Raw genomic sequence first — 57,671 nt, forward strand, 5'->3', positions numbered from 1 at the left:
GCTCATGACAACACCACAGGTGAGCAGCTTCGCTGGATAGACCGCCTGGAAGCGACGCGGGGCATCAAGAACCGCCTCGAAGCACAACATTCTGTCGATGTCGGATTGATGCAGATAAACAGCAAGAACTTTTCCTTCCTCAATCTCACGCCGGAAAAGGCTTTCGAGCCCTGCGCCTCGCTATCGGCCGCCGCCCACTTGCTTGAAAGCCGGTATGCCGGCGGCACGACTGCTCCGGCGCAGCAACTGGCGCTTCGCCGTGCCATCTCGGCCTACAACACGGGCGACGTCACGCGTGGCTTCACCAACGGTTATGTACGCAAGGTCGAGTCAGCCGCAAAGGACATCTCGAGTCACCCCGAGCCAACCCTGGAGCCGACCGCTCAAGATGCGCCACACCTTGAGGCACCCGGTCGGAAAGCCGTGCCGCCTCTGCTCCAACAGAGCCAACAGGCCAATGGAAAGCAGCCCAAACGAAATTCTTGGGACATCTGGGGCTCGTATGAGTCAAACCGCTCCGGGGCCGATCCCTCCGGTCCGACAGGCAGCCAGGCTGCGGAAGAGCGGGAATCCTCGAACCCGAACAAACTCGTATTCGATTGAACCATGGAGATACAATGATGACGCCACTCAAAATACTTCGTGCGCTTAAAACGCGTGTTCCTTCGCCTTTTTCCATGCTGCGCACGGCGGCTGAATATGTACCGGCCGCTGCTGCAGGCGCCGCGTGGACGGTCTTCTCCATCGGGCCAGCCTCGGCTCAGGTGACCGGAGGGACGGATCCCGCCAAGATGGTCCAGAATATCTGCACCTTCATACTTGGCCCCTTCGGACAATCACTGGCCGTGCTCGGACTCGTGGCCATCGGCATCTCTTGGATGTTCGGTCGTGCTTCACTTGGCTTGGTTGCGGGTGTCGTTGGAGGGATCGTCATCATGTTCGGCGCCAGCTTCCTGGGCAAGGCGCTCATAGGCGGTGGCTGATGAGCGACCGGTTGGAAGTGAGCACCCTCTATGTGGCGGCGACACGCCCCGCACTGTTTCTGGGGGTGCCGCTGACGCTGGCCGGATTGCTGATGATGTTGGCTGGTCTCGTCATCATTGTCCTTCAAAACCCACTTTATGAAATCGTGCTCGTGCCACTCTGGTTCGGGGCACGGCTGGTGGTTGAGCGTGACTATAACGCCGCAAGCGTCGCGCTCCTCTATTTGCAGACTGCCGGCAGAAGCGTGGACGGGCCGGTCTGGGGTGGCGCGAGCGTCAGCGCCAATCCGATCAGAGTGCCGAAACGCGGAAGAGGAATGGTGTAATGTTTGGCGCCAGTGGCCGGACCGAGAGATCTGGCGAGATCTATCTTCCGTATGTCGGTCATCTCAGCGATCAGGTTGTCCTGCTGGAAGACGGATCGATCATGGCCATGGCACACGTGAACGGCCTGCCCTTTGATTTGGAAGACGCAGAGATGCGCAATTCGCGCTGCCGCGCGTTCAACACTCTCTTGCGCAACATCGCGGATGACAATGTCACGCTATACGCTCATCTTGTGCGCAATAACGATGTGCCGGAGCCGGCATCGCGCCAGTTTCAAAGTGCATTTGCTGGCAGTCTGAGCGAGGCCTATGAGCGCCATGTGCTGTCGGGCAAGCTCTTTCGCAACGATCACTTCCTCACTATCGTCGTGTCCCCCCGCACCGCAATCGGCAAGATAGGCTGGCGCATTGCCAAATCCCCCAGACGGAATGACAACGATCTGGCCACACAAATGCGAAGCCTGGAGGACCTCTGGCAGATCATTGCTGGCTCACTCGGCGGTTACGGTCTGCGCCGGTTGGGTATTCGCGAGAAAGGCAACGTGCTCTTCACGGAAATTGGTGAGGCGCTTCGGTTGATAATGACTTGCCGGTTTCTTCCGGTTCCGATGGTTACCGGCTCGCTTGGCGCCTCGATCTACACTGATCGGGTCATCTGCGGGAAGCGGGCGCTTGAGATTCGAAGACCCGGGGATAGCTCCGTGGGATCATTGTTTTCGTTCCGTGAATATCCGGCGACGACGCGGCCAGGCATGCTAAATCCCTTACTGTCCGCCAACTTCCCGCTTGTCCTGAGCCAGAGCTTTTCCTTCCTCACTCGGCCACAAGCTCATGCGAAGCTTAGCCTTAAATCCAGCCAGATGACGAGCGCCGGCGACAAGGCTCTCACCCAGATCAATGAACTTGCCGAGGCAGAGGACGCACTGGCAAGCAACGAGTTCGTCATGGGTTCGCATCATCTGAGCCTGTGCGTCTATGGCGACAGCCTCAATAGCCTTGCAGATCGCGCAGCAAATGCGCGCGCAAGGCTGGCCGACACAGGCGCCGTTATCGTCCAAGAGGGTATCGGCATGGAGGCCGCGTACTGGTCCCAACTCCCGGGGAACAACAGGTGGCGCACGCGCCCCGGGGCGATCACCTCGTACAATTTTGCCGGGCTTGTCTCATTTGAGAACTTCCCCAGCGGTTCCAGCTCCGGCCACTGGGGCAAAGCTGTTGCGCGCTTTCGCACAAACGGTGGAACGTCTTTCGACTACATCCCCCATGAGAATGACGTCGGCATGACGGCGATATTCGGACCCGTCGGCAAAGGCAAGACGACGCTGATGACCTTTATCCTCGCGATGCTTGAGCAAAGCGTGGTCGATCGCAATGGTGCCATCGTCTTTTTCGATAAAGACCGGGGTGGTGAACTGCTGGTGCGAGCCACGGGAGGGACATACCTTGCGTTGCGCAGAGGCGCTCCGAGCGGCTTGGCCCCTCTGCGCGGACTGGACAACACCTCCGCCTCGTTGGACTTTCTGCGCGAATGGCTGATGGCCCTCATCGAGAGTGACGGCCGTGGTCCGATCTCGCCGGAGGAAAGCCGTCGACTGGAACGTGGCATTCTTCGTCAACTTTCGTTCGAACCCGCCATGCGCTCACTTGCGGGCCTGCGCGAATTCCTGCTGCACAGCCCCTCGGAGGGCGCGGGAGCACGGCTGCAGCGGTGGTGTAGAGGGAATGCGCTTGGATGGGCCTTTGACGGCGATGAGGACGAAGTCAGGCTGGATGCCTCCATTACCGGCTTCGACATGACGCAGCTCCTGGAATTTGAGGAGGTTTGTGCGCCGGCCGCCGCATATCTTCTTCACCGCGTGGGCGCTGTTGTCGATGGCCGTCGGTTCGTCATGAGCTGCGACGAATTTCGCTTCTATCTGCTCAACCCGCAGTTCTCGGCTGTTATCGACAAGTTCCTGCTCACCGTCCGCAAGAACAACGGCATGTTGATACTCGCAACGCAGCAGCCTGAACACGTGCTTGAATCGCCCCTCGGAGCCAGTCTCGTTGCACAATGCATGACCAAGATCTTCTACCCATCACCGACGGCCGACCGGGCCGCGTATGTCGATGGCTTGAAGTGCACCACGCAGGAGTTCGAGGCAATCCGCCAGGGAATGGCAATTGGCAGCCGCAAGTTTTTGCTCAAGCGCGAGAGCGGGAGTGTTGTTTGCGAATTCGATCTTGGCCAGATGCGCGAGTATGTAGCCGTACTCTCGGGGCGGGCCAACACCGTGCGCTTTGTCGACCAGCTTCGTGACCAGCACGGAGATGCCCCAAGTGCGTGGCTCAACAAGTTCATGACTCGTTACCACGAAATTCAAGACTGACGGAGGAATATTCATGAGATTTCCCACGCTTGCAGCAACGACGCTTGCCGCTTCCTTTCTACTTAGCGGACAGGCCCGGTCGCAATTTGTCGTCATCGACCCGGCGGTAGTAACACAAGCGGGCTTAACAGCGGTTTCCACCGCGCAGATCCTGATAAAGTCAGCCCAGACGCTCGCTTCCACGATGGAAATGGTGGAGATACTAAGTTCGTCATTCGGTGTCACGGGGCTGCTAAGTTCACTGAACCAAGGAAATCACTACCCGTCGGGCAATCAGCTTGAGAGGCAGATGTTTGAGGGTCAGGCGCCAACTTCGATTAAAGCGCGTGCAATTGCGGACAACCCAAACCGGAAAGTCGACGGCACGGATTCGGAAGCGAAACTGTTACAGGGACAAATCGCTGGTGCCATCAATGCCGCAGCTCTTGCAGCCGACACTCTGGGCGTAATGGACAAGCGCCTTAAGGCCAATGACAACACGCTTGGTCAGCTTTCCCGCTCGGGAAATATTGTGCAGGCCACCGTCACCAACGGTCTGGTCCTCAAGCAGATTCATGATGCGATTATCCAAAATGTCCAGGCCACGAGTCTGCTGACGATGGCCACTGCACAAGCGAGCCTTCACGCCGCAGAGGAGGCCGCGATGCAGCGTCGCGAACGCCAGGACACCGCCAGAATGTTTGAGTAGCGACGCTTAGTTCATCCGGCTCATCTGCGCTGATCAGGGGCAAATAAGGTTCACGCAATGGTTTTCAGAATTCCTGCGCCATTCACGGCCATACACGCGATCTTTCATGGGGCCTTTACGGTGGGGCTGCACAAAGTGATTGGAAACGTCCAAGAGGCGGTCAGTGCGCCTCTGGTTGCGTGCGTCACGCTCTGGATCATAATCCAAGGCTTTCTGGTCATGCGCGGTCAAGTCGACGCGCGCGGAGGTATCTCGCGCGTAGTCACGGTATCGATTGTCGTCGCCCTCATCTTAGGGCAGGCCAACTATCAGCTGTACATTGAATCGGTCTTCGACGACACGATTCCAAAGCTTGCCCACCAGATCAGCGGAAGCACCTTGCCCTTCATCGGTATCCCCCAGAAGCTCGACGTAATGTTCGCTGCAAGTCAGAGTGCCTTTCAGCGGATTGCTTCCGAAATTGGGCCAATGAATCAGCAGGACATACTTGCCTTCCAGGGAGCGCAATGGATTTTGTACGGCTCGCTCTGGACAGCGTTCGAGATCTATGATGCCGTTGGAATTCTGACGAAGGTGCTCCTGGCGATCGGCCCCCTCGTTCTTGTAGGCTATCTTTTTGATCACACTCGAGACATGGCTACCAGATGGATCGGCCAACTGCTCTCATACGGGCTGCTGCTTGTCCTCCTCAACATCGTTGCAACGATAGTTATCGCGGCCGAATCAGTCGCGCTGGGAGTCATGCTTGCGGTGATCAAATACAAGGGTACGACAGCAGCCAAGATCATCGGGCTTTACGAGCTCGATATGCTTTTCCTAGCTGGTGACGCTTTGATCGTCGCGCTTCCGACGATCGCCAGCAGCATAGCCGGCGGTTCTTGGGCAGGTGCGAACCAATCTCTTAGCAGCCTCAATCGCCGCATTGCCAAAACGGCAGGTGGTTAATCAATCGACAAGCGCGGTACCTCAACATGAAATACTATCTACTTTTGTCAATACTGGCTTTGGCGGCCTGCAAGACAACCGATAAGCTTGCGACCTGCACGGGTTCGCCATTCCAACTGAACGTGGGACAATGGGAAACCTCCCCTGAAGATCTTCAAGTCGAATGTGCGAAAGAGCCCAAGTGAAATTTCCTGAACATGCCCTTCTGGTGGAGAGAGAAACGCTAGCCGCCCACTATAAGAAGGTGGAAGCGTTTCAAACTTCACGAGCGAAGTCTGCGCGGCGCCTGTCAAAGGCCCTCATAGCCTTTGCGGCAGCGGCGGTCCTAGGAAATGTTGCGCAGGCATTTACCATCGCTGCCATGGTCCCGTTGGCCAAGCTCGTACCTGTGTTCCTCTGGGTACGCCCGGATGGAACAGTTGACAGCGAAGTGTCAGTCTCTCGACTGCCGGCAACCCAAGAGCGAGCCGTCATAAATGCTTCGCTGTGGGAATATGTACGCCTGCGCGAGAGCTACACAGCCGATTCCGCCCAATACGGCTATGACCTCGTATCCAGTTTCAGCGCACCGGCTGTGCGGCAGCAATATCAAGATTTCTTCAATTATCCGAATCCCACCTCGCCGCAAGTCACAGTCGGCAAGCTCGGCAAGCTCGAAGTCGGGCATATTTCCTCAAACGACATCAGTCCGGACGTTCAACAGATCCGATACAAACGCACCCTTTCCATCGATGGGCAGATGCCGCTGGTGACCACCTGGACAGCAACCATCCGCTACGAGCGCCTGACAGATCTGCCTGCCCAATCAAGGCTCACCAATCCGGGAGGTCTACTCGTCACTTCCTATCAAACCTCGGAAGATAGCGTGTCGAACCTGGGTGACGTGCAGCCATGACAAAAAGAGCGTTTCTCGCCCTGGCCTGTTCACTACTCTTAACGCTGGAGGCTTCCGCGGAAGACACCCCGCTTGCCGGCAAGCATGATGCGCGGATGCGCTACTTGGCTTACCGTCCCGACGAAGTGGTGCGCCTGTCGACCGCGGTGGGGGCAACGCTGGTCGTCACATTCGCGGCCAACGAGACCGTCGCAGCCGTGGCCGTTTCCAATAGCAAAGACTTGGCTGCGCTCCCACGCGCCAACTACCTGTTCTTCAAGGCCAGCCGGATCCTGCCGCCGCAGCCGGTCGTCGTTCTGGCCGACAGTGAGTCCGGTACCCGCAGATATGTCTTCAGCATTTCAACGAGAGCGATGCCAAAACTAGATGAGCAGCAACCTGACTTATACTACAGTGTGCAGTTCACCTATCCCGGTGATGAGGCCGCTGCTTTGAGACAGGCAGCAGAAAAGCGCTCGATTCTTGGTCAGGCCCGGGCAAAGGTGCTGCAGGAACAGAGGGTTCAGGATTTGTTGAATCGGCCCGGTACAACTGCCAGTTCCGACGAAAGCAATTTTCACTACGTCGCAAAGGGCGATCGATCGCTGGCGCCGCTGCAGGTTTTCGACAATGGCTTTACCACCGTATTTGGCTTCGCAAGCAATTCCCGTATACCCTCCCTCTACATTATCAATCCCGACGGCAAGGAAGCCGCTGCCAACTTCACAGTCAAAGGCGACTATGTTGAAGTATCCGCAGTCGCCCGGGAATGGCGTCTGAGAGATGGCAATACGGTATTGTCGATTTTCAACAGGGCATATGATCCTGTTGGACAAGCGCCGGGGACCGGTACAGTGAGACCCGACGTGTGGCGCGTTTTGAAAGGCTCGGGCCGATGAATGAAACCGGCCCACAGTCGGGACACGATGTAAATGCATCCGGATCGTTGGTCTCGGAGCCGGCCCGCCGGCATGTTTCGGGATCACAGAAATTGGCCGTCGCCGGTCTTGTTCTCATCTCATCTCTGTCGCTCATCTGGCTCGGAAGTCGTCCCAGCACACAAGACGAACCATCTCAGCCAAACCCGCCAATTTCCCCGAACGCCGAGCCGTTCCGCCCCGTGCCTATTGAGCTTGCTCCCGAACCTCCAGCACCCGCAAAGGCGGCGCAGGCGGCAGATCCTGCGCCATCCACGCCGCAACCCGCGGCAGCTGAACCGCCGCCCGAGGAGTCACCAATTTTCGCCTACAGCAGCAGCAGTCAAAAGCCCGACGTGGCTCAGCGGAGCGAAGACGACCACAAGGATGCTCCCGCGACCGCGGATGAGATTTCGATCGGTGGCGACCTGTCGGGCCGATTGAAGCCAGACATACAGGAGCCGAGCCGGGCCACACTTTTGCCGCACCCTGATCTCGTGATTACTCAGGGAACGATCATTCCTTGCCTTTTGCAAACGGCAGTCGACACAAATTTACCCGGTTATGTGAAGTGCGTCTTACCTAAAGACGTCCGCGGCGCCACCAACAATGTCGTGCTCTTGGATCGTGGGACGACCGTGATTGGCGAGATCCAGCATGGTCTCGAACAGGGGGATGCGCGTGTCTTCGTGCTGTGGACGCGCATCGAAACACCTGACCATGCCCTCGTTTCGATAGCATCGCCGGGCGCTGACGAGCTCGGCCGCTCCGGAGTGCCTGGCACGGTGGATAATCACTTCCGGGAACGCTTTGGCGGAGCAATGCTGATGAGCGTCCTTCAAGGCGCGTTCCAGGCGGCCGGTCAATACGCGGCGAGCTCTGGCGGAGGAAGCGGCATCAACAGCTTCCAGAGCAATGGCGGACAAGCCGTCGAGACGACACTGAGAGCGACGGTCAACATCCCGCCAACCCTGAAGAAAAACCAGGGAGATGCTGTATCCATCTTTGTGGCTCGCGACCTCGATTTCTCGGATGTATACGGTCTCACGGCAACCGTCGTGGCGCCAGCCCCCCAACATCGCCAACGCCGGAGAGACAACAATGCGATCGGAGGCTGACCCTCAATTGCGTTTGCTTCTCGACCCCGTTCTGAAATGGCTTGAGGAGCCGAGGACCGAAGAGGTCGCTATCAACCGGCCTGGGGAAGCGTTTGTGCGACAAGCCGGCGTCTTCACGAAACATCCGCTACCACTAGGTTATAACGATCTGGAGGACATCGCGATTCTCGCTGGAGCGCTGCGCAAGCAAGATGTCGGACCGCAAAGCCCCCTCTGTGCGACTGAGCTGCCGAACGGAGAGCGGCTGCAGATCTGTTTGCCGCCCGCTGTTCCCTCAGGAACAGTAAGCCTGACGATACGGCGTCCTTCAAGTCGTGTGACCGAACTGAAGGAAGTTTCTTCTCGCTACGAATACTCACGCTGGAATCAATGGCGGTCACGAAAACAGCGCCAAGAGCGGCAGGACCAAACTATTCTTCAGCAATACGACGATGGTGACTTGGAGAAGTTTTTGCAAGCGTGTGTTTCGGGACGGCTCACGATGCTGCTTTGCGGACCTACTGGAAGCGGCAAAACGACAATGAGCAAGACTTTGATCAACGCTATACCCCCGCAAGAGAGACTGATAAGTATCGAGGACACGCTGGAGCTTGTAATCCCGCACGAGAACCATGTCCGGTTACTCTATCCGAAGGACCGAGCCGGCGTAGGTGCGGTGACAGCCGAGCAACTGCTGCAAGCGAGCTTGCGCATGCGCCCTGACCGAATATTGCTCGGCGAGATGCGCGATGATGCTGCATGGGCCTACCTTAGCGAAGTCGTCTCCGGCCATGCGGGATCAATATCAACGATCCATGGGGCTGATCCGGTCCAGGGCTTCAAAAAGCTCTTTTCCCTCGTCAAGAGCAGCCCGCAAGGAGCAGCTGTGGAAGATCGAACGCTTCTTGACATGCTGTCGGCTGCCGTTGACGTCATTGTGCCGTTCCACACCCAAGGTGACCTGTACGAGGTGGGAGAGGTATGGCTCGCCGCCGATGCCCGGCGACGGGGAGAGACAGTAGCCGACCTCCTTAACAAGCACTAAGGCTAGAACAACGTCTCGGGATCGATAAGTCCATTGTGATGCGACGCGTCGTTTTGTTCTGCTTCGATGTCTTTTGCCAGGCCTTCTCACACTTGCATAGAATGAGCGAGTCGGCGGCATCACGCCATCATCATTATACGAATCGCATGCTCTATTGTCCTGGACGAGACCGGTCTCGCTAGCCGAAGGACGAAGGCCTGATTGTCAGATGTGACCGGCGTGGGGTCGATGTCACCGATGACTATGAAAGGCACCGTCATGATGGCCGGGCATACGGACTCTGCCCGTCCTCGCTCGAGGAAAGGCGTCTTCGCCAAAATCAGCAGGTCAGCTGCCTTCCCGCTCTCGATCCAGCCGCAAAGACTTTCGAAGGTCGCGAAGCCGATCGGCTCATAACCCAGCGCGGCGATATTGTCCTTGTGAATCTCCAACTCTGCTGGATCGGGCTCCACGACTGCAATGATTCCGCCGTTGGCCGGTGATCCGCTGTATGGGCCGAAAGTGACGTCAGCGCTGACTGGCTCCTCCTCGGAGGCTGGCAAGTAGATATCAAAGCGCGTACCTCGGCCAACAACCGAGGTGACGTCTAGGTATCCTGCGAGCGCGCTCACGTGCCTGTCAACTGCAGCAAGACCCAGCCCGGTCCCGCCGACGAGAGAGCGCGTGGTAAAAAAGGGCTCAAAGACATGCGGAAGTATCGAACTTGCGATTCCTGGGCCATCGTCGCTGATGGAGAGGAGAACGTAATCTCCAGGTCTCAAGGTGCCCTGAGCCAGCGGCTTGGTTTGGCACACCTGGGCGCGAGAAACGCTAACCTCGACGCGGCCCTCGTTCAAGACAGCCTCCGACGCGTTCTTGCACAGGTTCATGAGAATCTGCTGCATCTCGGTTGGGCTGCCCTCGACCACCGTTTGCCACTCGTTGATCCTGAAGTTCAACTGAACACCCGCACGAACTGTAACCCGCAGCAATGGCGCAAGATCCATGACAATTTCGGAGACGTTGAAAGGCACTGCAACGCGCTTGCGGTTTCGGCTGAGTGACAAGATCTGGTCAACGATCAGCTTGGCGCGGTGTCCAGCTAAGATGATTTGGTCGATGTGGTTCCGTATTCTGGAGGGGCGACGCACCAGACCTTGGGCAATTTCTGAATATCCGATTATTGCGCCTAAAATATTGTTGAACTCATGTGTGGCGCCGCTTGCGATCGTGCCGACGGTCCTCAGCCTTTCCACCTGCTCCCATCGACTCACCAGAAGGTCGCGTTCGGCATTTACACGTTGCATTTCAAGATGGTTGCTCAAACGCACAATGGCACTGGCAAGAACCCACAGGTCGCCTGCTGAGGGGAGTGAGCGATCTCGTTCAAAAACAAGGATGCAAACCACAGCCTGCTGATCGGAGGCCCTGCAAGCAACAATTTGACAAACACCGGAAGTGTCTAGGGCGGTGCGAACCATTTCCGCCGCCGGAACGACGCGAAACACTGGCCGTCCGGCGCGGACAAGTGAAACGACTTCATCAAGAAGCGCGACGTTCCAGACACGCATGCACGTGTTCGTCACAAAGCACTCGGTATGCCTGCTGAGACTCGGATCCACCTGAGCAAGCGCGCAGTGATCCGCGTCGAAAGCGCGTTGAACAAGTCTAAGCGCTGCTTCCGTTGAAAAGCGCGGCGACGCGTTCTTTGCTTTACTTTCGTTGAAGCGAGCTTCGATCTCACGCATTGCCTCTTCAAGCTCCAGCCGCCTTTCCAACCGGTTCGTCCACACATGCAGCCTGAAGGCCCGAATGATCGCAAACAAGCAGAGGCATATGGACACCGAGCCAAAGAAAAGTCGTGTGCGCTGCGCTTGCGCGCTGGCCAAGCTGTAGTCTTTCAGATATTCGCGCTCCAGTTCGGCGGCCTTGGCGAACGTGTTAAAGGATGCGATCCGATCGGCTGCGCGGTCCACTCTCGACAACGCGGACAGGATAACGCGGCCGTTGCGGACAACATCGTGGGTGGCTTGGTCCTGGCTCGGAGGAAGTCGGCTGAGAGACTGATCGATCTGTGATGCGAGGCTGAATCCCGGTAGTCTGGCCGAAAACTGAAGGATCAAATTGGAGAGTTCAAGCCTGTTGGACGGCGCCCCCTCAAGGCGATTAACCGAGCGAGCAAACCGTACGAGAGAGCTTTGCAGAAGCTCATTTTGCGCAGCCGCTGCCGAGATGGCAGCCTCCGTGTTCTCGACGGACTTTTTGAGCTGTGCAAGCAACCTGGAGTGCGCTCCGGAGCTCTCATCGGGCGAAATCTCGGCAAGGCGTTGCAAGTTTGTAACGTTCCTTTGCAATGCTTGGAGGGTAGAATCAACGGGGCGGAAGTCCAATACCATGTCGGTTCGAGCGCGGGCGACATCGCGCTGGAGCAATGCGTAGTTGATCTGAATCGTTCGCAGTTCACTTAGGACCGCCTCGTCGACCTGTGGGTCCTGCCTCTGTATCCCGAACAAGAGCGCAAACGAGGCCGCCAGGGCGATTACAAAAACGTTGTCGGTACTGAGCCTTTTTTCACAACGAAACGGCGTTTGATGCGCGGTGCGCGCCTTGCGAAAGTCCGATCTGAATTCTAGCTCCTCATTGCTTCGGTGTGCGGCCGGATGCTGCTGGAACAGGAAAACCATGTGTACCTCTCCCCTCATAAAGACGGCTTAGACACCGTCGCACTTTGCCCCCGTGGCCCCGCTGACCCTCCGTTGAATTTCGCGGCGATTAGACTTCGACCGTTCTCCGAACTCTGGCCACTCGCGAGCTCGACGCGAACGTGGAAACTGAAGGCACGGCGTTACGGCACGTGAGAAACTGGGCTATCCGTGAATGCTGATTTGATAGTTGTTGAGAAGGGAAGGCACCAATGCCAGGCTGACACCGCGTGACGGATTCAATCGAGATTTGCCTGTTTTCGCGCGGCGAGTCGAACCACGCCGATGTTGAAGGTACCGTTGAGTCTCGTCATAATGACGGCAGGAACCGAATACTCGTGAGCCTTCGTTGCGTCAGTCCGCTCAAGCCATCACGCACGCGGCAGAGCTAACTTCCGGCAAGAGTTTCATAGCTGGGCCAACAAATTGCGCTCTATGCCTGACCAGAGTAAGCAGGACGTACGTACGATCGGCATGATCCCCGAGGAGCGTTCGCACTTCATCTCTTATCCGGTGAAGGATAGCCCATTGAGCAGCTCACCATCGGTTATGAGATCGAGGCGACACACAAGGCGGGCAACCGGTCGCAGTATTCGGAACTGTCTTCCGAGAGATCATGGAGGGACAGACAAGCCGCACGCTGCAGCAGCCTGGGGATGACACCGGTCGGCCAGCCATTATGCCGCTAACCCGCTTGCGATCTCTGTGCATTGTATCTCCTGCGTGCAGCCCCTGCATTAAGCCAGCGTCGACGACCAGAGCCCATGTTCCACCAAACAAGGGTTAGCTTTCAAGAAGCTGATTGAACAAATTGATTGTTTGGATCGCACGCATCCGAACAATGGATGCAGCTAAATGCAGCGGCGGTTTTCGTTAGATGCGAGCGAGCGTCTCTTGGCAAGAACCACCGCGGGGCGCGGGCGAGGTGAGGGGCTGCACGCCAAGCGCGTCGGGACGGTCATCGAGGATCTGCGTGCGGGTTTGCAGCAGAAGATGTGCGCCGATCCTGCTCCACTGCATCTGCCGCTTGTTGGCGACCCGCTTGGAACGGCGTTGACGGTGGCCTTGACGAGGGCCGAAGAGATGCGATCTCCGGACCGCTAACGCTCGCCGTAATTAATCAGGCTGGCACTGTCGGAGGCGATGTAGGCCTGGTGAACTCGCCGATGGCGGTCAGGAACTTGCGCATGTTCGGCTAGCCTGTTTCGAGACCTTCCGCGTCGAATTGCAGGTCGGCGATTTCGTGACGGGCCCGATAGACGTCAACATGCCAGAGATGCCATTTGATCCTGCGCAGAGTTTCGAGCAGGTCCTGTCCGGTCTGCTCGTCCTGGTTTTCGAGCCCTTGCACGAACTGCCGAAGGACCCTGATGCGCACGGTGATATGGAACCAGTCGGCGATTCTTCCCCACCGTCGGTGATGAGGGTGATATCCTGATTGGCTTGGACGGGCTGCTTCTTGAGATGGTCGAGAATGCGCCGTTGCGGCTCGCGATCATAGCCATAGACGAAACCGATGTAGCGCGGAGCACCCTCTTCAGGCAGCGAGCGGCCTACGATCAGCTCGAAATTCTACTTCCGGTCGTTTGGTCGCGGATGAAAGTTCGATGCGGCTGCAGAACGCGTTTGCGATGGCCGCCCATCTTCCCGGCGCTACCGGAGCACGATAACGTTGCGACCATTTCACCACCGAAGAGACCGCAAAGCCAAAGCGCGACCAACCCGATCCAATTCTGCGCCGCCTAACTTCCATCTCGAACGGTGCGCGGAACGCCCGCGCGCCGGGTGCCTAACTAGCAGTGGCACTGGGCATGCCCTGTGCTAGGCTATTCGAGCTTCTCCAATGCCTGCCTAATGTCATCTCCGGCGTCCTCCGGCAACGGCAAAATAGGGCGCGGTGGCTGGACGTGCGCCAGACCGAGGTAGTCGGCGATGACGAACATAACGCGGAAGCTGCCGTAGTGTTTGAACAAGGTCCAGAGCGGCCCGAAAGCGCGGTTCAACCGACTGGACTCCACCGCGTCGCCGGACTGCGCTGCACGCGTCAGCGCAAGCGCCGGGACCGGCAGCAGACCTGCCGCAACGCTGTACCAGGTGTCACATCCGGCAAGCAGGGCATCCGCCGCGCCCCAATCGCCGCTGTATCCGATTGTGAACGTGTCAGGCGTCATCGACCGCAAACGTGCCAGTTCCCCCGCGTAATCGTCATTTGCCGCCAGAGGCATTTTCACCGCGACGATGTTGGACACCTCCGACAGCCGGGCGATCAATGCGTCGCTGAATGTGAAGCGCGTGGTGCTTGGATTGTTATATATGCACAAAGGCAATTCCCCCGCCTCGGCCACCGCGACGAAGTGCTGGAAGACTTCGTCCTCGTTCAGGGGAACGTAGGACATGGGTGCCAGGAGCAGGCCGTCAGCGCCAGCGGATTTGGCATCGCGCGCCAAAGCCTGAGCTTCATCGGTACGCAATGCACCCACACCCACGACAAGAGGCGTTTTGCCGCCGATGCATTCCACGGCAGCCTGAACGGCACGCTTGCGTTCTTCCCTGGTGAGGTAAGCATAACCGCCCGTGCTCCCCAGAAGGCCGATGGAGTCCGCTCCGGCGCGTTGAATACGCTCGAGAAAACGAGCCAGACCCTCGGTGTCGACATGCCCTTCCGCATCGGTTGGCGTAAGGGGGAACGCCGACAGGCCGCGAAACAAAGTCATCATCCATTCCTTTCGAAACTACATACGGGAAAGCAGCATACGCAGCCCGGCGAACGCGAAGAACATCGCCAACAGACTTTCGATCCAGCGGCGGCAGCGGCGATATAGAGCCACCATAGGCGGTGTGGAGAAGACAATGGCGTAGCCGCAGAATATCGTGACACTTAGGATGGCGCAGCCACCCAATATCGCCGCGATGCTTTGCCACGATGAATTCGGGCCGATCCCCAGCGTGACGAGCGCGATCCATGCCAGCACGGATTTTGGGTTCGCCAAATGCATCAAGAGGCCCTTCCTATAGAGCTCACCCCGCGAAAGAGCGACTTGGTCGGTCGATGCGCGCACCGCCAGCTTCTCGTCCGACGTAAGCGCCGACCGTCCCGCCCTGAAGGCGAGGAATAGCAGGTAAAGCCCCCCGAAAACCTGCAGAACGAGCAGTGCCTGGGCGTACCTGGCCAACAGGGCGGAGATGCCGGTGGAGGCCATAAAACCCCAAAAGATCGAGCCGCTGACGACGCCGGAGGCAAGCATGAGCGCAGCACCTCTGCCGCGCGCCATCGCAACCCCCATAATGCGCATGTTGCTCGGGCCGGGGCTCCCCGCGGCAATGACATATGCAGCAAAGACGATGAGCAACTGATGGAGATCGACATTCATTCTCTCAGCCCTTGATAATCTCGATCGGATCGATCACGCCGGATGCCCCGGGCGGCCAGCGATCCGCTCGCTCGACCGGAAACCTCATCCGGCGATGGCAATTTCTTGGCTCGCGATTTTGCAGCCAGGCATCAAGGCATTCAGCCCTCCGACCATGGCATCCGTCGCCTCTGCCAATGCATCGTCCGGCATGGTCTCCAACGCCTCCAGTACGAACCACATCCGGCCTGTTAGGGTCTTCAGGCGGGTTCGAGTGCCCTGTCGCCAGTTCCAGCGTCGGCAGGTGACGCCAATGTCGTCGCGCCAGATGACCTCACCGGGCAAGGGAGGATCGTTGACCGCCTCTCCATTCATCATGGTGTCGAACGTCTCACTCCCGTCAGCGATCGTCAGGTGGGGTCTTCCGACATAGGCGTCAAAATTCTCTCCACCCACCGGGACTGCGTATTTCAGGCTGATGGCGTTGTAGAGATCGACGATCGGGTTGATCGTCGAAAGAGTGCCGTCTTTCAGAACCCGCTTTCTGAGGGCCTGGGCTGAGCACGGCGTACGGTTAGGCTTCGCGCCAAAGACGACGTAGGCGTCGGACCAACTCGCCAGATGAGCTTCTGCCCAAGCCGGGCCATCCGCCAACGCGCAATCGCAGGCTTCACCAAGCAATCGGGGATCGAAACGTCCTTCTCCAGCTGAAGTGGCATCGACGTAGACGCTCACGGCTCTAAATCCCGATGCAATATTCTTAATTCGACCGTCGATGATGGGACCCTCAAACATCCAGGCAACTCCATCAGTTCGAGCGCAAGCAATCCATGACCGGCGCGACCAGTCACGATCGCTTCCCTGACTGCAAGCCAATATTGCAGTTCACTGGTCCAAACTAAACTGCCACTTTTGGAGATTTTAATTGGTCCAGTATAAGGAGGGTTCTCGCAGCACGGGAGCGACGCGTCGAATTTATCAATCCCTGATCAAGCAGATCCAGGCCGGAGTGTACGGGTGTCGGTGACGCGACCCAGTTCTCCGCAAGCAAGCGGCCCACAAGTTCCCATGATCCGGTCATGCTGTTGTGAACCCTAGGGCATTATCGTGATGCCAGCGCCACCATGGTGGCGTCGTACTGTTTGAAACCCCCCGATTGTTACCGCGGTTTTGCTTGACGCGCGCGATGACCTTAGCTGAGGCCTAGGATGAAGCGCCGATTGGAGGGACGGATCGACCGCGCGTTAGATGCGTAAAGCGTCGTAAACCGCTTGATGTCTGCGGTGTCGACCTCGACCGGTTCCATTGCAACCATCCACTCCACGTTTTCGGTGCAGGGCGGAGTCGTTAATGATCCCTCATAGGTCCAGTAGCCGAGCGAGGCTGGCAAAAGCCCGTTGGGATCGAACTCGTCAACTGCCATCTCCTCGCCGGGCCGGGCCGGAAAGACCTTGGCGAGACCGGCAAAGCTGATATTTGTCGCGCCAGGCGTAAGAAGGGCGCTCAGCACACCCAGAGTATCGCTCTTTGTGTCTTTATGGACAAAATGCGCTTCCATCGGGAAGCTCATGCCCGCCACGTGATGCTCGCTCGGCGCGTGGAAATGCAACTGTGCCAGTTGGTAGACGCGATCCCCGCGGGTCAAGGTGCTGCCTTCCGGCATGTTGATTTGAATGGTGTGGCCGTTGTTCACCATCCTGCCGCCGCCCTTGAGCCAACTGATGTCGATGCGCGGTATATCCGCCTTTACCGTGCCGGCGATGTCGATGGGTGACTGCTGCCTGCCCGCCGAACAGGCGAAATTTCTCGTGTCCAGATCGGCCCAATGCTCCGGCCCGACCGAGCCGCCATATCCCCAATGGGCGCTGGCCGCACGCGCGGTCTGGGCGCAGATCGGGCACACGCCCAGCGCGATGAATGCTCTAATCAGGTTACGACGATGCATATTGCCTCGCTCCTTGATGCGAACCTTATGTCCTTGCTTCCAATTGGTGCAGTCAAGGCACAGCCGCAAGGGCGGGCGTAGGTTGAGCCGCGCCACCAGCGTACACGCCAGCCAGTCCTCGTCGAACTGGTAAACTGGAAGAAGCGTCGCCGCCGGCGATCGTTGGAGGCTACGCTCGCCGGTCCGTGGAAATGGCTGGCGACGTGGCTCAGATTCACCGTGCCGCCGCTGATCAGGCCAACAACCAGCACAGCCGGCGTCGCCGGTCCGGCTGTTACTCGGCGGTATGTGGCGCGTAACGTTGAAGCGGGAATGTCGGGCAGGCAGTGCATTGCAAAGGATCCCCTCTTTGGCGAGACGAATTCCTCCATTCCAACTGATTCCCGACCTCTCGGCCACCCACTGTGTAGCCTGCCCGCCACGCTCTCCAAGACCATAAAGGCATGGATAAAACGCGCGAATACGCCTTGGAAAGCAGGTCTCAAAGGGCAAGGGGGCCTTCCATCTGGAAAATGCCAAGCAAAGCTCGCGTTCGGACGATCCATGCGGTTGCCAGGCTGGCTGCCTCCGGTCAGGCGAGATCCGGATCCTTCCGCGAGGATAGCTGTAAACGTCCACAGGCTGCATCGCTGTGCGCTTTGCCCTTCGATGGCGGGAACACAACCCGCACGGAGGCGACGAATGATTCAGCTGATCACACCTGGCCTCTACAGCGAATTCGCAGGCGAGCTCAAAGAGATGCACGGGCTCAGATATCGGGTTTTCAAGGAGAGGCTCGATTGGGAAGTTCAGACCGGAGGCGAAATGGAAACAGACACCTTTGACGACTTGAAGCCTGTCTATCTGCTGCTCAAGGGATCCGATTGGCGAATTCGTGGCTGCGTGCGCCTCTTGCCAACCACTGGGCCGACCATGTTGCGCGACACATTCCCGGCGCTGCTGGGTGAAGCTGTGGCGCCCGCGAGTCCCGACATATGGGAAAGCAGCCGTTTCGCGCTCGATTTGCCCCCATCAACGCCCAAGGCGGCAGGCGGCCTTGCCCAAGCAACCTACGAGCTCTTCGCCGGCATGATCGAATTCGGCTTGGCTAACAATCTCACCCGGATCGTGACGGTGACCGATACGCGTATGGAACGGATCCTTCGCCTCGCAACGTGGCCATTGTCGCGTATCGGAAAGCCGCAGCCCGTCGGCAAAACGGAGGCGGTGGCCGGGTTTCTCGAGATCTCTCACGCCAGCCTGTTGCGCATCCGCTGGAGGGGACGTCTGAATGGGCCGGTACTGTGGCGACCGATTCTCGGCCTGCCGCACGGCCCATGCGGATAGCCAAGACGTGGTGCGTGGCCCCAGGGATCGGAAGAGGGTTTGCTTCTCGTCGCCGAAAGGAGTCATTGCGTCCGGCCTGGAGAAGCAAACCGAGGAATGATGCATGAAGCAGCGTCCGCACAATTGAACGGCGAGATCAAAGAGTGCGCTGGGACTACCCATTCGCACTCGGCCCAAGTATTCCCCGTCTCCTCCGGCCGGCTTGCATGCTATTAACGCAGGTGAGGGCGCCGGCCATGATATGCGCAGCCCGTTGAAGGCGGAAGCGTACGCCCCGGTTCACATCACCCGCATTGGACTGAGGTTTAGTTCATCCATGGCGTGGATGATGGCTATCCCAACAATCAATTTTACCGAACTGACTGGATTCCATTAGAAGAATCTAACTGAGCGCATGCCGGGCGGCGTCCCTCGTCTGCGTCGGCTAAGGCTGCCGGGAAGAATTCGGAGAAGAACATGTGCGGAATTGTTGGCATCGTTGGGCAACAGCCGGTGTCGGAACGCCTGGTCGACGCATTGAAGCGTCTGGAATACCGCGGCTATGACTCGGCCGGCATTGCGACGATCACCGAGGGCACCTTGCACCGCCGGCGCGCGGAGGGCAAGCTCGTCAATCTCGAGAGGAGGCTCAAGGAAGAGCCGCTGGGTGGTACCATCGGCATCGCCCACACCCGCTGGGCAACCCATGGGCCACCGACGGAACGCAATGCACACCCGCACTTCACGGATGGTGTGGCCGTCGTCCATAACGGCATCATCGAGAATTTCGCCGAACTGAAGGACGAATTGGCGGCGACGGGAGCCGAGTTCCAGACCGACACCGACACTGAGGTCCTTGCGCATCTCTTGGCAAGGCACCGCCGGGAGGGCATGAGGCGTGGTGAGGCGGTGCATGCCATGCTGAAAAGCGTCAGGGGTGCCTACGCGCTTGCCATCCTCTTTGAGGATGATCCGTCGACCATCATTGCGGCGCGCAATGGACCACCGCTGGCGATCGGTCACGGCGACGGCGAGATGTTCCTGGGCTCCGACGCGATCGCGCTTGCTCCATTCACGAATGAAATCACCTATCTCATTGACGGTGACTGGGCCGTTGTCGGCAGGACGGGCGCTGATATCTTTGATTACGACGGCCACCCCGTCGCGCGTCCGCGCCAGACCTCCGTGGCCGTGGCCACTCTGGCCAACAAGGGCAGCCATCGCCACTTCATGGAGAAGGAAATCCTCGAGCAGCCCGAGGTCATCGCCGATGCGCTCGGTCATTATATCAATTTCATCGAAAATGGTGCCGATGCGGTTTTTGGCATCGACTTCGCCAAGATCCCGAGCTTGGCGATCTCTGCCTGCGGCACCGCATATCTCGCCGGGCTGATCGGAAAATACTGGTTCGAGCGCTATGCGCGCCTGCCGGTCGAAATAGATGTTGCATCCGAATTCCGCTATCGCGAGATTCCGTTGTCGCCGCAGTCTGCGGCTCTGTTCATTTCACAGTCGGGCGAAACCGCCGATACGCTGGCATCGCTGAGGTACTGCAAGCAGCTTGGGCTGAAAATTGGCGCTGTCGTCAATGCGCGCGAATCGACCATGGCTCGGGAGGCCGATGTGGTCTTTCCGATCCTTGCCGGCCCAGAGATCGGCGTCGCCTCCACCAAGGCCTTCACCTGCCAGCTAGCCGCTCTTGCCGCACTCGCCATCCACGCAGCCAAGGCCCGCGGAACCGTGACCGAAGATGAGGTGCAGGCGCTCGTCGAGAGCCTCGCCGAAATGCCGGGCCTCATGAGGCAGGTACTGGACAGCATCCAGCCGGAGATTGAGCTTCTGTCGCGCGAACTGTCAAAGTGTCATCATGTCCTTTATCTCGGCCGTGGCACAAATTTCCCACTGGCGATGGAGGGTGCGCTGAAGCTCAAGGAGATTTCCTACATCCACGCCGAAGGCTATGCGGCGGGTGAATTGAAGCACGGTCCTATCGCATTGATAGACGAGAACATGCCAGTGATCGTCATCGCGCCACATGATCGCTTTTTCGACAAGACCCTCTCCAACATGCAGGAAGTGGCCGCCCGCGGAGGGCGCATTATCCTCATCACCGATGGAAAAGGGGCAGCCGCATCGAAACTCGATACGATGCACACGATCGTGCTGCCGGCCACCGACGAGATTATCGCGCCGATGATCTTCTCGCTGCCGATACAGCTTCTTGCGTACCACACGGCGCTCTTCATGGGCACAGATCTCGACCAGCCACGCAACCTGGCAAAATCAGTCACCGTCGAATGATGTGACGCCTTCATTAGTCGCAACGCTCGCCCATTCGGAAAAACTCCAAGCACTTCAACCGGGGCTCAAGCGCGCCGCTACCGCCTTGCCGTTATTTGCTGGAGCATGCCGTTTAGCGACGATTGGTTATCCCTTTGGCCTCCCCTCACGCTGCTTGGCTGTGCCTACGGGCAAACCCGGTCGAGAAAAGCATCGAATACGCAGCAATAGCGCTAACCACAAAGCGATCCTCCTGCCGCATGCGGATAAAACCCTTCGCTGTCCACTATTTCGTCCTCGCTCGATGATTGCGGCTCGCCGCGGTCTTCGTCGGTGAGACGGTTGCCCTTTGACTTTGCCAGGCGGCCAGCTGCGATGTGCGGGCTGTAGGAATCCCGTGTAACCTCGTTCTGGATCTAACGCTCACCGATAGGCCCGGCCAGTCGCAAGAGGACCGGGCGATGATCGACACTTCCTGGAACCGCTCGATGGTTCGGTCGAGCGCGAGGATCGTGAAATCGTGGTCGCACGGCACGAGATTGGGCGAGATAAAGACATGGTCGATCAGCGACTTGAAGGGCGCCTTGACGCAGGTGATTTGCTTGTCCGAAGCATCCTGCGCGGCGAGCGCGGTCAGGCCGGCGGCGGTCAGCGCGGTCTCCGGAAGCCAAGGTTGCATTGAGTCGCCGCCGATTCAGTCGTTATCGAAGCTGGGATACTGGGCGAGTTCGGCGATTGCTTCGGCGATCACGCGCCCGCCAGCAAACCTGCCGCAACGCTTTACCAGCTGTCACATCCCGGCAAGCGGGGCATCGGCCGCGCCCTAATCGCAGCTGTATCCGATTGCGAACGTGTCAGGGCTTATCTGCCGCAGGCGTGGCAGGTCCCCCGCATAATCGTCATTCGCCGCCTGAGGCCACCGAGATGAAGCTCTTCCTCCCGTTAGAATGAACGTTCGAAACGGAGGATGCCGCCGACACTGCTCTTTTTGTTGGCATTAGCCCAGCTAATGGAAGGGTCGACCTTGCCGACGGCGAAGTCGCCGTAGCGGTCATAGTCGAGTTCGGCTGTAATTGTGAAATCTGCAAGAAACGCATAGGCAACGTTTGCAGCGACTCCATAGTTCCTGAGCTGATCACCCGAGAGCTGAAGATTCAACGAAGTTGTCTCATTGAGCTTGTAAGTGGCGCCGGCCCAGAAAGCCCAGTTACCGCCCCAACTTTTGTAGAACCCGCGACCATGAGCGTCGATTGCGTTAGTGACGTCATCGTTGAGCTTGCCGCTGGAGCCGTAGCCGAACATTCCGAATAGCGAGAGTTGGTCGGTAACATCGACGTCGATGCGGACCTTGCCGGCGACCGATTCGTAGTTGCTATCATAAGCGACAACGCCGGTGATCGCGCCCCAGTGTTGTGTGTATTTCACTCCGCCGACTAGGTGCGGAACGTAGCTGTCGATGGTGCCGACCAGGCCCGAGCCTTCTTCGAGTGAAACCACAGCCGAAAAGCCGTTACCGGCGTCAAAGTAGTACTGAACCACATTAGTATCGAAGGCGCCGTACGGGATAAGCATCTGATTGAGCACGTCGCCCGCGTAGCCAATAAACATGTCGAAGGCGGACCAGTCCTTGCCAACTCGGAGGCCACCAAGCTGAACCCAGGCGAAAGTCAACGTGATGCCTTGGCTGAAGGCATAGTATCGAGGACTGTCAGAACCGGAATAGGCGGTGTGCTTGCCGTAGTTCATGCGGGTCTCGATGTAGGTCTGCAATGTACCGAGTTCGGTCTCTTGCCCGGTCCAAGTTTTGAATGTGAAACGCGTGTGGTTTTGCCATATGCCCTGGGCCGCGCCAGTCTTCACATCCGTGGTTCTAGCTTTGTCATACGATACGACATCGCCGAGGCCGATGTCGTAACGGATATAGCCGCCGATGCGCAGGCAGGTCTCGGTGCCGGGGATGTAGTAGTAACCAGCGCCGTAAACGTCGCAGATCTTGACGTATTCAACGGGCTCAGGCTCGGCCAGGACGATGGCGTCGGCGGCTCGGGCACAGGAAACGGCGATCAGGGCCGCAGCTGAGCCGAGCAGGAGGCTCCTGATGTTCATTCTTGATCTCCGTTCAAATATTGAAGAACGGGACGTCAACGAACGAGCCAGCCCTTCCTGTCCCCACAATCGAAAACGATGCACATCGCTGCGCCTATCGCAGTGTGACACACGGATCATAATAATTATTCAACAACAGGGGCTCTGAAGCTGAATCATACTTTAACACGATAAGTTGTTGTTCTCATATCACCTGCTTGAAATGCCCGGGGAGGAATCAAACACTTCCGAGTCGATCGCCATGATTATCTCCGATAGCTGCGGGCGTACCGTCACAACGGCTTCGAAAATCACCCCGCAAATGACGTGCCAACCTCACGACCAAGCTACGATTGACACTCAAGTTTGCCGTCGGACCTTGGTTTGCGTTTTCCTTTTTTGCTCTGAGGGTCAAGCTGAGCACGAAAAGCAAATGTTTCGGACATGGTTCGTCTGTTCGCTTCGCGACAGTATCGTTCAATGGCGATAGCTTTTGTTTGTTTTGAGCCTCGACATTGTTGACATCATGCGAGTGCACCGCTCGGTACGTCAGCCGAGATGCCCCACTGATGCCGACATGCCTAGGCGTAAGCGTCCTCGTTAGGGCGAAGGGCCACACGTCGGCGGTGGCGAGGTGCACCAGCTTTCCAGCTAATCCGGACAAAGTGGTTCCGAAAGGCGGGAAGGTCGAGACGAGCCGTTGTAAGCCCCTCTCTGAATCGGAAGCCGTGCACGGGCCATTTTTGTTTTTACGGAAGCACATGCGAATTCGCTCGATTGTCAGTTGCGAGCGATGCTTGAGTTGCGCTTCACTCCGGCGCTTTGCCGGGCCACAGGAGCGCGATTTGTCGGTGATCATGCGCCTGGCGTAGCGCTACTTTCTAAATTGGTTCATCAAGCTTGCAGCCTTGGCAGGGGCGGACCTGGACGATCTCCTCGAGCACAATTCCCGCTCTGACAGACGGTGCGCCACGGCCAAAGCCTCGTGCCGGCAATTAATACGACGAACTCATCGAGATGCCAGGTATCGCTACGTGACGCCGTCTTACGCACCAGCCGGCGAGCAAAAGTCTGGTCCCAACGCCGAATCGACTGGTCGGATGCGGCATGCTGCGTTCCATCGGACGCTGAAGGGAGGGGGATAGGATAGGATAGGATAGTAACACCAAACGGTGTGCGGGAAAGTCTCGACGGGAAACCCATGGCGCTTGTCCCTGACCAGCGCGTGCTCATACCATCGCTGTCCAGCCAAGGCTGAATGGGGCTATCGCTGCGAAATAATCGGGCCCAAAGCGGACCGGACTGATATAGCGCAAAGACACAGGAGAGCGCAGTGGTAAGGATGGAAGGCAACAACATGGGACGGTAACTGTTGCAGACCACAAAACATCGCGAAGCCCGCCTGCCTTGGTACACCATCTATCCGACTGTCGCGGAGTTCTCTGGGGCGGTCGGCGCCGACGCTTATGAGGAATGGCTCAGGAACCTACCGGCTAACGATCCGGCGTCACTCTACTTGCACGTTCCGTTCTGCCGATCAAAGTGCTGGTATTGCGGCTTCCCCACCACCATCACCCGCCATGATGCGCCGATCGTTAAGTATCTGGCGGCGCTGCGTGACGAGATACGTTTGGTCTCGGAGCACGCGCCACAGGCGCTGCCCGTGAGCGATGTGCATTTCGGCGGCGGAACGCCAACTCTCATGGGGCCAGTTGAGTTCCTCGCCCTGACGGAATTCCTGCGCCGCCACTTTGCGCTTGCGGAAACAGCTACGATCGCCGTCGAGATCGATCCACGCACGTTCACGGCCGATATGGCCGAAGCCTTGCAAGCAGCCGGCGTGAACCGCGCGAGCCTCGGCGTGCAGAGCTTCGATCCCATTGTTCAAAAAGCGATCAACCGGGTCCAGAGTGAGGCGCAGACGGCGGCTGCCGTCGAAATGCTGCGTCGGCATGGAGTGACAAGCATCAACTTCGACCTCATCTTTGGTCTCCCGCATCAAACGGTGCAGTCTTGCGTCGAGACCACGAGGGCGGCGGTCGCCATGCGCCCCAACCGGCTTGCGGTGTTCGGCTACTCGCACATTCCGTCCTTTATTAAGAATCAGCGCCTCATCGAGGAGGCATCGCTTCCGGGCAGCGCTGCCCGCGCCGAACAGGATGCGGCCATTGCCGTGACGCTGATTGCCGCCGGCTACCGAGAGATCGGGCTCGACCATTTCGCCTTGCCGGACGACGATCTCGCGCTGGCACAGAAAACCGGTCGCCTGCGGCGCAACTCGCTGGGCTACTCGGCCGACACCTGCAAAACCCTGATCGGTTTCGGCGCGTCGGCTATCGGGCGTGTCGGCGAGGGCTACGTCCAGAACGAGGTTACACGGGATTCCTACTGCCGTCACATCGCAGCTGGCCGTCTGGCGACGTCAAAGGGCTACCGTCTCACCGACGAAGACCGCGCGCGAGCCGCAATCATCGAGCGACTAATGTGCGATCTCGAGGCCGATGTGCCGGCAATCTGTGCCGCCCACGGATCTGATCCGATCCATTTTCTCGATTCAGCTGAACGCTTGGCGATGCTTGCCAAGGACGGGATTGTGGACATCGAAAAGGGTTTTGTCCGCGTACGGCGGCAGCATCGCTTTGCGATGCGCGTTGTCGCTGCCGCATTCGACGCTTTTCTCGACCGGGTTGCCCGCTGAGTCAGCCAACCAAGTGTGAGGAGGCCAAGGCGACGCCGAAGCGAAATTTGACGCCCATGCGGTTTCCTTTCTTCGAGGTCAGGATTTCACAGCCTTCGCCGGCGTAGCAGGCCTCAAGCGGCTTCCCGCCCTCGAAGAAAGCCACGGTGTCGCCATCGATCGTGATCCGCTCGAATTGGTGCGATAGCCGATCTCGTAGTAGGCGCGTACTCATCTGCGCTCTGGTCGCCGCTCTCCGCCTTATAAGCCATGACTGGATCGAGCGTTCCATCGTCAGGAAGGGATAGACCAACTGCCAATCCCGGACCCAAATTCGACAGGGCGCGCTGCTTGATCTGGTCGTCCTCAAATGTAGATCGGCTGGACCACGGGATCGTGGCTATATGCGTGATCTTTCTCAGCTGCTTGATCGTGGATCTTGCCGCTCCCGCCGACGGCCACGATGTGGAAGGGCTTGCCCTCCACGGCGATCTCGCCGTTCCTGGTGAACGATCCCGCCGACACGATATAGGTCTTGAGGGTCGGTCACGACGATGTTGTCCCCTGCCGCGGCGATGCGCGGCCGTGCCCGTCCATCGAATAGAGGTCGTGAGCTTGAGCGAGTTGGCGATCTTGCCAGCCACGAAGCTTGGCGTTCTGGTGACGCTCAACAAGGCGACCGCAGCAATGGAACGTGCTGCCAGAGAAGCCGAATCCGTTGAGGCGGGCGGCAAGCTGCGGCCGCGCGTGCAAATCTGTAGGGTCAGGGAACTATTGAAGGGCAGAAAGCCCACGCTTCCACCTGTCTATGACATTATCTCTGCCGCTGCCGCCCGGCAGGTGGCCGCCGCGGTTGCCAACGCGACAGGAAATACGGGATCCGCCGTCCTTCAAATATTCCATCGCCGGCAGCGGACAGAAAGCCACGAACGATCAGTCGCCGACACCTGTGAACAAGCCGTGTGCGACATTGCAATCATCCATTTATTGGCTCAACTGCCCACATGGCCGTGAATGAACTGGATTTGTTGGTTTTCCAGATGGCAGTGGAAAGCGTCCGCTCACTCTGCTTGAGCTTCAATGACAAAGCGGCGGAGATAGCCGCGAGGAGCCGCGGAAACCTGCTTTTCGATGTGCGGATCGATGATGACGCCGAGGTCCAACGGCTCGCAGCCATCCGATATCGAGGTGGGCAGATTGGTGTGCTGGCGTTGGACAGACAAGGCCTTATTAGCCGCTACTGCGTCGTCGACGGTACCTTCTCCCGCTTCATTGCACCGTTGGAGAATTGGACCAACATGCCGGTGTCAATGCAGGCCAAAATCGATGTCACTCACCATGCCGGCCTCTTCCTAGGCGCGTTGCGAAATGCCGGTCATATGCTTCGCAACTAGGGCGGAACGCGTCTGTGGATCTTTGCACCCGCCTGGGCGTTTGAGCCGGCGGCTCATCGAGGTTCTGCAGCGCGCGGATGTGCCACGGCCGGGGTGATAGCCGCCTCTGCCCAACAGATCGTCGGCGAGGGCTTGTCGGACAATGAATGTCGTCAATTCACCGTCCGAGAAATGGTGTCTGGCTCACAAGAAGCACAGCGAATGGGACTGAAACGCAGTCCAGCTGGGAAACCCAGCGCGAAGGCCGGAAGGTAACTTATCTGCGATAGAGGCAACGGGAAGGCGCCTTCCACTTATAAGGCAGCGCCCAATATGTCGGTACTCGCCTGAGGAATTCCCATGGCGGGCAGGGCTACCTTGCGATCCGATCTCGATAGGCTTGTTGTACCTCAGACCGGACTCGATGTTCGGAATTTCCTCAGCGGCTTGCCCGCACGCCACCGCCAGCTCGCCGACCACGTGCTCACGATAGGCACGACCGATATGAGTCCCCTCCGACTTAGCAGTCCTCGGGAATGCGCGAATATTGATACACCTCGAAGGTGAGCAACGGCGCGCCAAACAGCCTCTCATCGCACCAAGTCGTACATAGGGCGCATTCCTGTTCCGGCCGTCCCGGGCGATGCTCGATCCATCTCTCCAGAACAGCGGAGCAAGCCAGTGACGCCCACGAAGCTTCTGATTGGGCAGATCGCCATTGTGTTCGCCATCGTTCTCCTCGGCGTGTGGGCTGCCACGCAATGGTGCGCTCATATGCTAGCCTTTCAGGAACAACTCGGCGCGCCATGGTTTGTCGCGGCTGGCTGGCCGATCTACGAGCCGTGGAAACTGTTGGAATGGTGGTTCCAATTCGATGCCTATGCGCCCGAGGTATTCGACAAGGCGGGCATGCTTGCGGGCACCAGTGGATTCATGGGCTGTGCCGCTGCGATCGCTGGTTCCCTCTGGCGCGCGCGCCAGCGCGGCTTGGTCACCACCTATGGCTCCTCTCGATGGGCGGCGACGCGGGAGATCGAGAAAGCAGGGCTGTTTCAGCCGGCAGGCGTCTTCCTCGGCAAACTGAAGGACCGGTATCTGCGTCATGACGGGCCTGAGCACGTCATGGCCTTTGCGCCGACACGTTCCGGCAAGGGCGTCGGACTGGTTGTCCCAACCCTTCTCTCCTGGTCCGGCTCGGCCGTCATTCACGACATCAAAGGCGAGAACTGGCAGCTGAGCTCCGGCTGGCGGTCGAGGTTCTCGCATTGCCTTTTGTTCAATCCGACTGATCCGCGATCGGCCCGCTACAACCCGCTGCTGGAGGTACGCAAAGGTTCGGACGAGATTCGCGATGTCCAAAACATCGCCGACATTCTAGTCGATCCGGAAGGCGCGCTGGAGCGGCGGAATCATTGGGAGAAGACCAGTCATTCACTCCTGGTGGGCGCTATCTTGCACGTGCTCTACGCCGAAGAGGAAAAGACTCTTGCCCGCGTCGCCACCTTTCTCTCGGACCCGCAACGCTCGTTTGCCGCGACTTTGCGGCGAATGATGACGACCAACCATCTCGGCGCGGCCAATAAGCCTCAGGTCCATCCCGTCGTGGCCTCGGCGGCACGAGAGGTGTTGAACAAATCGGAGAACGAACGTTCAGGCGTCCTCTCGACCGCCATGTCTTTTCTCGGCCTCTACCGTGATCCGACCGTGGCGGCGGTAACATCGGACTGCGACTGGCGCATTGCCGATCTGATGGATGCGGAGTGGCCGATGTCGCTCTATCTGGTCGTGCCGCCATCGGACATCTCGCGCACCAAGCCCTTGGTGCGACTGATCCTGAACCAGATCGGCAGGCGGCTGACGGAGCGCCTCGAGGGTGACCCAAAGAAGAGCCGCAAGCATCAACTGCTGATGATGCTGGATGAGTTTCCGGCGCTCGGTCGCCTCGACTTCTTTGAGACCGCGCTCGCGTTTATGGCCGGTTACGGAATTCGTGCCTACTTGATCGCGCAATCGTTGAACCAGATCTCCAAAGCGTATGGCGACAACAACGCTATTCTGGACAACTGCCATTTGCGAATTGCCTTTTCCTCCAATGATGAGCGCACGGCCAAGCGAATCTCGGACGCGCTTGGCACGGCCACGGAACTCAGATCCATGCGCAACTATGCGGGCCACCGGCTGGCACCTTGGCTCTCGCATGTCATGGTGAGCCGCCAGGAAACCGCCCGCCCGCTGCTGACACCGGGCGAGGTGATGCAATTGCCGCCCGCGGACGAACTGGTGCTGGTTTCGGGATTGCCCCCCATCCGGGCCAAAAAGCTGCGATACTATGAGGATCACAATTTCACCGAGCGGGTGCTGCCTTCGCCGGTGTTGCGCGACGGACCCTACGCGGACTGCCCGATGTCGCGGCCGGACGATTGGACTGGGCAAGTACGCGGCGTCGACCGTCGTCTTGCGTCCGACGATGAAAGCGCTGGCGCCGCGCATGCGGACGAGGGAGGTGTTCAGCAGCAGCGCCATCCTGGCCTACCCGAAGAACATACCGCCGTCACCCAGGAACCGGACCAGGACGATCTGTCCAGACCCGCAGACGATGATAGCGAGGCGATGGCGGACAAGCGCGTCATGGACCGGATCTCCACCGTCGCAGGTGCCTATGGCATCAACGAGGGAAGGGGCGATGATAAGGATATCGTCCCCGGCTTCTGAACGCTTTCCGCAGCTCGAGCGTATCTCAGCGTAGATAACGGCCGTAAGCAATTTTGGGCATCTCGATAATGCTTGTTCCGCCGCCGGCCCGCCAGCGCCGGCCAGTTGGAACAAGCGCATGAAGCCCCACCGCATTCGTCACCAGTTTCTGCTCGAACCGGAATTGAGCGAGAAGCTGGACAACCTCAGCCGCGATCCCTCGACCACAAAATCCGCGGTCGTCGCGAAGGCCGTAGAAGCTTTCATCGAGCGGCGTGGCGAGAATGAACTCGATCGGCGCTATGGCATGAGGCTGGACCGTCTTTCCCGCGACCTCAGTCACGTCAGGCGCGATGTCGACATGACATTGGAAAGCTTGGCGCTCTTCATCCGCTTTTCGATCACGCTTCATGCCCACACGCCTGTTCCGGACAAGGCGACACAGGCGATTGCTCAGGAGCGTTTCGACAAATTCGTCGAGCAGGTCGGTCGCCAGATCGCATCGGGGAAACGCTCGCTTGGCAAAGACAATGGCGGAGGAGGGGAAGGATGAGCGCTCATCCAGAGGCCGACCACCGACGCCGCGCCATGCTGCGCACCGCCATGGGTCCGACGATCACTGAGGCGCTGGCCGATCCATTGGTCATCGAGGTGATGGTCAATCCCGATGGCGCGCTGCGGCTCGACCGGCTGGGAGAAGGCCGAATCGATACGGCCGTGCATATGCATCCTTCCGAGGCGGAACGCATCATCCGCCTAGTCGCTTCCCACGTGCGTGCCGAGGCGCATGCGGACAATCCGATTGTCAGCGCCGAATTGCCATCGGGCGAACGCTTCGAGGGACTGCTGCCGCCTGTCGTGCTGGCGCCTTGCTTTGCCATCCGCAAACCAGCCGCAAAGCTCTACACGCTGGCCAACTATGTTGCGGATCGCATCATGTTGCCGCTGCAGGCCGATGCGTTGATAAAGGCAGTCCGAGAACGGCGCAACATCCTTGTCGCCGGAGGCACGTCGTCGGGTAAGACGACGCTTGCCAATGCGCTGCTGGCCGAAGTCGCCGAATGCGACGAGCGAGTGATCCTCATCGAGGACACCCGCGAACTGCAATGCGCAGCAAAGGACTGCGTTGCCCTGAGAACCAGGCGGGGCTCGGTCACACTCGCCGATCTCGTGCGCTCGACGCTCCGGCTCCGCCCCGACCGCATCATCGTCGGTGAAGTCAGGGGCGCGGAAGCGCTGGACATGCTCAAGGCATGGAACACCGGGCACCCCGGCGGCATCGCCACGGTTCATGCCAATTCGGCGCGCTCTGCCCTCTATCGCATCGAGCAGCTTGCACAGGAAGCTGTCGTCACCGTGCCGCGCCGCCTCATCGCCGATGCCATCGATCTCATCGTCTTCATCGCGGGGCGCGGCTCGTCGCGCCGCATCGATGCAATCGCTGAGGTCACAGGTCTCGACGGCAGCGGCGACTACGCCGTCACCCCACTCACGCCTCCGCAACTCCAGCAACTCTGAAAGGCCCCTTATGCGCAAGAAGCTCCGCTTTCTATCGTTTGCCGCGCTCGCGTTTCTTCTCACAGTTCCGGCGCACGCTGCCGGCTCCGGCATGCCTTGGGAACAGCCGCTGCAGCAGATCCTGGAATCGGTGCAGGGACCGGTCGCCAAAATCGTCGCGGTGATCATCATCATCACCACCGGCCTGACCCTTGCCTTCGGCGATACTGCCGGCGGTTTCCGCCGGCTGATTCAGATCGTCTTCGGCCTATCGATCGCCTTCGCCGCATCGAGCTTCTTCCTCTCGTTCTTCTCCTTCGGCGGCGGGGCGCTCGTCTGATGACCGCCGGAGTGCAACATATCGAGGGCTTCGAGGTTCCCGTTCACCGGGCATTGACTGAACCGATCCTGCTGGGCGGCGCGCCGCGGGCGGTGGCGATCCTCAACGGCACGGTGGCTGCGGCCATCGGACTAGGCTTGCAGCAATGGATTGCCGGGCTAGTGCTCTGGCTTGGCGGCCACACGCTCGCGGTCTTTGCCGCAAGGCGCGATCCCGACTTTGCCAGCGTGCTTGTCCGTCACCTTCGCCTGAGGGGATGGCTCGCATGCTGAACCTTTCGGAATATCGCGGCAAGGCCGACCGGCTTGCCGACCATCTGCCCTGGGCAGCACTGGTGGCGCCCGGCATCGTGCTCAACAAGGACGGCAGCGTTCAGCGGACTCTTCGGTTTCGCGGGCCCGATCTGGAAAGCTCGACCGAAGCCGAACTCATCGGCATCTGCGCCCGGGCCAACAATGCGCTTAGACGCCTTGGCTCCGGCTGGACATTGTTTTTCGAGGCGGAGCGCATCGAAGCGCTGGGCTATCCGTCCTCGCGTTTCCCAGACGCGGCGTCATGGCTGGTTGATGAAGAACGGCGTGCTGCCTTCGAAGGCAAGGTCGCGCATTTCGAGAGCCGCTATCACCTGACCTTGCTGTCCATGCCGCCACCGGACGCCCAGGCGCGGGCGGAAAGCGCGCTCGTCGACTCGCATCATTCAGAAGGCGAAAGAGACTGGCGCCAGGAGATGGCGCGGTTCCGTGACGAGACCGACCGTGTGCTGGATCTTCTGTCGGGCTTCATGCCCGAAGTGCGTCCGCTCGATGACGCCGAGACGCTGACATACCTGCACGACACGATCTCGACCCGCCGCCATCCGGTCGCCGTGCCGGAAACGCCAATGTATCTGGACGGCATCCTGGTCGATGTGCCGCTTACCGGCGGCTTGGAGCCGATGCTGGGTGAGCAACATCTTCGCACACTTACCATCCTCGGCTTTCCGAACCTCACCCGGCCCGGAATCCTCGATGCCCTCAATCATCAGGATTTCGCCTATCGCTGGATGACGCGCTTCATTCCGCTCGGCAAGACCGAGGCCACCAAGACGCTGACCCGCTTGCGCCGGCAGTGGTTTGCCAAGCGCAAATCGATCGTCGCAATCCTGCGCGAGGTTGTAAGCAACGAACCCGTTCCGCTCGTCGACAGCGACGCCGACAATAAGGCGCTCGACGCCGATGAAGCACTTCAGGCGTTGGGCGGCGATCATGTCGGCTTCGGGTATCTCACTGCAACGGTGACGGTATGGGACGAGGATCGCCAAGCCGCCGCTGAGAAACTTCGCGCGGTCGAGCGCATCATCAATGGGCTCGGGTTCACCACCATCCGCGAAAGCGTCAATGCGGTCGAAGCCTGGCTCGGCTCGCTGCCGGGTCATGTCTATGCCAACGTTCGTCAGCCGCTCGTTCACACGCTGAACCTTGCCCATCTCATGCCGCTTTCCTCGGTGTGGGCCGGTCCTGCGGCGAACGAGCATCTGGCTGAAGTCACTGGACGAGAGGCCCCGCCGCTCCTCATCGCCGAAACCAGCGGGTCGACTCCGTTCCGGCTTTCTTCCCATGTCGAAGATGTCGGCCACATGCTGATCGTTGGACCGACCGGCGCCGGAAAATCGGTGCTGCTTGCCCTGATCGCCCTGCAGTTTCGTCGCTATGCCGGCGCGCAGGTCTATGTCTTCGACAAAGGCAATTCGGCGCGCGCGGCAACGCTCGCCATGGGTGGAGAGCATCATGTCTTGGGTTCGGACGGTGCGCTTGCCTTCCAGCCACTGCGCAATATCGGTGATCAGGGTAGGCGCAGCTGGGCAGCTGAATGGATCGCCGGCCTGATTGCTCATGAGAACGTCACCCTCACGCCGGAGGTGAAGGAGGCGATCTGGTCGGCGCTCAACAGCCTCGCCACCGCGCCGGCGCAGGAGCGCACGCTGACCGGTCTGTCGGTCCTGCTTCAGTCCAATGCACTGAAGTCCGCCTTAATGCCCTACACGCTCGACGGTCCCTTCGGCCGATTGCTCGATGCCGATGACGATCGGCTGGCCTTGTCGGATGTGCAGTGCTTCGAGACCGAGGAGCTGATGCATAGCCAAAGCGCTGTGCTGCCTGTGCTCACCTATCTCTTCCATCGCCTTGAGGAGCGGTTCGACGGGCGACCGACGCTGCTCATGCTCGATGAGGCCTGGGTCTATCTCGACAATCCGCTTTTTGCTGCCCGCATCCGCGAATGGCTGAAGGTGCTGCGAAAGAAGAACGTATCGGTGATCTTCGCCACGCAGTCGCTTGCCGACATCGCCGGCTCTGCAATAGCGCCGGCGATCATCGAGAGCTGCCCACAGCGCATTTTTCTCCCCAATGATCGTGCCGTGGAACCGCAGGCACGGACTGCCTATGAGCGCTTCGGTCTCAACGACCGGCAGATTGAACTGATCGCCCGGGCCACGCCGAAGCGGCACTACTATTTGCAGTCGCGCTGCGGCAACCGTCTCTTCGAGCTCGGGCTCGGCCCCATCGCGCTTGCACTTTGCGGCGCCTCGGGTCCAGCCGCGCAAAGCCTGATCGACAGGGTCCTGTCCAAGCACGGGCAGGACAGCTTTGTCTTTCGCTTCCTCGGCGCCCGCGGCCTGGATTGGGCGGCCGAGCTTCTCCAGCAATTCCCTCAACCAACCAAGGAGCAATCGTCATGATGCGGCGCCGCTTTCTCTCGGGCCTGATCACCCTTTCGTTGATCGCCAAGCCGATGGCCGACTACGTGCAGCCGGCCTACGCGCTCATCGTGTTCGATCCGTCGAACTACGCACAGAACGTGCTCACGGCGGCGCGCTCGCTGGAGCAGATCAACAACCAGATCCAGTCGCTCCAGAATCAGGCGACCGTGCTGCAGAACATGGCACGCAATCTTCAGAGTCTGGATTTTTCTTCCGTGGGTCAGCTTACCGGCTCGCTCCAACGGATCGACGCTCTGATGGACCAGGCAAGTGGCCTGAGCTTTGATCTCAACAAGCTTCAGGACCAGTGGCGTAATCAATATCCGGAAAGCTACGACGCCACGATCAAGGTCAGCGAGGTGGCGAGCGCCGCACGTGACCGCTGGCAAAGCGCAATGCAGGCATTCCGTCAGACCATGGGTGTTCAGTCGCAGATCGTCGAGAATGTTCGCGGTGATGGCGACCTGCTTGCCGATCTCGTCAACCGCAGCCAAGGCGCGGCCGGTGCGCTTCAGGCAAGTCAGGCCACTAACCAGCTCCTTGCGCTTTCGACCAAGCAGCAGATGCAGATCCAGACGCTGCTCGCAACGCAGTTCCGCGCTGAGGCCGAGGATGCGGCGCGCAAGGCGCAGTCCGAGGAGGCCGCGCGCGAGACGACAAAGCGCTTCCTCGGCACAGGCACGGCCTATCCCGGCAACTGATCACCAATCTCTTGACGACGAGGAAGGCGGCATGAACGACCTTGGGGTCATTGATCGCTTCATGGAGACCTTCATCCGCTACATCGATAGCGGGTTCGGTCTGCTCTCGGGCGATGTCGCCTTCCTTACCACGACCCTGATCGGCATCGACGTCACACTTGCCGGCCTCGCCTGGGCATTCGGCGGCGAACCCAACACATTCGGCCGGCTCATCCGCAAAGTGCTCTATGTCGGCGTCTTTGCCTTCATCTTGAATAACTTCAAGAACCTCGCCGACATCATTTATCGGTCTTTTGCCGGTCTCGGCATCAATGCGTCATCCGGCAACCTATCTGCCGACAATCTCCTGCATCCGGGCCGCATTGCCGCAACCGGTTTCGAGGGCGCCTGGCCGCTTCTCGATCAGGCAAGCCAGCTTCTCGGCTTCCCAGAAATCTTCGGCAACGCGCTCACCATCTTCGTGCTGCTCGTGGCCTGGTTCCTGGTCATCATCGCCTTCTTCATCCTCTCCATCCAACTCTTCATCACCATCCTCGAATTCAAACTCACCACTCTGGCCGGATTCATTCTTGTGCCCTTCGCGCTTTGGAACCGGTCAGCGTTTCTCGCCGAGCGCGTGCTCGGCAATGTCATCTCGTCGGGCATCAAGGTGATGGTGTTGGCCGTCATCATCGGCATCGGCTCCACGCTCTTTGGCGAGTTCGCTTCCGCGCTGCAAGGCAAGGAGCCGGATCTGGCCGCCGCCATGTCACAGGTCCTGGGCGCCTTGGCGCTCCTTGGTCTCGGAATTTTCGGACCTGGGATAGCCTCCGGTCTTGTCTCGGGCGCGCCGCAGCTTGGCGCGGGCGCCGCACTTGGAACCACGGCAGCCGCAGCCGGTGCATCGCTCGTTGCCGCAGGGGCAGCATTTGCCGGCGCGCGCATGGCAACCGGCAGCGGTCTCACCGCACTCCGTGCCGGCACGACCATGGGGTCAGCGGCTTCTACGGCCTGGCAGATCGGGCGCGCAACATCGCCCGAGTCCGGCCTGCCCGGTGTAGCTGCTGGAATGCATGGTGTGACAAGCGCCGCCGGCGGCGCCGCAATGCGGGCGGCACGATCTGCCGCAGGAGGCTTCGGGCGCAGCGTTGATGCGGGGCGCGAAGCTGCCTGGACCGCGACCGGTGGTGCGCCGACCGCATCCATGACCGGAAGCCCTACTGGTCCGGTCGCTGATGCCGCGCCCGGCTGGGCCAGGCGCCTGCGTTCCGAACAGACAGCCCGTGCCCACCGTCACGCCGCCATGCAGGCCGTCCGTGAAGGCGACAGGCCGGGAGGCAGCGCCAATCCCTCTCTCAACGACAAGGACGACTAAATGCTATTCAAGCGACCCATTCAACGTTACGGCAAGACGCCCGAGCCGGTCACGCCGTATCAGAAGGCCGCGCAGCTCTGGGACGAGCGCATAGGCTCATCTCGAGTGCAGGCCCGCAACTGGCGGTTCATGGCTCTTGGCTGTCTGACCTTGGCGGCCGGACTTTCCGGCGGACTCGTGTGGCAGTCGATGCAGAGCCGCGTCGTGCCTTACGTCGTCGAGGTCGACGGCTTCGGCGAGGCACGCGCCGTTGCGCCGGCAATCCGGGACTACGAGCCCTCCGATGCCCAGATCGCGTGGCATCTCGGCCGCTTCATTCAGAATGTCCGTTCCGTTTCCACCGATCCGGTGCTGGTGCGGCAGAACTGGCTTTCGGCCTATGACTTCGCCACCGACCGCGCGGCGCTCTTTCTCAACGAGTACGCCAAGGCGAACGATCCTTTCGGCCAGATCGGCACACGCAGCGTGTCGGTGCAAGTGACCAGCGTGGTCAGGGCTTCCGACAGCTCGTTCCAGGTCAAATGGGCCGAGCAGGTTTTTGAGCGCGGCAGCCTTGCCAGCACGACGCGCTGGACCGCGATCCTCACCATCGTGATCCGCCCGCCAAGCAATACTGACCAACTGCGCAACAACCCGCTCGGCGTCTTCATCAATGCGATCGACTGGTCGCGCGAGCTCGACAGTGCTGCGCCGACGTCCGTTTCCCCAAAAGGAGTCCACCAATGAAGAATAGAATGTCGTCGGTCCGTGCCGTGCTGATCCTGTCGGCGTCTACAGCAGTCCTCTCCGCCTGCGCGTCGAAGCCGGTACCGCCGCCTGAGATTTACTATGATGCTGCCGATTTCAAACCAGCCGCAATCGAGAAGCCGTCGGAGAAGCCGGTCAAGATAGTCGAAGTGCCAAAGCCGCTGCCGTTGCCAGGTCAGCTACAGCCCGATCCGGGCAGGGTGGCCGATGACAAGCGCTCTCCTGAAGAACGGGTCTCCGATGCCAATAAAGCAGCGACGCAGCAACCCACCAGGTATGGGTACGTGAATGCGGTTCAGGTCTATCCATTCGCCGATGGCGCACTCTATCAGCTCTATGCCGCGCCGGAGCGCGTCACCGATATCGCACTCCAGCCGGGCGAGAAGCTAACAGCCGTGTCGGCCGGCGACACGGTGCGTTGGGTGATCGGCGATACCGTCAGCGGCACCGGTGACAATCAGCGCACCCATGTGCTGGTAAAACCCTTCGCGCCGGGACTTAACACAAATCTGGTGATCACCACGGAACGACGCACCTACCATTTGCAGCTTCAAAGCACCGAGAAGACCTCAATGGCGGCGATCTCCTGGACCTATAGCGAGGACCAGATCATCGCGCTACGCCAGCGCAACGTCCAAGCCGAGGCTGCCACGCCGGTGGCGTCAAATGTGGCGCTCGAGAATATCCGCTTTCGGTATTCAATCACCGGCGACACACCACCCTGGAGGCCGACGCGCGCTTTCGACGATGGCAGCAAGGTCTATATCGAATTCCCCCGTCGCATTGATCAGGGTGAAGCGCCTCCTCTCTTCATCGTCGGTGCCGATGGGGACAGCCAGCTCGTCAATTATCGCATGCGCGGCAACTACTACATCGTCGATCGCCTCTTTGGCGCTGCAGAACTGCGTCTAGGCAGCAAGCAGCAGCAGGTGGTGCGCATCACCAGGACTGACGGCCGGCAACCGCCGCGGCGGATTCCGCTCTTTGCGCGGCCCAGCAGGTGAGGGGAGCGCTCATGACCGATACTTCCCGATCCGATGCGCCGCCGAAACTCGATCCCGAGCAGCTGCAATTGCGAGCCTCGCCCCGCCGCGCTGTCCGATTCAGGCGCGGTGTGATCGTCGCCATCGCTGCAGTCGGATCCGGTGCCATTCTGGGCGTCACGATGATGGCGCTTCAAGGACCGGCATGGCGTATCAAGCACCAGGCAGAGGACCGCTATAACACCGAGCGCAAGCCACCCGCCGAGGGACTAGAAGCGCTTCCCAAGGACTATTCCGGGATCATGCCGAAGGCCCCTGTGCTCGGACCGCCACTGCCCGGCGACCTCGGTCGCCCCATCCTTGAACGCCAACGTCAGCTCGGCATCGCGCCAGGGCAGGATATCTCCGCCGAGGAGCAGCGCCTTGCCCAGCAAGCAATTGAGGCGCGCGAGTCGCAAGTCTTGTTCCGGATCGACAATCGACCCAGACAGACAGATGTCGCCGGCGGCGGGCCGAGTGCGCAGCAGCCGTCTGAGGCGCTTCCGCAATCCGGAGCGACGCGCGCGTCAGCTTCCGTTGCCCCAGCCGAGGGTGACCAGAACAACCAACAGCGCAAGCTCGATTTTGTCAGTCAGCGAAACACAAGCGGGATCTACAATCCGCATGCGCTGCAGACGCCGGCCTCGCCCTACCAACTGATGGCCGGCAGCGTGATCGCGGCCAGTCTCGTCACCGGCATAAATTCCGACTTGCCTGGCCTTGTCGTCGCGCAGGTCACCGAGAATGTGCACGACACAGTCACCGGCAGCATTGTGCTCATTCCGCAAGGCTCACGCCTCATCGGCACTTATGACAGCGTCGTGGCTTTTGGGCAGAGGCGCGCATTGCTGGTCTGGCAGCGAATAATCCTGCCGGACGGTTCCTCGATCGAAATCGACAATCTGCCAGCGACGGATACTGCCGGCTATGCTGGGCTTGAAGACAAGGTCGATTTTCACACCTGGCAGCTGATCAAGGGAGTTGCTCTAGCGACGCTACTGGGCGTTGGTACCGAGTTGAGCTTTGGGGAAAACGAAAGCGACCTAGTTAAGGCGATCCGGGAATCCACTCAGCAAAACATCAGTCAAGCCGGCCAGCGCATCACCGAAAAGAACCTGAATATTCAACCCACCATTATCGTCCGCCCCGGTTGGCCCCTACGCGTGATTGTACACAAGGATCTTGTGCTGCGCCCATACCCGACTTGAACAGGAGTAATCATGGCAGATCTGAAACTTGGAAAGCTTCCAGACCGGACACCTTCGAAGATGACCATCACCGTTAGCGCGGACCTGAACCAAGCACTCAAGGACTATGCGGCGCTTTACCGCCAGACCTATGGCGAGTCTGAAACGGTAGCGGAACTCATACCTTTCATGCTGGCAGGGTTTCTGGAAGGTGACAGAGCGTTTGCCAAGGCCAGAAAGGAAAGCTTGCCCGCCGGCATGTCAGAGAAATCGCGACGCGTGTCAGGTTCAGATTCCGAGTAATCGAAGCATAAAGTTAGTCAATTGGCGCAGCCGCCCGGGTGCCTAATTTCCCGGCGGTCGCGGCCTACCGATCCGTCATGTAAGGCCTATGCGCGAACTTCGAGCAGCTGGAGGTCAAGTAAGTGCCTGGGCGGCCCGGAAACCGCGAACAGGCGCAGGGCGTGCTAGGCGCACTGATGCATGGTTTCAGACACGTGGGAACGCCGTGCGGTTGTTACTCAGAATGAGCTCATCTCAAAGGGGCATTCAAGAGCCGCAGCGCTGAGTAGCGGAAGCCGCAATGGGGTGCGTCGCTGACATTCAGTGAAGACTGGGCCGAACAATCCAACCTGCTTGGGCGGATACGAAGTGGAGCCCTGCCTGCAGGGTTCCGGCGGGTCCCAGCCCTCTGCCATGCGACCCCCTTTGGGAAATACCCGCGTCGTCACAGCATCGTAAACATATGCACTATCGAATTGTTAGCTGCTGGTTTCGGCGATTTTGAGGAGGTTCGCGATCGACTGAAGACGGTGACGTTCGTCTGTGGCACTCAGACTGCCACTGAGTGCCTGGCCGTTCCACTTTCGAAATATTTGTCGAACTTCGCTGCAATGCTCCTTACAAAGGGACGACTTTCCGCCGATACGACGTAACTGTCACCTTGGAGTTCAAGCGGTCGAGCAGGGTCGCCAATGGCGATGGAGCTTGCTTGGAAAAGAAGCTTTTGTCCGGCTTCCCCGAAGCGTTCCACCAGATCGGCTGCTGAAAAGCCGAAATCGCACATCAAGCGCTCGATGATCCAGCCGCGAACACGGTCATCTTCGGAAAACGCGATGCCGCGGACCGTGGCCAGATGTCCCCCCTCGACCATGCGTCCATATTCGGCTGTCGACGGCATGTTCTGCGAATAGCCCTGTCGAAACCGGCTGATCGATGACGGCCCGAGCCCGATCAGTGTTTCGCAGCGATCCTCGGTGTAGCCCTGGAAATTGCGGCGGATTGTTCCCGCGCGAGCCGAGACTGCAAGCGCATCATCCGGCTTGGCGAAATGGTCTATTCCAATCGCCTCGTATCCGGCGCCCATGATCAGACGGGCGGCAATTTGCCACTGAGCGAACCGTTCGGCCGGACCCGGCAACCATGCCTCGTCGATCATAGTCTGATGCTTCTTGAACCAGGGCACATGCGCGTAGCCGAACAGCGCCATCCGGTCCGGCTCCAGAGTCAGCGCCTGCGCCACGGTGGAACAGACGCTCTCCCTGGTCTGATGCGGCAGGCCGTAAAGCAAATCGAGGTTCACGGACCCTACGCCGCGAGAGCGAATGCCGTCGACAACCGCCTTGGTCTGCAAAAAGCTCTGCTCGCGGTTGATCGCCTTCTGCACCTTCGGATCGAAATCCTGAACGCCGAGGCTCGCCCGCGCCATGCCGATCTCGGCAAGTGTATCAAGGCGGGCTTCGTCCATGTCGTTGGGTTCGATTTCGACGCTGATCTTCGCATCGGCAAGAAAATCGAAGCTATCCCGCAGGACAGTTCCCAAGGCTATCATATCCTCGGGCTTCAGCATGGTCGGCGAGCCGCCGCCGAAATGCACGGCGCGGACATGGGCCTTGCCGCCGACAAGACCGGCGACAGTCGCGATCTCCGCGTGAAGCGAGCGGAGATACGAAGCCACCGGCTCGTAGCGGCGGGTCTGCTTTGTATGGCACGCACAGAACCAGCACAGCCGGTCGCAATAAGGGATGTGCAGGTACAGCGAGACCTCGTCACCGCTTTCGAGCGCCTTCAACCAGCTTCGATAGACATCAGCGTCGACGCCAGGATGGAAATGCGGCGCGGTCGGGTAACTGGTATAACGCGGGACGTTCTCGCCAAGCCTGGCAGCTAATTCCGGTCTCATTTGGTGGTCCGCCGTTTTTGCCTCGCCGGAAGTCTGGACGCGTCGAAGAGCCAATGCCCTGATTTCGGTCAGCCTCCAGCACGGACAAACTGCCGCAAGGATTTCTCTGCCATCGCTTGCTATCCTGTCGAAACTTGGGATCGGTAGCGCGAGCGTAATGACAGTACGGCAAGACATTCACAGTTCCGGCATTCCCGTTCTTTGCCTGTCTTGCGCAGCACGACATCGCGGCGTCTGCGCTGCGCTCGATCCAAACCATTTGGTTGGGCTCGCCAAAACTTCGTCGCGGCACAAGCTCGAGCCGGGGGTCGAACTGATCGCCGACGCCGAGGCCGTCGACAGCTATTCAAACTTGCTTTCAGGCGTTGTGAAGCTGACGAAGTGCCTTTCGGACGGCCGCCAGCAGATTGTCGGTCTTCGGTTCGCACCGGATTTTCTGGGACGGCCCTTCAAGGTGAAAAGCACGATCAATGTGGAAGCGGCAACCTCCGTCTCGCTGTGCTCGTTTCCGAAGGCGGCCGTTGAACGGATAATGAAGGAATCACCGGGACTCGAGCATCGCCTGCTCAAGCAGACGCTGGACGAACTCGACGAGGCACTTGAATGGATGGTGACTCTCGGGCGCAAGACCGCACCGGAGAAGGTGGCGAGCTTTCTCCTCATGATCGCCCGGAATATGGATTCCAGTATCGACCCGGCGGCTGGGTCGGCATGCTTCGATCTGCCGCTGACACGTGCCGACATCTCTGATTTCCTTGGACTGACGAACGAGACCGTGAGCCGCCAGCTTACGCGATTGCGGGCTGACGGCGCGATCCGGATCGAGAACAAACGCCATGTAACGGTCGACAGCATGAGCCGGCTGGAGCAGCGCTGCGGCGGCCGAGGCGCGCGGCAACCGGCCTTTGTGAATGAGACCTAAGCGTCGGGGCCTTCGTCGCTTATTACGATCCGCGGCAGGACATGCTCGCGTTCGAAAGCGATGTGTCGCCGCAAGCCTTCGAAGAAGCCGCGTAGCATGAATCCGACAGCTTCCGCGCTCTCTATCGGATCACCATGACCGATCGCTAGGAGCGTTTCGGCCACCTCGCCAGCGAAGCATTGATCCTCAAGGTGCTCGATGCGCAACCGGCTGGTAGAGGCAAGTTTGGCCTCGGCCGGGGTCAAGTGCGCCTCATACGCAGGGAAAATCACCCTCTCCTCAAACCCATGAATGTCACGGAGCAGCGGAACGATCTTCTTGGCCGTTCCAAGACATTTGAGGCGGTCGACGTTCGGCAGTGCATCGGCAATGCTTTCCAGCGAGAAGCAGAGTTCCAGCTTTTCCCGATGGGCAAGCTTCATGACCTCGCCCGGATGAATCGCCTCTGTGCCGGTCTGGCGCGAGAAAGCCGCACTTGTCCATGAGCGGGTTGGCCCGTGCTGCGTTTCCTTGTTCAAATCGCCACCTTCTGATTGCACCGAACTCGATGCTGCCCGAAGCAAAATCGTGCGGCTCTGACATGGATCAGGGCGAGCAGGCGGCAACTACGGAATTAATGCACCGCGGATTTGGCGTCCGCGCATTGGAATCCTGGTCGGGGACATGTCATGAAATTCGGCACGGAGATCGTCGTTCTAAGCCTGTTTGCTTTTGCGGCCCTGGTGGCTGCCGGCTTCGGCGTAGAAGGACCTTTTCGCCAGCATATGGGGGTTTTGTTCTTCGCCGTGGCTGGCTTTACCGCGATCCTGCTGCGCAACACAGATTTCAAGCCGGCGGCTCCGATCGACACCTCCGCCTACATGGATGGCCCGATCCGCTACGGAGCCATTGCAACGGTATTCTGGGGCGTCGTCGGCATGCTCGTCGGTGTGATCATTGCCCTGCAGCTGGCATACCCTCACCTCAACATCCAACCCTGGTTCAATTTCGGCCGGCTGCGGCCGCTGCACACATCCGGCGTCGTCTTCGCCTTCGGCGGCAACGCTTTGCTTTGCACGTCTCTCTATGTCGTGCAGCGCACGTGCCGCGCCCGGCTGTTTGGCGGCAAACTGGCCTGGTTTGTGTTCTGGGGTTACCAGCTGTTCATCGTCATGGCCGCGACCGGCTACCTGCTCGGCATCACCGAAGCCCGCGAATACGCCGAACCCGAATGGTATGTGGATCTCTGGCTGACCATCGTCTGGGTCGCCTATCTCATCCTGTTCCTCGGCACGATCCTGAAGCGCAAGGAACCGCATATCTACGTCGCCAACTGGTTCTACCTGTCCTTCATCGTGACAATCGCGATGCTGCATGTGGTCAACAATCTGTCGATGCCGGCGTCGTTCCTGGGCTCGAAGAGCTACTCCGCCTTCTCCGGCGTCCAGGACGCCTTGACGCAATGGTGGTATGGCCACAACGCCGTCGGTTTCTTCCTCACCGCCGGGTTCCTCGGCATGATGTATTATTTCGTGCCCAAGCAGGCGAACCGGCCGGTCTATTCCTACCGCCTGTCGATCGTCCACTTCTGGGCGATCATCTTTCTCTACATCTGGGCCGGCCCGCACCACCTGCATTACACCGCCTTACCCGACTGGGCGCAGACGCTCGGCATGGCGTTCTCGATCATGCTGTGGATGCCGTCATGGGGCGGTATGATCAATGGCCTGATGACGCTGTCCGGCGCCTGGGACAAGCTGCGCACCGATCCGATCATCCGCATGATGGTGATGGCAGTCGCCTTCTACGGCATGTCGACCTTCGAAGGTCCGATTATGTCGATCAAGACGGTCAATTCGCTGTCGCACTACACGGACTGGACCATCGGCCATGTCCATTCCGGCGCGCTCGGCTGGGTCGGCATGATCTCGTTCGGCGCGATCTACTACATGGTGCCGAAACTGTGGAACCGTGAACGTCTCTATTCGCTGCGGCTCGTCACCTGGCACTTCTGGCTGGCGACCCTCGGGATCGTCGTCTACGCCGCGGTGATGTGGGTTTCCGGCATCATGCAGGGCTTGATGTGGCGCGAATACGACGAGCAGGGTTTCCTCGTCTACTCCTTCGCCGAAACCGTCGCCGCCATGCATCCCTTCTACGTCATGCGCGCCATCGGCGGTGCGATGTACCTCACCGGCGCCCTGCTCATGGCCTGGAACGTGACCATGACCATTCTTGGCCACCAGCGCGAAGAGCAACCAATGCCAGGTTCCGAGCCCGCCCTCCGGCCTGCCGAATAGGGAGCCAGACAATGGGCTTGATGGACAAACACGCGATCATCGAGAAGAACGCCACGCTTCTTCTCGTTGGCTCTCTTCTTGTCGTGACCGTCGGCGGCATCGTCGAGATTGCGCCGCTCTTCTATCTCGACAACACGATCGAGAAAGTCGAAGGCATGCGGCCCTACTCGCCACTGGAACTCGCCGGACGCAACATCTATGTGCGCGAGGGCTGCTACCTCTGCCACAGCCAGATGATCAGGCCTTTCCGTGACGAGGTCGAGCGCTACGGCCACTACAGCCTGGCCGCCGAGTCGATGTACGATCATCCCTTCCAATGGGGATCGAAGCGCACCGGGCCCGATCTCGCCCGGGTCGGTGACCGCTATTCGAACGCATGGCACGTCGCACATCTTTCCGATCCACGTTCCGTGGTGCCGGAATCGATCATGCCGAGCTATGCGTTCCTGAAGGACGCTCCGATCGAGGTGAAGGACTTCTCGACGCATCTGGTTGCGAACGCGCGTGTTGGCGTCCCGTACTCCGATGACATGATCGCGCACGCCAATGCCGATCTGATGGCCCAGGCCGACCCGAATGCCGATGCCTCCGGCGTCGAGAAACGCTATCCGAAAGCCAAAGTCGGTGATCTGGACGGCAATCCGCAGCAGGTGACCGAGATGGATGCGCTGGTCGCCTATCTCCAGATGCTCGGCACGCTGGTCGATTTCAAGACCTATGACGATGCAGCCGGCTACCGCTGAGGGGGACGCAATGAGCTATAATTTGATGCGGGAATTCGCGGACAGCTGGGGTCTGCTTGCCATGGCGCTCTTCTTCGTCGGCTGCATTGCCTTTGCCTTGCGTCCCGGCGGCAAAACACAGGCCGATCAAGCCGCCCAGATTCCACTCAAGGACGACTGATCATGAGCAGCGAGCATATCGATGAAGTCTCGGGCATCTCAACGACCGGTCATGAATGGGACGGGATAAGGGAACTCAACAACCCATTGCCCCGATGGTGGGTGATAACCTTCTACATCACCGTCGCTTGGGCGGTGGCTTATACAATTGCGTATCCGGCTTGGCCGATGCTGTCTTCCGCGACCAAGGGTGTGCTTGGCTATTCCAGCCGCAACGCTGTCAAGATTGAGCTGGCGGCTGCCGAAGCCGCCAAGGGCAAATATGTCGCGGCCATCCAGCAGAAGACCGTATCCGAGATTGCAGCCGACGACGCGCTGCGTGAATTCGCGGTAGCGGCCGGCGGAGCTACCTTCAAGGTCAATTGCGTGCAATGCCACGGCTCGGGCGCTCAGGGTTCCAAGGGCTTTCCCAACCTCAACGACGACGATTGGCTATGGGGCGGCACGACCGAGCAGATCCAGCAAACGATCGCGCACGGCATCCGTTTCGCATCCGACCCGGATACTCGGCAGTCGGAAATGCCCCCCTTCGGTGACATCATCACGCCCGAACAGATCGCACAGGTCGGCGCCTATGTCGCCAGCCTCTCGGGCAAGGTCCAGGATGCAAGTCTTATCGAGCCCGGCGCCAAGGTATTCGCGGAAAACTGCGTCGCCTGTCATGGCGATAATGCGAAAGGCACCAAAGAGCTTGGCGCGCCCAATCTGACCGATGCGATCTGGCTCTACGCACCCGGCGAGACAGCCATCGCCGTCCAAGTCCGCGCGCCGAAGCACGGTGTCATGCCGGCCTGGATCGGGCGTCTCGGCGAGACCAAGGTTAAGGAACTTGCGGTTTATGTCCATTCGCTTGGCGGCGGAGAATAGGAACGGAAGCCTATTCTCGGCCCTCCCCGCCAAGCGACGGGGCCCGGCACGAGTCGGGCCCCGACACCATTCCGGCATGCGGCGATTGACCTGCAGCAAGGCGGCGCGGCCCACACGGCGAAGCGGGCTCACTGCAGACCGGACGTCTGTCGAAGCAGACCGTCGCACAACGATGTCATAGGCCGCGCGCGAGTGGAGATGCACGTGCTGGATAAAACGCAGATGGAGCGGCTCGAGGCAAAAGCGGTCAACTCCGCCAAGACACGACAGCCGCTCTATGCTCCGCGCAAGAAAATCTTCCCTAAACGCGCCTCGGGCAGCTTTCGCCGCTTCAAATGGCTGGTGATGGCGATCACGCTGGGCATCTATTATCTGATGCCCTGGTTGCGCTGGGATCGAGGTCCGTTTGCTCCTGATCAGGCCGTGCTGATCGATCTTGCCAACCGCCGTTTCTACGTCTTCTTCATCGAGATATGGCCGCAGGAATTCTACTATGTCGCCGGCCTTCTGATGATGGCCGGCATCGGCCTCTTCCTGATCACGTCCACCGTCGGCCGCGCCTGGTGCGGCTATACCTGCCCGCAGACGGTATGGGTCGATCTTTTCCTAGTCGTGGAGCGGGCGATCGAAGGTGATCGCAACGCTCGCATGAAGCTCAACGCCGGCCGCTGGACCCCGCGCAAGCTGATGCTGCGCGTATCGAAGCACGCCATCTGGCTGGTCATAGCGGCAGCTACCGGCGGCGCCTGGATCCTCTATTTCGCCGATGCGCCGACGCTGATCGGCGACGTATTCAACGGCACCGCCGCTTCGGTCGCCTACGTCACCATCGCGGTGCTGACGGCGACCACCTACACGTTCGGCGGGCTGATGCGCGAGCAAGTCTGCACCTACATGTGCCCGTGGCCGCGCATCCAGGCTGCCATGCTCGACGAGAATTCGCTCACTGTGACCTACAATGACTGGCGTGGCGAACCTCGTTCGCGGCACGCCAAGAAGGTCCAGGCTGCGGGGCAGCCGGTCGGTGACTGCGTCGACTGCAATGCCTGTGTCGCAGTCTGCCCGATGGGGATCGACATTCGCGACGGCCAGCAACTCGAATGCATCACTTGCGCGCTGTGCCTTGATGCCTGCGACGGCGTCATGAACAAGCTCGGCAAGGAGCGCGGGCTGATCTCCTATGCGACGCTGTCCGACTACAACGCCAACATGGCGGTGGCGACCGCAGGCGGCTCCGGTCCCGTGAACCCTTCACTCGTCAGAACGGCCGACAGCACATTCTCCGCCAGGTTGGCGCATTTCCATATTCGCAAGATCTTCCGGCCGAGGACCTTCTTCTACATGGGCGCGTGGACGGCGGTCGGGCTTGCCTTGATCTCTTCGCTGCTGACGCGCGACCGACTCGAGATCAACGTCCTGCACGACCGCAATCCGCAATTCGTGACCCTGTCCGACGGCTCGATCCGCAACGGTTACACCGTCAAGCTGCTTAACATGATCCCCGAGCCAAGGACGATCGTCGTCACGATGCAGGGCTTGCAGGGAGCCGAAATGAGCGTCGTCGGCAGTGATCTGCCGGCAGCTCGCTTCTTCGCCATCGCGGTCGAACCCGACCGGCTGAACATGCTGAAGGTCTTCGTGCGCCAGCCGGTCGATCAGATCCGCGGCATAGCGCAGACCTTCAAGTTCCGCGTCGAGGACAGAGCGAGCTTCGAATCGGACGAATACACCGCCACCTTCAACGCACCGGAGATCGCCAGATGAGCACCAATACGCAAAAGACGCGTGAGTTCACCGGCAGGCACATGCTGCTCACCATTCTCGGCTTTTTCGGCGTGATCATCGCGGTCAATCTCACGATGGCGACACTCGCCAGCACGAGCTGGACCGGCCTTGTCGTCGAGAACACCTATGTGGCCAGCCAGCAATTCAACCGAAAGGCCGAGGAAGGGCGCGCGCAGGCGGCACTCGGCTGGACCGGCAAACTGACGATCGCTCGGGGTGAGGTCCGCTACAGCTTGAGCGATACCACCGGCAAGCCGGTCCCGTTGCATGGCGTCAAGATACTGTTTCGTCATCCCGCCTACGAGGCTGGGGACAAGGCCGTCACTCTCGCCCTCGTCTCGGACCAGGAATTTGCCGCGCAGCACTTGCCAAGGGATGGCGTCTGGATCGTCGAAGTCGACGCCGATGCCGGTCTGACAGAGCCCTATCGCGACGTTCGCCGGATCATGATTTCGCAAGGAGCGCTGCAATGAGCTGTTGTGCACCCAGCGCGGAACTGGCGCTGGATCTGACCAGTACCACATCGGTCCTGCCGTCTAGCCAGGAGATCAGGTTGGCGAGCCGATCGCTTGGCGACAATCTTTGGCAGACCGACCTTTCAGTGCCGACGGTTCACTGCGCGGCGTGCATCCAGGCCATCGAGACGGCTCTCGGAAGGCTCGATCGCGTCGAAGGCGCTCGTGTCAACCTGTCGACGAAACGGGTCGCGATCCGGTGGCGTGGGGACTCTGTGCCTCCGTTTGTCGCCGCGCTGGGACGGCTGGGCTTTCAGGCGCACCTGTTCGAAGCCGACGCTGATAAGAAGGACAAGACGCTTGCCGAGCTGATCCGCGCGGTCGCGGTCGCCGGGTTCGCGGCGGGCAACATCATGCTGCTTTCGGTCTCTGTCTGGTCCGGCGCCGAAGGCGCGACCCGTGACCTGTTCCACTGGGTCTCGGCGCTGATCGCCATCCCGGCGCTTGCCTTCGCCGGCGGCATCTTCTTCCGCTCGGCCTGGAATGCGCTGCGCCACGGCCGCATGAACATGGACGTTCCCATCGCGGTCGGAGTCTCGCTCGCCTACGCCATGAGCCTCTATGAGACGATCAATCATGGCGATCACGCCTATTTCGACGCGTCCGTATCCCTGCTGTTCTTCCTGTTGATCGGCCGCACCCTGGATCACGTCATGCGCGAACGGGCACGGACCGCAGTCAAAGGTCTGTCCCGGCTGGCGGCGCGTGGCGCCATGGTGCTGCGCGGCGATGGCGCGCGCGACTACCTGCCGGTTGGCGAGATCGAACCGGGCATGCACCTTCTGGTCGTCGCCGGCGAAAGGATCCCTGTCGACGGCCGGATCATTCGGGGCGCGTCGGATCTCGACCGCTCGCTGGTTTCCGGCGAGAGCACACCAAAAACCGTGGCGTCCGGGGAACAGGTTCAGGCCGGCACGCTCAATCTTACCGGCCCGCTGACCATCGAGGCGACCGCTGCGGCAAAGGACTCCTTCCTGGCGGAAATGGTCCGGCTGATGGAAGCCGCCGAAGGTGGTCGTGCGCACTATCGGCGTATCGCCGACCGTGTCTCGGCGCTCTATGCGCCGGTGGTCCATCTCACCGCCTTCGTGACGTTCCTTGGCTGGATGGCGGCAACCGGTGACTGGCACCGGGCAGTGACGATCGCGATCGCCGTTCTCATCATCACATGCCCGTGCGCGCTCGGTCTGGCCGTGCCGATCGTGCAAGTGGTCGCGGCGCGCCGCTTGTTCGAAGCCGGCGTGATGGTCAAGGACGGATCGGCCATTGAGCGCCTGGCAGCGATCGACATCGCGGTGTTCGACAAGACCGGCACTCTCACGCTCGGCCAGCCCAGGCTGGTCAACGCGTCGTCCATCGATCCTGCGATGCTGGCGATCGCGGCCGACATAGCCGCGCACTCGCGTCATCCATTCTCAAAGGCCATAGCCCAATTCGCGGGTTTTGCCGGACAGCCGAAGCTTGACGACGTCAGCGAGCACCCGGGTCTCGGCATCGAAGCCACGGCCGCCGGTAACATCTGGCGTCTTGGCCGGCGCGGCTGGGCCGGATGGAAAGCGCGGACCGGTGGCGAAGGCAGATATGGTGGCTTTGGCGGGACTGTGCTTTCGAAAAATGGGAGGATCGTCGCATCCTTCACGTTCGAGGACGCGACGCGCTCCGATGCCAGAGCGGCGGTCGGGCAATTGAAAGATGCCGGCGTGTCGGTCGAGATGCTGTCAGGCGATATCGCCAGTGCCTGTGGCGTAGTTGCCCGGACGTTGGATATCGAGAAGTTCGTGCCGGCGCTGCTTCCCTCCGGCAAGGTCGAGCGGATCGAAGCGCTAGCCAGAGCGGGCCATAAGGTCCTTATGGTGGGCGACGGGCTCAACGACACGCCGGCCCTCGGGGCCGCGCACATCTCGATCGCTCCCGCGACCGCCGCCGATATTGGCCGCAACGCGGCCGATTTCGTGTTCCTGCGTGAAAGCCTTTCGGCCGTACCCCTTGCGCTGGACGTCTCGCGGAAGGCAGGGCGGCTGATCCGCCAGAACATAGCCATCGCGATCATCTACAACGCTGTTGCCGTGCCGATCGCCATCTTCGGCAACGTCACGCCGTTGATCGCCGCGGTCGCGATGTCCGCCTCATCGCTGCTGGTGATCGGAAACGGGCTGCGGCTGCAGGGCTTTAGGCTCGCCGAGCTGACGAGGGCTTCTTCGGCAACGCATTCCGGCATTCACCCGCCAGCGCGGTCATCATGACGATACTCGTCTACCTCATGCCAGTCGCCCTATTTCTTGGCGCACTGGGGCTGACTGGCTTTCTGTGGGCGTTGAAGAGTGGCCAATATGAGGATCTTGACGGAGCCGCTGAGCGCATCCTCCGGGACGACAAGCCGGAACGCTGAGCCAGACCGCTGTTCCTGACGCTGTGCTGACGCCGGCCGTCAGCCGACTCGGAATAACGATTGAAGCTTCACAACCAGTTAAGCCGCTTGACGTAGATTTGTGAAAAGCCCCTGTCCCTCGAAGGACTGCGTCGCCGGTTCCGCCCCAACATAGACGCGGCCAATGTCATAACGCACGCAAAGCTGACGTTCATGTTCACGATAGGTGCGGACACGGGGTTGCAGTTACACTTGTTTGGGTTTAACTGCAGGTTTCGTGCACCCAATTTCGTCCAGATAATCGGCCCGCCAACTGCATCATACTGACGCGCTTTTCCCAGTGCTCCGCCCTGGCGTAAGCGCGCCGAACGCCGTTCCTTTCAATATGGGCCAGCTGTCTCTCTTGCGTCTGGATGCCACTTGCCGCATTCATTCAACGAGTTGATGCCGTTGCTCGGGAACCGTGAGACGTTGCTTCTTTCTTGCTGTAACCCATGCGACGCAGGGCGGCGTTAAGTGTATTGTCGGAATCGGACGAGAACCCGATCGCGCACTTGGAAACAGCAGCGCCTCGCCGCCGGAAATGTCTCTGAGATCGGTCAGGATTTTGATGGCCTGCCTCGAAAGTGCAACTCGGTACGGCCGCCGCATTTTCATGCGTGCTTCCGGGATGGTCCACACCGAACATTTGAAGTCTAACTCTTCCTATCCGGCGGCTCGCAACTCGCCGGGGGGGGGGGGAAACAGTAGGCGCAGTTATGCGACGCTAAGTTTCCGGAAATAGCTTAGGAAACAGTTCGTCCAACGTGTCGACCGGGAAGCGTAGCGATACCGGTCCTTTCGGGGTATCGGACGCAAGCAGGCCAAGCTCGAGCACCTCGGTAAACACGCGGCGGGCCGTACGTTCCGGCAAGCCAGCGATACGTGAGGCCTCACCGCGATCGAACTCGCCGCGCAGAAGCGCCTCCTCGAGCAGCCGGAAAGCTTCGGGCTTCAGGTCGTAGCGTTGAACGAACCGCTGCAGGCGCCGGGCTAGTTGGTTCAAATCGAACAGGCTCGACATGAAACTGACCTGGTCGATGCATACGCGTAGAAACCATAAGGTAAAATCCGCCAGCGCCCGCATAGAAAGATTGCCGCGGCCGTCGCGATCGCCTTGGCGTGGCATGTCGGCGTGATCCATCATGCGTTTATAGTCGCCGCGGCTTTCCAGACCCCGCGCCAGGCCTCGGGAAATCGACCACAGCCCGTGCGCGGCGATTCCTGCCTCATGGGCCATGGCGTGACTCATCAAGCGGCTGACGCGTCCATTGCCGTCTGGGAAGGGATGAATGTAATTGAACCGATGATGCGCGGCCGGAATCGCCAATATCCTAGCCGCTTTGCCCGTACGTTGGAAGCGGTACCGGCTAGCGAAATGCTCCATGAACGTTTCGACGCGATCGCTTGACGGCGGCTGGTGGCGGCCGACAGTGACATCATGTTCGGGCTGTGATCGCCACCGACCCGGAACCATCAAGAATTCTCTGTCTGCGCCGCGAATGCGCAACATCGCCTCATCGGCGTCACGGTAGAATTCCGCATGCAGCCAGCGCAAAAAATCAAGCGAAGCCGGTTCTGGGAGCTGACCCTCCGCTGCCAGGCGATCGATTTCCCCCTGCAGTCGAACATGGGCCGCGGCTTCCACCTGCAGGTTGCGTCGTTCCTGGTCTTTGTCGAATTCGCCGGCGAGGGCGCGTTCGATGTCGCGGGGGCGCGTGTTGTGGCCCTCGATCAGGTTGCTGTAATAGGTGTTCATGATGCGCACGAGACCCGCCAGGTTCGCGGCCGTGCGCGGATGCAGCTTGGCGCCGAGAACCGCCGAGCTTGCTGACAGCTCAGCCAGCGCGTCGGAGATAGGCTCCGCAACGTCTTCCAGGCGCGCCGGCTCGATGCGCTGTACGGTCTCTTCCATGATTGGCCGATGTTAGATCGCGCTAAGTACGTATATGTCAACAGAAATTTTAGCTGAGCGCCCATAACTGGCCGATCATTTGGCCGATGTTAGCCGCTACCTCAGCTTCGCCGAGACGGTTGATCGACGACGCCAATGCCGATGCCGATGATGGCCGATATTCGCTATGCTTAGCACATTGATAGTATGTACAAATTTGCGATCGGTACGTCGATTTGGCCGATCGCTTGGCCGAACTTCGCCGGTCGCGCTGACTAGGGATATACGACCAGGAAAATACAGGCGACTCCAAATGATTCTCCAGAGACTGCGGAAGCACGCGACGCTGCGACCAGGCTGCGCGAGGACTCGAACGAGGCAGCCCAATATCTGCTGAGCTCTGCGAGAGCGTGTGGAAGCCCGATGCGGGGGCCAGGTTCTCACGTTTGCGTTCGAGTGCGATCCATTCGCTCTCAAATCGCGACTGGCGTCTTTGACGCTGGATTTGAATCCACAATAGATACGTGCCGACAATACACCTGTAAGCAACGTCTGCCAGTCATAGAGCGCGCCGATGAACGGATTGTGGAATTTCGGTAGCGACTCCGCGCAGCGCTCGAACAGGCTCTGGGCAAGCGCGTTTTCGCAAATAATGTTCGGCAGATTCACGCTATATAACCTCTGTCTTCTGCTCACGTGATGCAGGTAGGCAGCGTGGGCAGTTCAGTCAACAATTCTGCGAGGCGTCAGACATGCGGCGGCTCGCCGGCAATATATTCACCGGACGTTGGATGCCGGCAGTTGTAGCTCCGTTGCGTCGGACCACCAGGCTTGATCTCCGGTCTCTGCCTCCAGCACCTGAGCAAAGCGCGATCGGCGGGATCGCAGAAACACGCGATAGCCTTCGGCAATCTCCGCAGGCAATCGGGGCGCGTTGCCACAATATCTCGAGCAGGCCGAAGCACACGTCTTCGTCGCGGGCGGCACTCTCTCCCCAATAGGCCGAATGGGCGGCGTCAACCGGACGCATCTCCATCAGCGTGCCATCGAGGTTCGGAATCCAGAGGTGCCAGGATCGGTTCTCCCAAAAGCGGCATTATGTTGATGACCCGACCATTCAAGGTTTCGATGTTGAAATGTCGCAGCTTTTTCAACTCGGAGAGCTTCGCTTTCTCCATCAGGGGTTCTCGCGTGAGAGACAAAACCGCGTGATTGTTACGGGCATGGTTGGGTGGAAAACCATCTGTCGCCTTTCGGTGATGCCGCGAATGGTCGCAAGCCTCCGGCAGTCCAAAACACCGCGCAAACGGAAGGCTCTTCCATCAATCGGGTCATTCGAGGATCGGGTCCGCGTGGCTCGATGTAGCAGCCATCCTGGCCTCACGGCGCGCTGCCTTTTCAGGCGTGTCGATGTATTGAGATAACCTCGGCCGGAGACCGAAAACATTCCGGCAGATGATATGCACCTCTTTCCCAAGTCGCTGCACTCTAGTGGTGATGGTCGGCACGAGCGCGCCATGGGCGCGGATCAGGTCGTCACTAGAGCGATCCTGGCCGATGGTCATGCGATAGGAAAACTGCGCGATCGTGCGATTGAGTTGCCGCACCTTGTGGCTGTCGGAGATATCGCGATGGCGTGAGATCATGTTCACCGGCCCGCGCTTGCTGGAACCGCGCACAAGCATGTGCGCCGAAACCGGGAAGATCAGCTCGACCTCGCCGGAATGCTCGTAAGGCGTACGCGCATGGAACGCCTGACGCGGATCGTAGCTGCAGACCGGATTGTCCGATGTGAGGAAAGGCGTGCTTGTCCTGTTGTGGAGCACCTCGAAGCCGAGGCGGAAACAGAGGTCGCCGAAATCCTTGAACTCACCTTTCATTGCCAGCAGCGTTTCATGTGGGTTGACGCCTATCGGCACGGTGTCGAACTGGCCCGCATAGCGCTCGAGCGGCGGAGGAAGGACGCCGAGTTCTTCGCCGATCTTGTGCTCGCAGCGAATTTTGGCCTCGATCATCAGCGCGTGCCGATCGCGCGTCGCCGGAACACGCGCGCGCAAGATCGTTTGCATGCCGAGCACGTTGAAGGAGATGGCGGCCGACAGGCGGCGTGCCGCGAGCGCCCGCACCGTTTCCGGCCATCCGGTCTCGATGGTGTTCCACAGATCCTCGAAACAATGGTTTTCCTGACCACCCCCGGGGCAGCTTCTGGGAATAGTAGTCTCGCTCGAAACCAATGGCCCGTGGATTCATTGGCGGCAGCGGTTCTTCGGGCGCCTCGCAAAGATAGGCCAGCACTCGGCCCCGGTCATCCGCGAAGCCGTTCATATAGACGGCCGAGATAAAGTGATGTCGGCGGTTGGTCCGGTTGGCATTGCTCCCCACGGGATTGATCATGCTGAACGGCCGCACATCATCATCTACGGGCACGTTGCCCCATGCGCCGAAGTATCTGGGAGCCCTCGCCATTTGCGCTTGCGTGCTCCTTTTGTCCTTAATTCTTACGCACCAGACAATATCTGATCTGATTCTTATGAACGCGACCGCAGAATCTTCTTGGCATTGCTCATATCTGACTGAAGTATCGAGCAAATTGCAGGCCTGCAGCACGGCGGCGCAGCCTATCTGGAGCGTCGGCTTTGCGCCTGAAGTCGGACGTTAGGATCGGCCCTGACATTTCCTGTTAGCCGACATCCCAGGCTACCTGCCAGCGGTCGCATTTGCGCCGGGGCAGACAGCCTGCGCGTGCGAGGAACTGATGGGCACAGCCGTCACGTCAGTGGGCCTGTCACCATGCCTCCGCCAGATATCGTTAGAGCATCGCGTGGCTCGCCTCTAGCAGCGCGTGAATAACTGTGCGCATATTTAATTGTACAAGACCAACGGTCGCGGGGGAAGACAATGTCACTAGAGGACCGTCTATTTGCGATAACGCTTGAGGCTATCGGCGGGCAATTCACCAGCTTCTCGGAATTAGCACAAAAGGTGCACGATGCCGGCCCTGCAGAATTCTCCTACAATAGGCTCGAAGAGCGGCATGTCATGCAGCCCGCTTCGATCGTGCCCTATGTCTCACTACTTCACCTCTTGGGCATCCTTAAGACTGCAGCCGGCGACATGATCGAGTGCATCCTCGACGAGGATCCGACACAGGAGGGGTTCGTAGCGGTAGTGGACCGCAAATCAATTGATGTTCTAACCGTGGCCGGCTTCACGCGCGATGCCTATGTCAAGGTGGTCAGGCGCCTACTGCGGCAGGCCAACGTCGTTCTGCCCACTCTGCGTGAGATCTACCAAGGGCTTCCGTTGAAGGTCAGCGAGGCACAGTTCATCCAATTGTGCGCCCTAGGAGGCGTGCGAAATCATTTCGGGTTCGCTCTCGTAACGCGCCGTGTCATGCTACCGAGCCAGGTATAGAAAATGACACGTGAACTATTTGTCGAATACCTGAAGCGCACCGACGCCCGTTCCGATACGGACCTTGCACGCTATACGGTTCAAACTAGACCGCTTGCGACCCTCGCCTCTTCCGAGGCCAAACCCTTCGTGGGCATCGGGCTCAAGGGGGTCGGCAAGACGGCCAGCTTCCTCACTTTACAGGCAATGCCAGGGGCGGACGTCATCCAGGCCATCAACGCCGAAACCCAGGAACCACAAGACCTGACTGCATCCCGGCCAACGCTGCAGTACCTGCCGGAGATCCGGTCCGAATTAGCCTTGCAGGCTTTAATTGCGCTCGCCTCAGAGATCGATAAGACGCCCGCTCTCAGCAAAAAGATTCCGCAGGACCTACAGCAGCGACTTCATGTCCTACTTGCCGACCTGCAAGGCAAGGCGAAGGAAGCATTCGCCAACCTTGGCGGGTTCTCCGTTCTTGGCTTCGGAATCAGCTTCCGCAACAAGAACAAAACCGCTTCCGACTTCAAGCTGCTAGGTCGCGAAAAGGCAGACGAGGCGCTCAAGCTGCTTAAAGAGATCTGCGCACTAGTTTCGATCAGGATAGTGGTCGACGATCCTGAAGCCATTTTCGCGACCGACGACCGCCTCAACGAAAACCTGATTGCTGCGCTCATCATCGCAGCCCAAGAGTTGCAGGCCCACATAAAGAAGAACTTCAAATGCGTGGTGTTGGTCAAACCCAACATCATGCGCGCCCTGCGCCGAGTGGATGAGTTCGTGAACTTGGAGCTGGACTCACTGGTGAGGCTTAGCTGGAGCGACGAAGAACTGCGAAACGTTATCCTCCGGCGCGCCGAGGCTGCTAAGGTCGACTTGGCCCAAGTATTCGGCGCCACGCCCGAGCCGGCGCTAAAGCAATTGCTGCAGGACAGCCGGTCCGGCCCTCGCGACGTCCTACGCCGATTGAGCATTCAACTCGACGCATACCCCAATCTTTCGGTGACGCCGGAAAACCTAGAGCTGACGATCGAGCGCTACAGTGGCGCGTGCTTCGACCAGATCTTCGGCGCCTATGAGCGCCAGTATCCCGGGCTGGCTCGAATCTCGCTCATTCTGTTCGAGGGCAAGGCTCCCGATATTCGGCGAGCAGCGATTGCCGAACGCCTGGACCAAATGATCGCCGGCAGCCCCGAGGTCCTTGCCGCGAAGGACCAACCTTGGGCGCGCGACGCGACACTTCTGACAGACCTTCTGGTGCAGTTCGGCCTGGTTGCAGTCAATAGGGGTGGGGACCGGGTGCTGCCCT

53 protein-coding genes and 2 pseudogenes (1 of these 55 running past the window's edge) are annotated in these 57,671 nt (G+C 59.7%); 39 read left to right on the top strand and 16 right to left on the bottom strand.

The annotated features are described in order from the left end of the window. From CN311_RS05915 to virB11, 11 genes are all read left to right on the top strand, one after another. Positions 1-603, top strand: a 603-nt coding sequence (locus CN311_RS05915; RefSeq protein ID WP_097572438.1) for a transglycosylase SLT domain-containing protein, incomplete at its 5' end; no start/stop codon positions are given. Positions 604-677: 74 nt separating this feature from the next. After that, positions 678-983, top strand: coding sequence for a pilin major subunit VirB2 (virB2, locus tag CN311_RS05920; protein ID WP_245436993.1), 306 nt, complete (start codon positions 678-680; stop codon positions 981-983). After that, positions 983-1,309: a type IV secretion system protein VirB3 gene (locus CN311_RS05925; protein WP_019856520.1), complete on the top strand. Its 327-nt coding sequence runs from the start codon at positions 983-985 to the stop codon at positions 1,307-1,309. The genes virB2 and CN311_RS05925 overlap by 1 nt, the downstream gene beginning before the upstream one ends. After that, positions 1,309-3,678, top strand: coding sequence for a type IV secretion/conjugal transfer ATPase VirB4 (virB4, locus tag CN311_RS05930; protein ID WP_027056322.1), 2,370 nt, complete (start codon positions 1,309-1,311; stop codon positions 3,676-3,678). Before CN311_RS05925 ends, virB4 begins: the two co-directional genes overlap by 1 nt. 13 nt (positions 3,679-3,691) lie before the next feature. After that, entirely contained in the window at positions 3,692-4,366 is a 675-nt protein-coding gene (locus CN311_RS05935; RefSeq protein WP_027056321.1) for a TrbJ/VirB5 family protein, read from the top strand. A gap of 57 nt (positions 4,367-4,423) precedes the next feature. Further along, positions 4,424-5,311, top strand: coding sequence for a type IV secretion system protein (locus tag CN311_RS05940; protein ID WP_027056320.1), 888 nt, complete (start codon positions 4,424-4,426; stop codon positions 5,309-5,311). Positions 5,312-5,337: 26 nt separating this feature from the next. Continuing rightward, the gene (locus CN311_RS05945; protein WP_080680416.1) at positions 5,338-5,496 is read left to right on the top strand and encodes a type IV secretion system lipoprotein VirB7; all 159 of its coding nucleotides are present in this window, start codon (positions 5,338-5,340) and stop codon (positions 5,494-5,496) included. Next, positions 5,493-6,206, top strand: a complete 714-nt coding sequence (locus CN311_RS05950; protein ID WP_027033433.1) for a type IV secretion system protein VirB8 — start codon at positions 5,493-5,495, stop codon at positions 6,204-6,206. The genes CN311_RS05945 and CN311_RS05950 overlap by 4 nt, the downstream gene beginning before the upstream one ends. Then, positions 6,203-7,084, top strand: coding sequence for a TrbG/VirB9 family P-type conjugative transfer protein (locus CN311_RS05955; protein WP_027056319.1), 882 nt, complete (start codon positions 6,203-6,205; stop codon positions 7,082-7,084). Before CN311_RS05950 ends, CN311_RS05955 begins: the two co-directional genes overlap by 4 nt. Continuing rightward, positions 7,081-8,220 carry a type IV secretion system protein VirB10 gene (gene virB10, locus CN311_RS05960; RefSeq protein WP_027056318.1) on the top strand — a complete coding sequence of 380 codons (1,140 nt, stop codon included), beginning with the start codon at positions 7,081-7,083 and terminating at the stop codon, positions 8,218-8,220. Before CN311_RS05955 ends, virB10 begins: the two co-directional genes overlap by 4 nt. Beyond that, the gene (gene virB11 / locus CN311_RS05965; protein WP_027056317.1) at positions 8,204-9,244 is read left to right on the top strand and encodes a P-type DNA transfer ATPase VirB11; all 1,041 of its coding nucleotides are present in this window, start codon (positions 8,204-8,206) and stop codon (positions 9,242-9,244) included. Before virB10 ends, virB11 begins: the two co-directional genes overlap by 17 nt. 119 nt (positions 9,245-9,363) lie before the next feature. On the opposite strand, the gene CN311_RS05970 is transcribed toward virB11, so the two are convergent. The 6 genes and pseudogenes from CN311_RS05970 to CN311_RS05995 all read right to left on the bottom strand — a co-directional run bounded on the left by CN311_RS05970 (position 9,364) and on the right by CN311_RS05995 (position 17,220). After that, complete coding sequence (locus CN311_RS05970; protein WP_097572474.1) at positions 9,364-11,907, bottom strand: two-component system VirA-like sensor kinase; 2,544 nt, start codon at positions 11,905-11,907, stop codon at positions 9,364-9,366. Positions 11,908-12,885: 978 nt separating this feature from the next. Further along, positions 12,886-13,497 (bottom strand): annotated as a pseudogene (locus CN311_RS05975) (ISKra4 family transposase); the annotation flags it as partial. Between the two features lie 254 nt (positions 13,498-13,751). Then, positions 13,752-14,639 (bottom strand): dihydrodipicolinate synthase family protein, encoded by an 888-nt coding sequence (locus CN311_RS05980; RefSeq protein WP_027056313.1) that lies wholly within the window; start codon positions 14,637-14,639, stop codon positions 13,752-13,754. 18 nt (positions 14,640-14,657) lie between these two features. Further along, positions 14,658-15,296 (bottom strand): LysE family translocator, encoded by a 639-nt coding sequence (locus CN311_RS05985; RefSeq protein WP_027056312.1) that lies wholly within the window; start codon positions 15,294-15,296, stop codon positions 14,658-14,660. An 84-nt stretch (positions 15,297-15,380) separates the two neighbouring features. Next, positions 15,381-16,070, bottom strand: a complete 690-nt coding sequence (locus tag CN311_RS05990; protein WP_097572440.1) for a B3/B4 domain-containing protein — start codon at positions 16,068-16,070, stop codon at positions 15,381-15,383. Positions 16,071-16,467: 397 nt separating this feature from the next. Next, positions 16,468-17,220 (bottom strand): carbonic anhydrase, encoded by a 753-nt coding sequence (locus tag CN311_RS05995; RefSeq protein WP_027056310.1) that lies wholly within the window; start codon positions 17,218-17,220, stop codon positions 16,468-16,470. A 681-nt stretch (positions 17,221-17,901) separates the two neighbouring features. Between CN311_RS05995 and CN311_RS06000 the strand changes: the two genes are divergently transcribed. Next, positions 17,902-18,546 (top strand): acyl-homoserine-lactone synthase, encoded by a 645-nt coding sequence (locus CN311_RS06000; protein ID WP_006329186.1) that lies wholly within the window; start codon positions 17,902-17,904, stop codon positions 18,544-18,546. 456 nt (positions 18,547-19,002) lie between these two features. Next, positions 19,003-20,826, top strand: coding sequence for a glutamine--fructose-6-phosphate transaminase (isomerizing) (gene glmS / locus CN311_RS06005; protein WP_097572441.1), 1,824 nt, complete (start codon positions 19,003-19,005; stop codon positions 20,824-20,826). A gap of 265 nt (positions 20,827-21,091) precedes the next feature. Here the strand turns inward: glmS and CN311_RS32480 are convergent, their stop codons facing one another. Both CN311_RS32480 and CN311_RS06020 read right to left on the bottom strand, forming a co-directional pair. Then, positions 21,092-21,484 (bottom strand): hypothetical protein, encoded by a 393-nt coding sequence (locus CN311_RS32480; RefSeq protein WP_165779606.1) that lies wholly within the window; start codon positions 21,482-21,484, stop codon positions 21,092-21,094. Positions 21,485-21,747: 263 nt separating this feature from the next. Further along, positions 21,748-22,911: a porin gene (locus CN311_RS06020; RefSeq protein WP_165779607.1), complete on the bottom strand. Its 1,164-nt coding sequence runs from the start codon at positions 22,909-22,911 to the stop codon at positions 21,748-21,750. A 1,351-nt stretch (positions 22,912-24,262) separates the two neighbouring features. Between CN311_RS06020 and hemN (CN311_RS06025) the strand changes: the two genes are divergently transcribed. After that, positions 24,263-25,588 carry an oxygen-independent coproporphyrinogen III oxidase gene (hemN, locus tag CN311_RS06025; RefSeq protein ID WP_097572443.1) on the top strand — a complete coding sequence of 442 codons (1,326 nt, stop codon included), beginning with the start codon at positions 24,263-24,265 and terminating at the stop codon, positions 25,586-25,588. Between the two features lies 1 nt (position 25,589). Here the strand turns inward: hemN (CN311_RS06025) and CN311_RS06030 are convergent, their stop codons facing one another. Both CN311_RS06030 and CN311_RS32485 read right to left on the bottom strand, forming a co-directional pair. Beyond that, positions 25,590-25,880, bottom strand: coding sequence for a ZinT/AdcA family metal-binding protein (locus CN311_RS06030; protein ID WP_097572444.1), 291 nt, complete (start codon positions 25,878-25,880; stop codon positions 25,590-25,592). A gap of 53 nt (positions 25,881-25,933) precedes the next feature. Next, on the bottom strand, positions 25,934-26,092 hold the full coding sequence (locus CN311_RS32485; RefSeq protein WP_165779608.1) for a hypothetical protein: 159 nt from the start codon (positions 26,090-26,092) through the stop codon (positions 25,934-25,936). 90 nt (positions 26,093-26,182) lie between these two features. Here CN311_RS32485 and CN311_RS32180 point away from each other — a divergent pair, with 90 nt between their 5' ends. The 14 genes from CN311_RS32180 (at position 26,183) to CN311_RS06100 (ending at position 39,519) form a co-directional block, all read left to right on the top strand. Beyond that, complete coding sequence (locus CN311_RS32180; RefSeq protein ID WP_133117144.1) at positions 26,183-26,581, top strand: hypothetical protein; 399 nt, start codon at positions 26,183-26,185, stop codon at positions 26,579-26,581. Then, positions 26,572-26,961 (top strand): hypothetical protein, encoded by a 390-nt coding sequence (locus tag CN311_RS06035; RefSeq protein WP_165779609.1) that lies wholly within the window; start codon positions 26,572-26,574, stop codon positions 26,959-26,961. Before CN311_RS32180 ends, CN311_RS06035 begins: the two co-directional genes overlap by 10 nt. 660 nt (positions 26,962-27,621) lie before the next feature. Continuing rightward, the gene (locus CN311_RS06045) at positions 27,622-29,652 is read left to right on the top strand and encodes a conjugal transfer protein TraG (protein ID WP_097572446.1); all 2,031 of its coding nucleotides are present in this window, start codon (positions 27,622-27,624) and stop codon (positions 29,650-29,652) included. Positions 29,653-29,770: 118 nt separating this feature from the next. Next, the gene (locus tag CN311_RS06050; protein WP_027033450.1) at positions 29,771-30,184 is read left to right on the top strand and encodes a CopG family transcriptional regulator; all 414 of its coding nucleotides are present in this window, start codon (positions 29,771-29,773) and stop codon (positions 30,182-30,184) included. Beyond that, a complete protein-coding gene (gene trbB, locus CN311_RS06055) occupies positions 30,181-31,149 on the top strand; it encodes a P-type conjugative transfer ATPase TrbB (RefSeq protein WP_069091251.1) in 969 nt (322 codons plus the stop codon). Before CN311_RS06050 ends, trbB begins: the two co-directional genes overlap by 4 nt. Before the next feature lie 10 nt (positions 31,150-31,159). Then, on the top strand, positions 31,160-31,468 hold the full coding sequence (locus CN311_RS06060; protein WP_010914020.1) for a TrbC/VirB2 family type IV secretion system protein: 309 nt from the start codon (positions 31,160-31,162) through the stop codon (positions 31,466-31,468). Further along, on the top strand, positions 31,468-31,740 hold the full coding sequence (locus CN311_RS06065) for a VirB3 family type IV secretion system protein (protein WP_027033451.1): 273 nt from the start codon (positions 31,468-31,470) through the stop codon (positions 31,738-31,740). Before CN311_RS06060 ends, CN311_RS06065 begins: the two co-directional genes overlap by 1 nt. Then, complete coding sequence (trbE, locus tag CN311_RS06070; protein ID WP_097572447.1) at positions 31,734-34,184, top strand: conjugal transfer protein TrbE; 2,451 nt, start codon at positions 31,734-31,736, stop codon at positions 34,182-34,184. Before CN311_RS06065 ends, trbE begins: the two co-directional genes overlap by 7 nt. After that, the gene (gene trbJ / locus CN311_RS06075) at positions 34,181-34,906 is read left to right on the top strand and encodes a P-type conjugative transfer protein TrbJ (protein ID WP_097572448.1); all 726 of its coding nucleotides are present in this window, start codon (positions 34,181-34,183) and stop codon (positions 34,904-34,906) included. Before trbE ends, trbJ begins: the two co-directional genes overlap by 4 nt. 31 nt (positions 34,907-34,937) lie before the next feature. Continuing rightward, positions 34,938-36,260, top strand: coding sequence for a P-type conjugative transfer protein TrbL (trbL, locus tag CN311_RS06080; protein ID WP_097572449.1), 1,323 nt, complete (start codon positions 34,938-34,940; stop codon positions 36,258-36,260). Then, complete coding sequence (trbF, locus tag CN311_RS06085) at positions 36,261-36,986, top strand: conjugal transfer protein TrbF (RefSeq protein WP_010914023.1); 726 nt, start codon at positions 36,261-36,263, stop codon at positions 36,984-36,986. It abuts the gene before it with no gap. Continuing rightward, a complete protein-coding gene (gene trbG, locus CN311_RS06090) occupies positions 36,983-38,011 on the top strand; it encodes a P-type conjugative transfer protein TrbG (protein WP_097572450.1) in 1,029 nt (342 codons plus the stop codon). The genes trbF and trbG overlap by 4 nt, the downstream gene beginning before the upstream one ends. Before the next feature lie 11 nt (positions 38,012-38,022). Beyond that, entirely contained in the window at positions 38,023-39,237 is a 1,215-nt protein-coding gene (locus CN311_RS06095) for a TraB/TrbI/VirB10 family type IV secretion system protein (protein WP_027033456.1), read from the top strand. 12 nt (positions 39,238-39,249) lie between these two features. Continuing rightward, complete coding sequence (locus tag CN311_RS06100; protein WP_010914026.1) at positions 39,250-39,519, top strand: DUF2274 domain-containing protein; 270 nt, start codon at positions 39,250-39,252, stop codon at positions 39,517-39,519. A 529-nt stretch (positions 39,520-40,048) separates the two neighbouring features. On the opposite strand, the gene hemN (CN311_RS06105) is transcribed toward CN311_RS06100, so the two are convergent. Then, entirely contained in the window at positions 40,049-41,398 is a 1,350-nt protein-coding gene (hemN, locus tag CN311_RS06105; protein ID WP_097572451.1) for an oxygen-independent coproporphyrinogen III oxidase, read from the bottom strand. Between the two features lie 157 nt (positions 41,399-41,555). Here hemN (CN311_RS06105) and CN311_RS06110 point away from each other — a divergent pair, with 157 nt between their 5' ends. Next, positions 41,556-42,320: a Crp/Fnr family transcriptional regulator gene (locus tag CN311_RS06110; protein WP_097572452.1), complete on the top strand. Its 765-nt coding sequence runs from the start codon at positions 41,556-41,558 to the stop codon at positions 42,318-42,320. Here the strand turns inward: CN311_RS06110 and CN311_RS06115 are convergent. Then, positions 42,317-42,859: a hemerythrin domain-containing protein gene (locus CN311_RS06115; protein ID WP_097572453.1), complete on the bottom strand. Its 543-nt coding sequence runs from the start codon at positions 42,857-42,859 to the stop codon at positions 42,317-42,319. The two genes, CN311_RS06110 and CN311_RS06115, sit on opposite strands and share 4 nt — an antisense overlap. 129 nt (positions 42,860-42,988) lie before the next feature. On the opposite strand from CN311_RS06115, the gene ccoN reads away from it, so the two are divergent. From ccoN to ccoS, 8 genes are all read left to right on the top strand, one after another. Further along, positions 42,989-44,599: a cytochrome-c oxidase, cbb3-type subunit I gene (gene ccoN / locus CN311_RS06120; RefSeq protein ID WP_097572454.1), complete on the top strand. Its 1,611-nt coding sequence runs from the start codon at positions 42,989-42,991 to the stop codon at positions 44,597-44,599. A gap of 11 nt (positions 44,600-44,610) precedes the next feature. Continuing rightward, the gene (gene ccoO, locus CN311_RS06125) at positions 44,611-45,342 is read left to right on the top strand and encodes a cytochrome-c oxidase, cbb3-type subunit II (RefSeq protein ID WP_027056289.1); all 732 of its coding nucleotides are present in this window, start codon (positions 44,611-44,613) and stop codon (positions 45,340-45,342) included. Positions 45,343-45,352: 10 nt separating this feature from the next. Continuing rightward, complete coding sequence (locus CN311_RS06130; protein WP_027033462.1) at positions 45,353-45,502, top strand: CcoQ/FixQ family Cbb3-type cytochrome c oxidase assembly chaperone; 150 nt, start codon at positions 45,353-45,355, stop codon at positions 45,500-45,502. A 2-nt stretch (positions 45,503-45,504) separates the two neighbouring features. After that, positions 45,505-46,368, top strand: coding sequence for a cytochrome-c oxidase, cbb3-type subunit III (gene ccoP, locus CN311_RS06135; protein WP_097572455.1), 864 nt, complete (start codon positions 45,505-45,507; stop codon positions 46,366-46,368). Between the two features lie 198 nt (positions 46,369-46,566). Beyond that, a complete protein-coding gene (ccoG, locus tag CN311_RS06140) occupies positions 46,567-48,132 on the top strand; it encodes a cytochrome c oxidase accessory protein CcoG (RefSeq protein ID WP_097572456.1) in 1,566 nt (521 codons plus the stop codon). Beyond that, on the top strand, positions 48,129-48,626 hold the full coding sequence (locus CN311_RS06145) for a FixH family protein (RefSeq protein WP_006329246.1): 498 nt from the start codon (positions 48,129-48,131) through the stop codon (positions 48,624-48,626). Before ccoG ends, CN311_RS06145 begins: the two co-directional genes overlap by 4 nt. Beyond that, positions 48,623-50,911: a cation-translocating P-type ATPase gene (locus CN311_RS06150; RefSeq protein ID WP_097572457.1), complete on the top strand. Its 2,289-nt coding sequence runs from the start codon at positions 48,623-48,625 to the stop codon at positions 50,909-50,911. Before CN311_RS06145 ends, CN311_RS06150 begins: the two co-directional genes overlap by 4 nt. Next, positions 50,908-51,057, top strand: a complete 150-nt coding sequence (gene ccoS, locus CN311_RS06155; protein WP_006329249.1) for a cbb3-type cytochrome oxidase assembly protein CcoS — start codon at positions 50,908-50,910, stop codon at positions 51,055-51,057. The genes CN311_RS06150 and ccoS overlap by 4 nt, the downstream gene beginning before the upstream one ends. 225 nt (positions 51,058-51,282) lie before the next feature. Here ccoS and CN311_RS33315 read toward each other — a convergent pair. The 4 genes and pseudogenes from CN311_RS33315 to CN311_RS06170 all read right to left on the bottom strand — a co-directional run. Next, positions 51,283-51,792 (bottom strand): annotated as a pseudogene (locus CN311_RS33315) (tyrosine-type recombinase/integrase); the annotation flags it as partial. A gap of 10 nt (positions 51,793-51,802) precedes the next feature. After that, positions 51,803-52,990, bottom strand: coding sequence for a Fic family protein (locus tag CN311_RS06165; protein WP_097572458.1), 1,188 nt, complete (start codon positions 52,988-52,990; stop codon positions 51,803-51,805). A gap of 995 nt (positions 52,991-53,985) precedes the next feature. Beyond that, positions 53,986-54,147, bottom strand: coding sequence for a hypothetical protein (locus tag CN311_RS32490; RefSeq protein ID WP_157385544.1), 162 nt, complete (start codon positions 54,145-54,147; stop codon positions 53,986-53,988). Between the two features lie 153 nt (positions 54,148-54,300). Next, positions 54,301-55,203 (bottom strand): DUF4238 domain-containing protein, encoded by a 903-nt coding sequence (locus CN311_RS06170; protein WP_280954024.1) that lies wholly within the window; start codon positions 55,201-55,203, stop codon positions 54,301-54,303. Between the two features lie 664 nt (positions 55,204-55,867). Between CN311_RS06170 and CN311_RS06175 the strand changes: the two genes are divergently transcribed. Both CN311_RS06175 and CN311_RS06180 read left to right on the top strand, forming a co-directional pair. Beyond that, positions 55,868-56,383 carry a hypothetical protein gene (locus CN311_RS06175; RefSeq protein ID WP_006329262.1) on the top strand — a complete coding sequence of 172 codons (516 nt, stop codon included), beginning with the start codon at positions 55,868-55,870 and terminating at the stop codon, positions 56,381-56,383. A 3-nt stretch (positions 56,384-56,386) separates the two neighbouring features. Continuing rightward, positions 56,387-57,671, top strand: partial view of a P-loop ATPase, Sll1717 family gene (locus tag CN311_RS06180; RefSeq protein ID WP_097572459.1) — the 5' portion only. Its footprint extends 137 nt past the window's final position; only the first 1,285 of its 1,422 coding nucleotides appear in the window; its start codon is at positions 56,387-56,389; its stop codon lies off the right edge, out of view.

Source organism: Mesorhizobium sanjuanii, from assembly GCF_002529485.1.
In the GTDB taxonomy this organism is placed as follows: domain Bacteria; phylum Pseudomonadota; class Alphaproteobacteria; order Rhizobiales; family Rhizobiaceae; genus Mesorhizobium; species Mesorhizobium sanjuanii.

What these genes read in the sequence shown, in the direction of transcription:
- CN311_RS06130 (WP_027033462.1), top strand. Translation starts at nt 45,353, where the DNA reads ATGAGCTATAATTTGATGCGGGAATTCGCGGACAGCTGGGGTCTGCTT.
- CN311_RS06100 (WP_010914026.1), top strand. Translation starts at nt 39,250, where the DNA reads ATGGCAGATCTGAAACTTGGAAAGCTTCCAGACCGGACACCTTCGAAG.
- virB2 (WP_245436993.1), top strand. Translation starts at nt 678, where the DNA reads ATGCTGCGCACGGCGGCTGAATATGTACCGGCCGCTGCTGCAGGCGCC.
- CN311_RS06175 (WP_006329262.1), top strand. Translation starts at nt 55,868, where the DNA reads ATGTCACTAGAGGACCGTCTATTTGCGATAACGCTTGAGGCTATCGGC.
- CN311_RS05935 (WP_027056321.1), top strand. Translation starts at nt 3,692, where the DNA reads ATGAGATTTCCCACGCTTGCAGCAACGACGCTTGCCGCTTCCTTTCTA.
- CN311_RS05970 (WP_097572474.1), bottom strand. Translation starts at nt 11,907, where the DNA reads ATGGTTTTCCTGTTCCAGCAGCATCCGGCCGCACACCGAAGCAATGAG.
- trbB (WP_069091251.1), top strand. Translation starts at nt 30,181, where the DNA reads ATGAGCGCTCATCCAGAGGCCGACCACCGACGCCGCGCCATGCTGCGC.
- CN311_RS32480 (WP_165779606.1), bottom strand. Translation starts at nt 21,484, where the DNA reads ATGCAACCTTGGCTTCCGGAGACCGCGCTGACCGCCGCCGGCCTGACC.
- CN311_RS06020 (WP_165779607.1), bottom strand. Translation starts at nt 22,911, where the DNA reads ATGAACATCAGGAGCCTCCTGCTCGGCTCAGCTGCGGCCCTGATCGCC.
- virB11 (WP_027056317.1), top strand. Translation starts at nt 8,204, where the DNA reads ATGCGATCGGAGGCTGACCCTCAATTGCGTTTGCTTCTCGACCCCGTT.
- CN311_RS05955 (WP_027056319.1), top strand. Translation starts at nt 6,203, where the DNA reads ATGACAAAAAGAGCGTTTCTCGCCCTGGCCTGTTCACTACTCTTAACG.
- ccoO (WP_027056289.1), top strand. Translation starts at nt 44,611, where the DNA reads ATGGGCTTGATGGACAAACACGCGATCATCGAGAAGAACGCCACGCTT.
- trbJ (WP_097572448.1), top strand. Translation starts at nt 34,181, where the DNA reads ATGATGCGGCGCCGCTTTCTCTCGGGCCTGATCACCCTTTCGTTGATC.
- ccoN (WP_097572454.1), top strand. Translation starts at nt 42,989, where the DNA reads ATGAAATTCGGCACGGAGATCGTCGTTCTAAGCCTGTTTGCTTTTGCG.
- CN311_RS06035 (WP_165779609.1), top strand. Translation starts at nt 26,572, where the DNA reads ATGGCCGTGAATGAACTGGATTTGTTGGTTTTCCAGATGGCAGTGGAA.
- CN311_RS06050 (WP_027033450.1), top strand. Translation starts at nt 29,771, where the DNA reads ATGAAGCCCCACCGCATTCGTCACCAGTTTCTGCTCGAACCGGAATTG.
- CN311_RS05985 (WP_027056312.1), bottom strand. Translation starts at nt 15,296, where the DNA reads ATGAATGTCGATCTCCATCAGTTGCTCATCGTCTTTGCTGCATATGTC.
- CN311_RS06150 (WP_097572457.1), top strand. Translation starts at nt 48,623, where the DNA reads ATGAGCTGTTGTGCACCCAGCGCGGAACTGGCGCTGGATCTGACCAGT.
- CN311_RS06000 (WP_006329186.1), top strand. Translation starts at nt 17,902, where the DNA reads ATGATTCAGCTGATCACACCTGGCCTCTACAGCGAATTCGCAGGCGAG.
- ccoP (WP_097572455.1), top strand. Translation starts at nt 45,505, where the DNA reads ATGAGCAGCGAGCATATCGATGAAGTCTCGGGCATCTCAACGACCGGT.
- ccoS (WP_006329249.1), top strand. Translation starts at nt 50,908, where the DNA reads ATGACGATACTCGTCTACCTCATGCCAGTCGCCCTATTTCTTGGCGCA.
- trbG (WP_097572450.1), top strand. Translation starts at nt 36,983, where the DNA reads ATGAAGAATAGAATGTCGTCGGTCCGTGCCGTGCTGATCCTGTCGGCG.
- CN311_RS06065 (WP_027033451.1), top strand. Translation starts at nt 31,468, where the DNA reads ATGACCGCCGGAGTGCAACATATCGAGGGCTTCGAGGTTCCCGTTCAC.
- CN311_RS05980 (WP_027056313.1), bottom strand. Translation starts at nt 14,639, where the DNA reads ATGACTTTGTTTCGCGGCCTGTCGGCGTTCCCCCTTACGCCAACCGAT.
- ccoG (WP_097572456.1), top strand. Translation starts at nt 46,567, where the DNA reads ATGCACGTGCTGGATAAAACGCAGATGGAGCGGCTCGAGGCAAAAGCG.
- CN311_RS06165 (WP_097572458.1), bottom strand. Translation starts at nt 52,990, where the DNA reads ATGGAAGAGACCGTACAGCGCATCGAGCCGGCGCGCCTGGAAGACGTT.
- CN311_RS05990 (WP_097572440.1), bottom strand. Translation starts at nt 16,070, where the DNA reads ATGTTTGAGGGTCCCATCATCGACGGTCGAATTAAGAATATTGCATCG.
- CN311_RS06110 (WP_097572452.1), top strand. Translation starts at nt 41,556, where the DNA reads ATGACAGTACGGCAAGACATTCACAGTTCCGGCATTCCCGTTCTTTGC.
- trbE (WP_097572447.1), top strand. Translation starts at nt 31,734, where the DNA reads ATGCTGAACCTTTCGGAATATCGCGGCAAGGCCGACCGGCTTGCCGAC.
- hemN (WP_097572451.1), bottom strand. Translation starts at nt 41,398, where the DNA reads ATGAGACCGGAATTAGCTGCCAGGCTTGGCGAGAACGTCCCGCGTTAT.
- CN311_RS05945 (WP_080680416.1), top strand. Translation starts at nt 5,338, where the DNA reads ATGAAATACTATCTACTTTTGTCAATACTGGCTTTGGCGGCCTGCAAG.
- glmS (WP_097572441.1), top strand. Translation starts at nt 19,003, where the DNA reads ATGTGCGGAATTGTTGGCATCGTTGGGCAACAGCCGGTGTCGGAACGC.
- trbL (WP_097572449.1), top strand. Translation starts at nt 34,938, where the DNA reads ATGAACGACCTTGGGGTCATTGATCGCTTCATGGAGACCTTCATCCGC.
- CN311_RS06060 (WP_010914020.1), top strand. Translation starts at nt 31,160, where the DNA reads ATGCGCAAGAAGCTCCGCTTTCTATCGTTTGCCGCGCTCGCGTTTCTT.
- virB10 (WP_027056318.1), top strand. Translation starts at nt 7,081, where the DNA reads ATGAATGAAACCGGCCCACAGTCGGGACACGATGTAAATGCATCCGGA.
- CN311_RS05995 (WP_027056310.1), bottom strand. Translation starts at nt 17,220, where the DNA reads ATGCATCGTCGTAACCTGATTAGAGCATTCATCGCGCTGGGCGTGTGC.
- CN311_RS06095 (WP_027033456.1), top strand. Translation starts at nt 38,023, where the DNA reads ATGACCGATACTTCCCGATCCGATGCGCCGCCGAAACTCGATCCCGAG.
- CN311_RS06145 (WP_006329246.1), top strand. Translation starts at nt 48,129, where the DNA reads ATGAGCACCAATACGCAAAAGACGCGTGAGTTCACCGGCAGGCACATG.
- CN311_RS32490 (WP_157385544.1), bottom strand. Translation starts at nt 54,147, where the DNA reads ATGGAGAAAGCGAAGCTCTCCGAGTTGAAAAAGCTGCGACATTTCAAC.
- virB4 (WP_027056322.1), top strand. Translation starts at nt 1,309, where the DNA reads ATGTTTGGCGCCAGTGGCCGGACCGAGAGATCTGGCGAGATCTATCTT.
- CN311_RS05925 (WP_019856520.1), top strand. Translation starts at nt 983, where the DNA reads ATGAGCGACCGGTTGGAAGTGAGCACCCTCTATGTGGCGGCGACACGC.
- CN311_RS05940 (WP_027056320.1), top strand. Translation starts at nt 4,424, where the DNA reads ATGGTTTTCAGAATTCCTGCGCCATTCACGGCCATACACGCGATCTTT.
- trbF (WP_010914023.1), top strand. Translation starts at nt 36,261, where the DNA reads ATGCTATTCAAGCGACCCATTCAACGTTACGGCAAGACGCCCGAGCCG.